This is a genomic window from Paenibacillus sp. FSL K6-1330, assembly GCF_037976825.1.
Lineage (GTDB): Bacteria > Bacillota > Bacilli > Paenibacillales > Paenibacillaceae > Paenibacillus_AQ.
In genome coordinates, this window is the sequence record NZ_CP150269.1 from 7313040 (window position 1) to 7370710 (window position 57671).

Here is a 57671-nt window from a genome sequence, read left to right on the forward strand (position 1 = left end):
TCTTCGGTCGCGTAATAAAAGAGATGGCGGAGCACACAGGACTATCAGAGGGTGATTATGGGGTATTGGATCGGTTAGACCTTTTGGGGAACGGCAGCCTTCGCCAACAGGAATTGGCCGACTCGATGGATTGGGATAAGAGTCGATTATCACATCATCTGACGCGGATGGAAAAACGCAGACTTGTGATGAGGAAACCATTAGACACTGATCGCGGTGTTCAAGTCGTCATCACTTCCGCTGGAAAATCGGCATTGGATGATGCCCGTCCCATAGTCTCCAAGGCAATACGCAAACATTTCCTTGATCAATTAACGGATCAAGACATTGAGTCGATTACTAAGCTGGCGGAAAGGACGAAAACAGGGTCTTCAGCGTCTTGTGAAGCCCCGCCGACATGACTGCGTTTTTGATGTTATTCATGAAGTGGATAAGTCGATCGGTACTCAATGAAAAGAACTCTCCAGGTTCGGAGGGTTTTTTTCATTTTTATTCATACATTTCGCCCTTATCGACAGTTACTTTTTCACTTATTTTTATGTTCATTTTATTTATATTAAATGTACATGTTTTAAGGCCATCCTTTGCGGGATGGCCCTATCTTTTAGTCACGTTTAATTAAACTATTCCTTTAGCTTAGCTCTTCGGAATCAGATTGGATAATTGCTTGCCTAGCTTCTTTTTGTCCACCTTATCCACGACCGTTCGAGGCAAAGTATCTAGGATGAACAGTTGAGTTGGCCATTTATGCCTTGCGAGACTCGGTTCGCAAAACGCCTGCAGCTGTGCCAGGTCCAAGCTACCACCGTCCCGCAGAACAACTCAAGCGACGAGCTTCTCACCTTCGCAAGGAAGTGAGAGTCCGATCACCGCCGAATCACTAACTATCATTATTCAGGTGTTAAAACTTGGATTAATAAGAGAATACCACTTATTATGAATAATTGGGCATTAATCTCTCCAATAAAATGCATCAATCCAACTAATACATTATCCTTCTACCAGGAGATCAATTGCCACCTATGGTGAGCTAATCCAGCACGCCCGGCAGGCTCTGTTCGTGTTGAATGCCTTGAATACGATGCCTCATTTTGTTTTCAACGCCGCAAAAAATGCGTTTGTTTTAAAATTTTCCTTGTTCAATAATCCTTATCCTGATATTATGAAATAGCGTGATTTTTGGAAAGCGAATATTCAATATTTATTTAGGATCTTTCCAAGCAGATAATCTTTGACCACTTCCATTTAAGAAGTTAAGGCCATACGGACAGCCGGGTCAAATGCCGATTGGCAACTTTCGTTGCCTTATTGATTGAGTTAAAAGCTCAAATTTTATAAGTTGGTTACTTTACAACCAGTGCATATGCACACAACTTGTGAAACGGTCAATAAGAGTGGTAAAAGTAATTATTTGCTATATAGACTCTGATCCTAACATGATATATTCGAATATTAAGCGCCTTTCCATAAAACGTTGAGTTTTCTGGCTGACTGACGAGCAACGCAAGAGGTTTGTCAGGTCATTCTTATTGGGACTATCTTATTATTTGACTATATCAAAGCAAGTGTGATGCGCATGGTGCGTGTTTCGCTTGCTTTTTTGTTGCCGTTTTACATTAAAAAAATTCATTTGAGATAGGAGATCGAAGAATGGGAAAAGCACTAATCATTGGCGCCGGCGGCGTAGCATCTGTAGCCATTCATAAATGCGTTCAAAACAGCGAGGTTTTCGAAGAAATCTGTATCGCCAGCCGTACGAAATCCAAATGCGATGAGCTGAAAGCAAAATTGGAGGGTGGCAAAACCAAAATTACGACCGCACAGGTCGATGCAAACAACGTAGATGAGCTGATCGCTCTGATAAACGAAGTCAAACCGGATATCGTCATGAACCTGGCTCTGCCTTACCAAGATTTGACGATCATGGATGCTTGCCTGGCCACCAAAACGCACTATATGGATACGGCAAACTATGAGCCGGAAGATACGGCGAAATTCGAATACAAATGGCAATGGGATTACCGCGAACGCTTTGAAAAAGCAGGAATCACAGCTCTTTTGGGCAGCGGATTCGATCCAGGCGTAACTGGCGTATTCTCCGCTTATGCGCTGAAACACTATTTTGACGAAATCGAGTATATCGACATTCTGGATTGCAACGGCGGGGATCACGGCTATCCTTTCGCAACCAACTTCAACCCTGAAATCAACATCCGTGAAGTGTCCGCTAACGGACGCTATTGGGAAAACGGGAAATGGATCGAAACGAAGCCGATGGAAATTAAGCGTGAATATAACTTCGCTGAAGTCGGCCAGAAGGATATGTATCTGCTCTACCATGAAGAGCTTGAATCCCTTGCGCAAAACATGCCTGGACTGAAACGCATCCGTTTCTTCATGACTTTCGGTCAAAGCTATCTCATGCACTTAAAGGCGCTTGAGAACGTAGGAATGACTTCCATCGAACCGATCGAATACGAAGGAAAACAAATCATTCCGCTTCAATTCCTGAAAGCCGTACTCCCGGACCCGGCTTCCCTGGGACCTCGGACAGTGGGCAAGACGAACATCGGCTGTATCTTTAAAGGAAAAAAAGACGGCCAAGACAAGACGTACTACGTCTACAATGTTTGCGACCATCAAGAGTGCTATAAAGAAGTGGGCTCCCAAGCCATCTCCTATACAACTGGCGTGCCTGCCATGATCGGCGCGGCGATGGTCATGACGGGCAAATGGAATAAACCGGGCGTATTCAATATCGAAGAGTTCGATCCGGATCCATTCATGGAAGAGCTGAACAAATGGGGACTTCCATGGGTAGAAGACTTCAACCCGGTGCTTGTTGACGCATTGCCTGAAGAAGCGAAACAGCCGGAGCTCGTTCGCTAATATGCGATTCGAGGAATTACCGACACCCTGTTTTGTCGTCGATGAAGCACTCATCGAAAAAAACCTGAACATTTTGAACGGCGTTATGCAGCGTACGGGAGCCAAGATTGTGCTGGCGCAAAAGGCTTTTTCCATGACCGCCATGTATCCCCTCATCGGACAATACTTAAGCGGCACGACTGCGAGCGGTTTATTCGAAGCGCGGCTGGGTCACGAGGAAATGGGTAAAGAAAATCACGTCTTTTCGCCTGCCTATCGTGAAGATGAAATCGACGAAATTATTTCCATTTGCGACCATATTGTCTTCAATTCCTTCTCCCAGTTGGAAAAGTATAAAACGAAAGCTCTTGCTGCGGGTAGAAAAGTAGGCCTTCGCATCAATCCGGAATGTTCGACGCAAGAGGGACATGAAATCTATGACCCCTGTTCGCCGGGGTCCAGATTTGGCGTGAAACGAGAGGAATTCCGGCCGGAATTGCTCGAAGGCGTTTCAGGACTACACTTCCATACCCTGTGCCAACAGAACTCGGATGATTTGGAGACCACGCTGAATGCGGTCGAAGACAAGTTCGGGCAATGGCTGCCGCAGATGGAATGGATCAATTTCGGTGGCGGTCACCATATCACGAGAGACGACTATGATATCCCGAGACTCGAAGCTTGCATTAAGAGGATGCAGGAGAAATACGGTTTAGAAGTCTACCTCGAACCCGGAGAAGCCATCGCACTCAATGCGGGCTATATGGTCACCTCCGTGCTGGATATCCATCGAAACGGCATTGAGATCGCGATCGTAGACACGTCCGCTACTTGCCATATGCCCGATGTTCTGGAAATGCCTTATCGTCCGCCACTCGTCGATTCGGGCGAAGCCGGGGAGAAGCCATACACCTATCGGCTTGGTGGTCCGACCTGCCTGACGGGTGATGTCATCGGAGACTATTCCTTCGATCAGCCCCTTAAGAACGGTGACAGATTAGTGTTTGAAGATATGGCGATCTACTCCATGGTCAAAACCAACACCTTCAACGGCATGCCGCTGCCGGCCATCGCCGTGCAGGAGAAAGACGGCAATTGCCGCGTCGTACGCGAGTTCGGCTATCAGGATTTTAAGATGAGACTAGCGTAATGAATAACCAAAGCCTTAGCCCTGCAATAAGGGTTAAGGCTTTTTGGTCTAGTTCAGTTTAACAGGGCTATCGGCCAATTCCGCCAGCACCTTGCCAAGTCGGTCAAGCTGCTGTTTATTAGCTTCTATGCAGATGGGCTTAGCTTGTTCAAACTCCTCTTTTTTCTTAAAAAGTTGACGGAAGGTGACCCTGGTGCGGCCATCGAAGCCCTCGAAGGTAGCCGTTACCCGAAATTCATGAACGTTTAGATGATCAATCACGACCCGCTCCGTCGGCACAATCTCAACAAAGACGTTATGGTTAGGATAATCCACGCCATCCGGTCCGTGCATGGTGAACTTCCACGTACCTCCCGGCCTCATATCGCATTCGTGAAACGTATTCGTGAAGCCTTGCGGCCCCCACCACTTTGCCAATAAACCAGGGGTCGTCCATGCCTGAAATACAAGCTCCCGTGGGACATCGTACTCGCGCGAAGCAATAAGTTCATTCTCACCTATAGTCATGTTCCTACCTCCCCTTCTACTACCTTGCCCAGTGTGTCCAACATGATGTTTGTACCGTGTTCTCGTATTTCTGGCGTATCATGTCCGTCAAAGAATGCACCTTGCTCTGTGAAAATCAAATTCGTACCGCCCTCCACCTTGATAAGCTCGACCGTTGTGATCGACACGGAGAAGCGTACGCCGCCCGAATCCAGTGTGTACGTATAGACAATGCGCTGCTCTGGAACAAGCTCCTGGTAGCAGGCGTCGAAGGTAAAGATCGGCCCTTCGGGCGGCCCGCCGCTGCTGTACTCGCGCCCTCCAACCCGGAAATCAAAGATGTCTGGCTTCGAAAACCACTTGGCTTTGGCAATCGGATCAGCCCATGCGTGATAAACCCTCTCCGGCGAAGCGGCATAAGTCCGCTCCACGACAAAGGTTCCATGCTTGACGAATCGTTCGTTCATTGATTTTCCTCCTTATGTTCCGGATTTCCGCTCTCCTCGGCAAGAAAGTCTCCCAAAAGGTCCAAATGTCGCCCCCAACTGGTTTGCCGCTCAATGACCGGTTTCTCAAATCCGTTCTTCATCGCTTGCAGAAGGCTCGTGAAATCTTCAACCGTTAATTCAGATTTGCCCTGCATAAGCTTGGATACATGTCTGAGCTGCTCCAATAGTTTCTGTTGCTGCTTGATCTGTTCTTGGATTTGATTTATCTGCAGGCCCACGATCTCAAGCGGACTGATCTGCCCGCCAGTTAAGGCCGACTTAATCTCCACGAGAGATAACCCCAGCTCCTTAAGCGATAATATCTGGTGTAATCGTGACAAGTCCAATTCATTGTAAAGCCTGTGGCCGGATTCCGTTTGTCCTGACGGAGAGAACAACCCGATTTGATCATAAAACCGCAAGGTTCGTACGGTAAGCCCCGTCAGCTTGGCAAGATCACCGACCTTCCAATGTCTCTTCATGAACCATCTCCACTCTTTGGCGCTAGCTATGTACCGGTAGCTCTATTGTAAAACATTACGTTACGTAAGGTGCAAGCGAAATCGTGACGCTCTCCCAGTATATTTTTTACGTCCTAATTATAAACACAAGCTATTAGTCCAATCTCATGGACACTACTACAAAGCTGCTTACCTTTTAAAACCCGATCCAGTGGCTATAATCAAGTTTACATAACATGCACAGAAGGCCACCGAAATAATTGTGGTACGGTTCCACCGTATCATCTATAACGCGAAATCGAAGAGCTTTATCGACCAATATAAATCACTTGCGAACATAAATAAAAATGAGCCCAGTATAATTACCGGACTCATTTCATATAAACTGCCTAATATATATGATGTCTGGCTTTTTAGAGTCACTTCACAGATGAAACAGCATTTATATCATTAAGGCTTCGACACGGATACGAGAAGCTCGTTATCCCCAGAGATGACCGTCATTTCAGGCGGTAGGATTGGGTCTTTCACGAAGCGCGTATCTTCGATTTCCATCGCGCTGATGTCCAGCTCAACGGTAGATGGCACCAAATCTTATATTTCGCACTACTTATGATAAGGTTCAGCTTAACGGGGCAATCGGCGAAAAATTCACCACGGAAATTAAACGCCAACCATCTTTATTTGTAATGATCCATAACCATGTTCGAAGGATCTTTATCACAAACGTATGCACTTTATACCAGCTCATCCGCGATCATTTTTGCCTTTTCCGCAAGCTCTCTCATATCATCGGCCGGAACAAGCTCGGCTAATTCGTAAGTCAGCGGATTACGGGAAAATTTGTACAATTCGTCCCGAAGCAGGTTCCTCTTTTCTTCGGAGGCATCTATATAAAGCTTGCACGGCTGCCTAGCCTCATCCAAATCATGCAAATCGACATAGCCTGATTTATAAGACTCCAACACGATGGCTGAAAGATCCATTAGAACTGAGCTGGCAATATCAAGTTCTGCTCGAAACGTGCCATTAGCATTTTTCATATCAAACCCAATACTTCCGCCGTTTACCAAGTCCCCCTCAGAAAGCAGAACATCGAAACCCAAGTCCTCTAAAATCTGATTGAGCGTCACATCCGTTGAGTCCAATTGTTCCAAATAGTCTATTAATGCCAGCGAATCATCTGAACCGCCAATTAAATCTCCCCACCATTTGCTTATGTACATGTTCTTCTCCCACTTTCTTTTAAGCATTGTAATTATCCAAATAAGATCGTTTCATTATATAAGGGGTCATTGGCTTTAACTACGCTTAATCCCTCAAAATCATACTTATCAATGCCGCGTTCACCGAGCCATCATCAGTCTATGCCCGCTGCCTTTAGCAGACGAAGCAGCAGCTCCTTGCGCGGTTCCTGCGCCTTGCGAGCCAATGCAGCCAGCTTCTCCAACTTGCCCCAGATCGGGTACAGTACCCGCTCAGCCTCATCATCCGACAGAGTCTCTATTTGCTGCATTAATAGCAACAGCTTGTCTTCGCTTTCCAGCTCCGACTGAATCTTCAGCTTTAGCGAATCGTGGGATCGCAGCAGGCAGACGATCAAGGTAGGAATCGAGCGTTCCGTTATGCCATAGGTTTCGGCAAAAACGGCTGTGAACTTGTCATGCACCAGTTGATGCTCATCATCCACAAGGTCCATGTAAGCTTCAACAAGCGGAAAATAACGCTCGGACGAAAGCCCCAGCCCGAACACAGCATAACTGCCCGGCATGACGCTTTTTTCGTCCTCCGTATCTTCATACCATTCAAATTCTACCATCGCCTCACGAGCATATTCCTCCAATAACGGATGCAGCTCGGAATAAGCCAGCGCATTCGCAAACAAACGGTGCGTGTCTGATTTGGCTAGCCCCTTGATGGGCAAATACTCTCTTACACTGGATTTTAACTTGATTTTGTAGCTTTTTGGGAAGCCCTTTCGAAGCAGGGAGAGAATAAACGAAATCGCCCGCTCATACGCCCCGGCTTCTTCCTTGCGAATCGTGATGGTGAAGAGGGAAAAAACATCGTTAGCCTTGCATTCAACCAACTCATGGCGCATATTCACTTCATCGTGCGAGAAGCTGTCGCTGCCCTCCTTCAACATACGTGAGGCTTTGCCACTGCCAAGCTGCTCCGCCAGCTCCAGGAAAGTCTGCCCCCTAGATTTGCTGTAGTTCGGCTCATAACGAATAATCATTACGGCGCCGTATAACAGAAGGTCAATAGGTTGATTCGGCTCATCCTTATTCTCAAGAACAGCATCCGGCTTGAGCACATATTCGTTGGACCTGTATTCGGAACGGGTGACGTCATAGTAACGTGGCAGGAATACATCCTCGGCCCAGTCCGTCAAAGCCCTAATAATATCTCTTCGATGCTCCGCGAGAGCCTGGGCCCGTTCTTTATTCAACTCCTGAATCCGGTCAAATAAAGCGATCGTCTTTGCAGCTTCCGGTTCGGGGAACAAATACGGATCCAGCAGATGACGCGCCAAAAAGAAGGTTTCCAGCGGCTTTGTCGGGTAAGAGCCCTTCTCCAGTTTTTTCTCGATATAGGACTGAATTCGCTCCAAAAGCTGTCGCTTTTTCGCTTCATATACCGTTTCCAGCACCGTTAATTCCACAAGCCCGTCTGTCGTCGCGAAGGTTCCTTGAAAGGTAAACTGGTAATTGATCAGCGGCGACGTTTCCAACTTGTCCAGCCTCTCCCGTACGATTTCCACCAGCAGGGGCTGAACCTCATGCAATATCTGCTCCCGTGTAAAGGGCGAAACTTTCATCGACTTTTTGCCAGCGGCGCTCCCCATAGATTTCGAACTGTCAACCCCAGTCCTCCCCGGCCGATAATCCAGCATGACAAAGTCAAAGATCCCTACTTGCAGCGTGGTGCGTAAGACCACTTCCTCTACGTTCGTTCGATTCTCCTGTTCGTCAAACCATTTATGAATGGCCGTTTTCATCTCTTCCAAGGCTTCTTTTTGCAATTCGTTCATTGTCTCTCACCTTTCCACATATTCCATCTTTTCTCAACATTATCATACTATGAAAATGGAAATCCTTGTTGAAACTATATACCTTTTCTGGAGACCAGCTAAGCTTAATAATAAAACGAACAAGCTCTCCAATAGATCGGAAGTATGCACATTGCTATAGAAATGAATTAAATATGTAGTCACCCAGATAAATACTTTTGAAATCGAAAAGCTTTATTGACCAAAATAAATCACTTGCGGACATAAATGAAAATGAGCCCGGTATAACTACCAGACTCATTTCATTAAACTGCCCAATACCTGGGATTCCTTTAACCGGGATCTTTTATTTACCTTTGCCGGCATAATAAATGTCGTGCCGTTCAAGCGGTCTCATAGCTTTCTCCGCCATGAAGGCAGGAGGGTGCGGCATCCGGTTCGCTATCCACCACTCCCCCGTTCCGACTAAGACCGAAGAAGTGAACGGGAGCGTGGCTTCCGCATCCATGCCTTGGTTGACCCCCTCCATATCGACCTGCTTCGGAGTCAAGATTGTTAGCTCATAGGATGAAGTCAAGCCATCATACTCTGCCGTGATGAGTACGGTTCCTTCCGACTTCGCCGTGACTACACCGCTAGCGCTGATCTCCGCTTTACTTGGATCACTGCTTGTATAGGTGACGTTTATCTCTACCTTTTCACGGCTTCCATCACTGTATACTGCAGTAGTCACCGTTTGATCACTTTCTCCAACGGCCAGGGTAATCAGGCCCTCGAGCTCAAGTCCAATCAGGCTAACTGGCTCTTCTTCGTTGCCTTCTGATACCGATTGTAAAACAGGTCGTTTACCAATACCGTCCCATCTCCAAATCGCGTTAAAGTCCCACCCTAACCTGTCTGTATAGGTGGATGGAGTCTCTATTTCAGTTTCAGATAGGCCTAATCCTTTAAGGGTTGTTAATGCTCCCTCAGCGACACCTTCTTTATCAACAATCAAGCCGTCAAATGCATAATTATTTTCGAGCGTGGCGGTGTGCCCCGCAAGAACTCGTCCCATCACCCGGTTCGCCATCGTTGGCGCCGTAACCGAAGGGCCCAGGGCAATGACATTTCTGACGACCGTATCATTGTATCCGTATCCAGTCACTCCGCCCGCATTGCTCGTCATCGCCCGAACGGTTCCAGACGCATACACGTTTTCTGTTAGGCTGCCCGAGTTCGTAATTCCGATTAGGCCGCCGGCCTGACTTACCTGAGCGGTTACATCCGCGGTAGAATAGCTGTTTCTGACAATACCATTGGAATAGCCTACTAGACCGCCAACTGTGCTGGAGCCTGTAATTGAGCCTGTTGAAAGACTATTCTCTACCTCGCCATTGTTCGTGTTGACGAGTATGCCTATTCTGCTCCCGCCAGTGACGCTGGCATTGATCATGGCTATATTTTTAATCACTCCGGCATTTAGATGGAATAAGCCGCCGCTCGAAGAATTAAAGTTAACTATTTTCTTCCCGCCGCCATCCAGTACACCGGTGAACGAAACTTCTTTAAAAAGTGACTCAGCCGGTTGTCCGGCGTAATCCAAATCATTGTCCAAAATATACTTTTCTGCCGGGAAGTTTTCCATAACGTTCAAATCAGCAATGAATTTGATTTTGTAATAACCTGCTTCGTTCCTTTCCAAAGGCACGACAGGCTCGCTTGCCTCTTCAGGATTACTGTTCAATACCGGACGCTTTAAAGCATCATTCCACATCCAAACCGATTCAAAATCCCATTTCAATATATTGATATACGTATTGGAATCTTCAACCTGTTGCTGGGATAGCCCTAAGCCTTTTCTGTTGTCAGCAGCGGCAATACTTTCACCTTCTACATCCACAATCATGCCATCAAACGCATAATTATTCTCAAGCGTTGCGGTATGCCCGGCAAGAACTCGCCCCACCACACGGTTTGCCATCGTCGGCGTCACGACGGAAGGACCGAGAGCAATAACGTTTTTAACAACCGTCTCATTATAGGCGTAGCCAGTCACTCCGCCTGCATTACTTCTAAGCGCCTGAACAGCTCCAGATGCATACACGTTTTCCGTTAAACTGCCTGCGTTTGTAATTCCGATCAGGCCGCCAGCTTGGTTCAGCTGGGCCGTTACATCTGCAGTAGAATAGCTGTTTCTCACGATGCCATTGGAATAGCCCGCTAGACCGCCCACCGTGCTGGAGCCTTCGATTGTGCCCGTTACATAACTATTCTCTACCGTTCCGTTGTTCGTGTTAACGAGTATGCCTATATTACTCCCGCCAGTGACACTTGCATCTACCACAGCTATGTTTTTAATCGTTCCGCCATTAAGGTGGAATAAGCCGCCGTTTTCTGATTTTAAATTGGCTAAGGATTTATTATTTCCATCCAATATGCCAAGGAAAGGCGTCCCCTTAAATAAAGGATCAAAAAGCTGCCCTTCAAAATCAAGATCGTTTTCCAATATATAATTTTCATTTGGAAATTCTGAAATGGTCTTTAATTCGCTAATCGAACGGATGATGTAGTACCCATCTTCGTTCTGATCAAGCTTCGGCTTTTGAATATGATCTTCGTCAATTTGCTCCAAATTACTTTGCAGTAATGAACGTTTGGCATCTTCATTCCAGATCCAGATCGAATCAAAATCCCAACCGAGGGTTTCTGTGAAAAATGATGACTTCGTAAATGTTTCGGTACTGACCCCCTGTCCTTTCTCATTGTTCGGATCATTCACTGTAACATTCTCACTGCTAACAAACATATTTTCATCGGCGTAATTATTGACTAAAGTTGCCGTCTCGCCAGCTAAAACTCTGCCGACAATTCGATTTGATGCAGTACCTGTAACAACGGATGGATTTAATGCCATACTATTTCGAATGACCGTATTGTTATATCCGTATCCGCTGATGCCGCCAGCATTTGATTCTTCTGCTATTACGGCTCCCATGGCATAGACCTGTTCTGTTATACTCCCCCGATTCGTAATCCCGATCATGCCGCCGGCTTGCTTGCCTCGTGCATGGACCCGAGCTGTTGAATAACTGTTTCTAACGATACCGTTCGAGTAGCCCACAAGACCGCCAACGGTAGAATTGCCTCGAATAGATCCGGTACTGTAGGCATATTCCACGATCCCATCATTCTGATCAACCAGGATCCCAACATTACTTCGGCGCACATCAATTTCAGCATGGATTATTCCTACATTCCGAATCGTCCCTTCATTAATGGCAAAGAGTCCCGCTCCGCCCGAGGAGACAATAACACCTGTAATCGTATGCCCTTGCCCATCGAACGTACCCGTAAATGGAGTGTCATTCGCGCCAATGGCTTCAAAATACATGCCATTACCATCAATATCCTGGGTTAAAATAAAATGTTTATCCGGGAACTCATGCATTTTATAGAGTCCACTGGCACTTTTGATTTGATATGGGTTGCCTTCCGAACCATCGCCCAGCATTCCTTCTTTAGCTATTAACGGGTCCGTTAACGGCTCTTGATCGATTGGATTATTAACCACTCTTACGATGATCGTATGTTCATCGCCAAATGAAAGAGGGTTATCAAATAAGATGATCTGTTCACGTCCGAGATGTTCTAGTGTTGCTTCTTGAATCACCGTTTCCAACAGCTGTTCACCTGTATGATCACGCTTTTCCCCGATAACGGTGACACGTTCAAGCGAGCTCGGGTAATTCAAAACCCCAACGCCCTTCAAGACGTTATTTTCTACAATTGCGCTCGTTAAGCTCATATAATTTTCAGGTTGGTTAATCGTAAATGAATCCATTTCAACTCCGTCGCTGTTGTAAGCTTTCAACGTGAGAGATTGATCGTTTGATTCTAAAATAACACCCGTCTGCTTATTTTCATCATACACGATATGATCCCAGTCAAATGATTTGTTATCAAAGAACGTTGGACCTGATGACCCAACTGTCACAAAAGTTGTTCCTAAATTCATCGCTTCTTCCGATATATCTTTTACACCGTTTCGTATGGTTGCCCGTTTATACACATGATCATGACCGCCAATATACATACTAACGCCAAGCCGTTCAAATGCTTGAGACAATTTCACTCTCATCATGTCCATACCGGTCTCATCGCCAGATTGACCGCCATAATAAGGATAATGCCCCATCACGATTTTCCACTTCTTGTCGGTCGCCCGCATATCTTTCTCCAGCCATGACAGCTGCTTGTCGAAATCCAGCACAGAATTCAGAACAGCAATGTGCATATCGCCATAATCAAACGAATAATTCGTTTCCCGGTAACTGCCTTCACCGTTCTTCGGCAGGTTGAAAAACCCGGAGAACGGCCCGATTTTCCGCTCCGTCGCACGTTCACGGTCCCCGACAATGTGAGCAGAAACGAGACCCATATCATTGTTGTAAATGTTGCTAAACACATCATCCCATGCATACATATTGCCGCCGTTCTCGACCAAGTCTCCGACTTGAATCACAGTCTGTCCGTTTGAATTTTTCTCCTGCAGAACATCCAGCATATTTTTAAACAGTCGGAAACTTTCCGGATTTCGATCTGGAACTTCAAGATCCCCCATCACATACAATACGGCTTCCTCTGAAGCTGGCGCGGTCCTAAAGCTATAACTGCCGCTCCAAGGTCCAGTCGGTGACATTCCATACCGATAGTCATACTTAGCCCCTAAGTCGAGATCTGTTAAATTCGCTTCATGAGCTGCAAGCACCCGATAATTACTCTTCGCAAACGTATCACCATAGGCGACTTGAAAATAAGAGACTTCCGCCTGTACCACTTCAGCATGGTCCCACGTCGTCTCGGACTCCGGTTTATATTGAACATACGACGTTTCTAACGCCTTATCCGTCACCAAATTTATTCCTACTTCACGTTCATTCCCACCTACATTAACAATGGGTTGAAATTCATTTAAAATTTTATCCGCATCTAGCTTTTGTTGATCAACAAGTAATCGAATAAGTTCAACACGCGTATTTCCTTGAGAGTCGGTTGCTACATACTTAATGAAATGTTCTCCATACATGTCGACCTTGAAATGCTGATTTGCTACGGCTACTTCTCCTTTATCATTTAAAACGATGGCTTCCACCGATAAAGATTGACCGCGATTATCCGTCGCCGAAGCGCCCAGCACCTCCACTTGATCCCCAAGCTTAATCGTGTCCGGATATTGTCCATGTACCGTAATTTCAGGCGCGTGCACCGTGCCCCTCGTTTCATCACCAATCCAAATTGGAGCACTTATAGCTTCTTCACCGTCTGCTTGGAATGCTCTAACGAGGAAATAATCCCCATCTTTTGTTGCTAAGGTTACTTCCTTTTCAAATTGATTACTGGCAATACTGCGATACTCCTTGAGAATTTCACCGCTGTTTTTGTAAATAACAACTTTATCCAAATCATCGTTAGCATCAGGATCATTTATCCGTACTTTAAGTTCAATTTCTTTTGTTTTGGCTGGAAGGATCGCCCCCATCATCTGACCTTTTGCTGAAACCGCCATTTCTAAGTTACGATCAAATGATACATAGGTGCGGTGGTTTCGCATCGCCTCGTAAAGACCTTCTCTTGTTAGATTATCCCCCCACATACCGGTCACATGGGGCTGGACCATTCCCCAATTTCCTTTGTGCTCGTCTCCGCCAAACACAGGTGAAACATGCCAGCCTTGATCTAACGCCTTGGTATAGATTGCAAAATCATTGGAGGATTTGTATTCCATCAGATTAAGGTTTCTGTCAACATCCCGGTTATAATGTTTAAATTCATTGAAACTCCAATTTCCTGACGAGCGTGGATGATTAAATTGAGCAATCGCATTGGGATCTTGGGCAAGTCTTGCGTAAAAGGTTGGCAAATCATATTTTATGTCGCTCCAGCCCCAAGTGCCATCCGCACCTACTCCATGTGTTCTTGCAAACCATGGGGCATTAAATAAGTTGATATGGCCCGCTTCATCATACCAAGTCACTTCCGTACCAGGCAGCGTAATAAATTCGTGATCACGATTGTGAGCATCTGATTGCTCATGCAGCAACTTGTATTCTTCTGAATAAGAGTCTTGAACATCCGTAATAAAATCACTGCCCGTACTGATGTCATAAGTCACGTCGTGTTCAGTCACTGCATAAAAATCAAAGTCTGTATTAGCTTTCACAAAATTGTAAGCATCATTAGGCAACAATATACCATCACTGAGAGATGTGTGGGTATGCATGTGACCTTTGAACAGTGAAGCTCCTAAGTACTTAGCTCTATCTTTTTTAGAAACACCATCTTCTAAAGACGCCGCGAATACATTAATGCCGTAACAAAGACTAACAACCCCCACAATGAAACAAGCCATCACAATAAAAGGCAGACTTCTTCTTTGGGACTTCAATTAAAATCCTCTCCTTTTTCGGCTTAAAATGATAATACAGGTATTAGAAAAACAAACAGCCCCTAAACTAAAAAATGCGTCTGAAGGCTGTTCATATCATCTATCTTGTTCATCACAGTCGCAACAATCGCTTTATGATAGGTGCAAGCGACTGTGCCATGCGCAAAAATCCGAGGTCCGTTGGATGTGTTCCGTCAACCGTACAATCATTGACGAAATCATCGCCTAGCAGCTTAAAGCCGTCAACGAAATGGAGATTACGGTCTCCTTCTGTCCGCCTCTGTTCAACGTTCTCGATCTGAATCAGCCTGCGGCGATCATTAAGCTTCCTTCTCTCCGTATAGAACTGATCTTCGGCAGTGCTAATCCTTGAGACTACTAATATAGGAACTTCGGGATGCCGCTCTCTCAAAATTTGGATGAAGGCAGGCAGCGTTCGTGCGATGTTTCCGGCCTCGCCCGTATTCCCTTCATAATCAAGAATGAATAGCCCCGGATCATCGATTTCCGACATGATATGCGCGAGCTCCGGCTCGCCCTTTCCATTCCCCGAGAAGCCAAGATTTACGAACTCCACCGGAATCATACGGCTGAGAATATTAGAATAAGCCATACCCGGCCGGGAGGCACATCCCCCTTGCGTAATCGAAGTTCCATATATAATGACGGGTCTACTGCTTGCATAGGCAGGTGCATCGCTTATGACAGCATCCTTATCTACACCGATCCACACCTCCTCTACCCCTTGGTAGAGCGGCATGTTTAAGGTGACGGCCACATCTTTTTTTGTATCCCACTGATAAAACTGTGATTCATATTCACTTTCCGTTGGCTTGAATTTAGCCGTGGTGATAAAGCTCTGCTCTCCCGGCTCTCCAAGATAGCAGTCAACCCCGCACTGCCCGGTAGGCGGCATATGATACATATTGGCCGGTCCGGCAAGACGCATCCTTATGACCAGCCTTGAGGAATTGGTGCGAAAGCGAATTTGCCCGCCTGCCGTACAATAAGCAAGCGTATCAACCGCGGGCGGCAAGACAGCCCCGGAAGCCAAAGGCAGGCGTCTGTAAATCCCATCCTGCGCAAGCCAAGGGAAGCCCGCGATGTGAAAGGGCGCTTCAAGCGGAGAATGCCATTTTAACTGTTCCCCATTTGTTGTCTCCGGGTATATAGTTCCGCCCAGTTGATCTAAGTTTATCTCTTTCGATTGTACGGCCATCTATATCTACTCCCTCACTATATTTACTAGAGGTTGTTCAAAAAGTCGCCTTTTGATCACGAAGTGAGCCAAGAAGTAACTCGGCATCGAATCTTGAATTCAGCCGGTCCTTCCGGTGCTCACGTACCCAAAACGTACGCTCCGCTCCTCACTCCCTATCTTCATCCAACCTTCTCGGTGCTGAAAATCCTACTTTTTGAACTGGCACTATTACAATACCTTTGATGGGTTTACTCCATTTGGAATACATATTTCCGAATCGCCTGAGCAACGCCGTCCTCATTGTTGGTAACCGTGATTACGTCCGCTATTGACTTGATATAATCTTCACCGTTGGCCATCGCCACACCGAGACCTGCCGCCTTCAATAGCTTCGCGTCATTATCACTGTCTCCCATAGCAATTACATCGGACATAGAGAAGCCAAGCATCTGACAAACCTCGCGTACTCCGCTTTCCTTTGTAATGCCTTTAACTGAAATCTCCATATTACTAAGGGCCGAACGGGTAACTTCAAGCGTCCCCCAACTGAGCAGCTCTTCCTTAATTTCCGCGAGCTTCTGTTGATCATTGCTGCCGATGCCGAATTTCATCCAATCCCGTTCGAACATCTCAGACGTCCAATCCTTGTCGCCCGTCAGGCTTTCCACGCTGTAGCCCCAATACCACTCGCCCCGCTCGGCAGCAATGGCGTGAATGCGGCGGATCGTGTCCCGAGGAATAAAGACGCGTTGATTAAGCCTGCCCGGTCCCTCCCAAACTTCTGCGCCATTGAGCAGCACCATCGGGGAATCGAGCCCAAGCTCGTCCCAGAAGCCCTTGGTAGTTTGCAAACCTCTTCCGGTGGAGAATATTACTTTCACACCGTGATCTACTGCATATTGAAGCCACTTTTTGGTCTCTTCCGTAATTTTCTTTTCATCCGTCAGAAGAGTCCCGTCCAGATCCAATGCAATCAGCTTATACTTCGCTTTTACCTGATGCATGACATTCATCCCTTCACAGCCCCCATTGTCGCACCTTCCATAAGAAGTTTTTGGAATAGGATATAAATAATAATGGACGGTACCATCGCAATGGTTACACCGGCAAACAAAGTTACCCAATCCGCAGTAAACTCCATTTGCTTGTTCGCAGAATACATTTGCACCGCAATGGGATATTTCTTTGGATCGCTCAAATAGATGAACGGCGCTAAGAAATTGTTATAGAACCCTAGGAACTTGAATACGCCAACGGTTACAATTCCCGGTGTAGACAAAGGAACAATAACACGCCAAAACTTTTGGAATAATGTAGCGCCATCCATCGTTGCGCTCTCCTCAAGCTCCATCGGTAGAGAGCTCATAAACCCTCCGAGCAGCATAAGGTAGAACACACTTTCACCCAAACTAGACAGGAGAATTAATCCGGTCAAGCTATTGGTCAAACTCAGTTCCCGCATAATGACATACTGGGGTACAAGTGCATTGATGCCAGGCAGGAACAGGGACAACATAATCAAACCCCAAATCAATTTTCTTCCTTTGAAGCTCATTCGAGTAAGCGCATAGGCGTTAAGTGTTGTAAAGAAAAGCCCAAGCACCAGACTTCCGCCAACATAATAAAGGGTATTTAAGAGTGATTGCCCAAAACCGTATTGATTCCAAGCCTTCGAATAATTCTGCAATCTTAGTTCCGAAGGCAGCGCCCATATATCTTTAAAAAACTCAGGATTGCTTTTTAACGATTCATAAATAACCCAGATTAAAGGAAATATTATAGTCAGCGACCAGGCATACAGCACCAAACGCCACACAATGTCCATTAACGTTCGTTTTTCCTTCAAACATATCCCCTCCGAACCTTCATTTGGAAACTAATACTCGTAGCCTTTGTTCGGCACAAATTTATCGATTAACAGCTTTGCCGTTACTAATATGACGAATAGAATCATACCGACTGCGGAAGCGTAGCCGTAATTCCGATACTCTACGCCAAAAGCTAAGTTAAACATGTAGAGGCCGATGACGTCCGTCGACCCGAATGGCCCCCCATTCGTCATAATGAGGATGATTTCGAAGCCCTTCATTGTGCCGACGACAAGGAACAAAGCGCTGACGCGGATAATGGGCGTAACAAGCGGCATTGTAATTTTAAACAAACGTGTCATATGTCCGGCGCCTTCAAGAATCGCCGCCTCGTACAATGACTTTGGAATCCCCAGCATCGCATTGGCAAAGATAATAACGTACAGGCCGACGCCGCCCCAAACCCATGCCGGGATAATGGATGCAAGCGCTGTGCTTTCATTGCCCAGCCAATAGAAATTTCCGGTATCAATTCCGACGAACTTTAGAATCCCATTCAGCAAACCGTACGATCCGTCATAAATGAAAGCCCAGAGGAGAGCGACTACGACCGTAGATAAAACGTTCGGGAAGAAAAACAATACCTTCAAAAATTTATTTTCTTTATACGATTTATTGGTAATTAAATAGGCAAGGAGCAGGGAGATGATAATAACAAAGAAAGGCACTGTTATCATAAGAATCAAGTTGTGGGTAAGTGCGCGCCATACATATTTATCTTGGAATGCGGTGACGAAATTGGACAGCCCGACAAACGTTGCATCCGTAAACCCGTCCCAATTGAGCAGCGCATAATAAACGGATAGAATGTTCGGGAACAACGTAAACAGCAAATAGCCGCCAAAGGGAGGCACGATGGCTATGAACAGAAATATCCACTTCTGCGTATTCGCTTTATCTAGACCCATAAGCTTGCGCATAGCGGTCTTTGGTGTCTTCACAACGGTTGAATCAGACACAAGAGGTCAACTCCTATCTTACTGGACGTTTATAAATCTTTTTCAGTGTGAAGCCTATAGGGTCTCAGAAGTTAAAACGGAAGAGCGGAGATGAATCCACCCCGCTCCATCACGTCTTTTTATTTCTTTTCAGCCTCTAGAGCTTTCTTCAGCAGCTCTTCAGCTTGCTCCAGAATCGGTTTCGGATCCTGCATACCCATAGCAAATTTCACAATATTCTCATTCATCAATTTTTCTGCTTGAGCAAGATTCGGATCGGAAATGTTGATAGACCGGCTTGCTTTAAAAGTCTGAGCATTATTATCTGCAATGTACTTCAGAACAGATTGAGCAGAGCTGGAAAGGTTAGCCGCTCTGGCAGGATCTTCCGTCAAATCCTTGCGCATTGGCAAAGCGCCTGCCTTTTCGGCAGCAAATTGTTGATTTTCAAGCGTAACCAGCCATGCGATCAGTTCTTTAGCCCACTTTTTGTTTAATTCCGGCTTAGCTGCCCAGATATAGTTGAAGTTTGAAGTTCCGCTTCGAATCCAAAGCGTTTGATTGGTGTTATCTCTGAAAGGAACAGCCATGAAACCCCAATCGAAATCCGCAGGCGTTGCTTCCTTCATCTCATTCTCGACATGTGTCCCAGTCGATACCATAGCGGCTTGCCCCTGAATAACCTGCATTTGCGATTGCGTATGGTTCAATGCCGGAAGTCCTTCTGCAAAATATCCCAGCTTGCCAAGCTCATAGAAGCGCGTCCAGGTTTCAACCGTCTCTGGATTTGTGTATTGCGGCAGACCATAAGTTCTATAATCTTCGATAAATTCATCGACATGGCTATTGATATCAGCCAACTCAAAATTTTTGGCTGTTCCGAAAGCCCAGTTATGGTAGCTTGGATGAATGCCTGGGAACGTAATTGGAGCAATGCCGTCCGCTTTAATGTCTGCTAGAAGCGCTTTAAATTCGTCCCATGTGTTCGGGTTTTGGTTCCAGCCATGCTCTTCGAATAGCTTTTTGTTAAAAAACAACCCGCCAAAGCTGCTCGCCGTAGTAAATTCATACCTTTTCCCATTGATCAGCGGCGTTGACTCGTACATGCCAGGCATCATAAGATCCTTGACCTTTTTATCTGGTACGTCTGGAAGAGGGAACTCCCAGATGTCATCCATTGGTTCAAGCTTGCCGGCTTCAGCGAGTCCAATAATACCTCCAGACGGCTCTGTATTGAATAGATCAAACATGTCATTATCATTGCCTGCCGAGATTTTTGTAGAAAGAATCGTCTTCATATCAGCTGAAGCCGTGATGTCTATTTTGACATTGGGATACTTAGCTGTGAACGATTCAACTGCATAATCGAACCACTCCCGGCCATATCCTCCTACAAAGAAGCCTACCTTTAGCGTTACTTCCTCATTCTTCGGCAATCCATTCTCATAAACATCTGCTTCAGCAGATACACCCGCCTTATCCGAACCAGCAGGAGTTGTACTTGGGCTAGCCTCGTTCTTTCCGCTGTTACCACCGCAACCAGCCAGCATTGTTAAAGATAATAGCGCTGCAACACCCGTGCTCATGAATCGTTTCATTTTTCCATTAAACATTATTTCGCTCCCCCATTAATTAATAAATAAATTGGATTAACTATTTAAGCATAACTATGTTTTGTTAATCAGCAATCAAATCAGGGTAAATAATTTGTAAATAGATACTGGATATAACCTCTGGAGCCTCACCTCCTATATGCACTGTAAACGCTTACATATTAATTACTAATTGGCCCGTTGTCAACCCTTTTATCAATTGTTTTGATCATTAATTACCCTATTTATAATTGGGAGGGTTAATCGGAATGCCCGAATTTCCAAAAATGATAATTTCATCTGAAATCCCACAATGCTTCTAAGACTTCGATTAGCACAGAAACCGCCTTTTATGCCAAGACGATGCATAATATACTTCGTGCGGCGGATATGAAATAAATTTGTTATGATAATAAACGATTTTAGCTGGTATTGCTCCATCAATTGCTTGCTAAAGATTAAATTTTGAACGGTGTTGTATGACTCGTCTTCTTTTAATAGTCTTTTTGCCGGAACGCCCTTCTCAACCAGGTACTTCTTCATCAGCTCCGCTTCCGAGTGACGTGAACCAACCGCTCCCCCCGATACAATGATATATTTGTGCCCATACTGCCGAAATAGTTTGTAAGCCTCATCCAGTCTTTCCTTAAGCAAAGGGTGTATTCGGCCGTCTTTAGATACATAGCCAAGTACAATAAGTGCATCTGCCTTACCAGGTTTCAACTTAACTGCATGCAGCCAGCATATGTAAGTCAGCACCGCCATCGCCGCTATTGCAACTATCCATCCAATCCATGCCATTATTTGCTCCTCTAGGCGTTAATTTGTTATGTTTAATCAAATCAGTTTACAAATATAATATCTTTTTTTATCACAATGTCAATACAATCCGTTTCGTTTTTTTAGTATTTTTGGATTAAGAGCTTTCGTATGGGCTGCATTATACTGCATAGAACCGCCATCTATCGTCGTCTTTTTGGAAATTTATAAGGAATGTTAGTTGAATTTAACTAACTTGCAACTTTTATTCATCTCGTATTAATGCTACACTTGAAGCAAAGTATGTTCCTAATTTGTCAAATGTTTTGAATCTATATTATATAAAACGTTGTTGGAAAGAGGATGCATATCGTGAGCGATTCGGTCAAACCAACTAGTCATATGTTATTAAAATCAATTAATCAGCAGAAGGTTCTTTTTCTCATTTATTCAGAAGGGCCGATCTCTCGCGTAGAGCTTGCTGAAAAGACTGGACTAAGCAGACAAACGGTAACCAATATCGTTAATCGCCTGTTGAAGGAAAAAATAATCGTGACAGGGGAGCTTATCGACTTGGAGGTAGGCAGCGGAAGGAAAAGAGTCGGCCTTCATATCAACAGCGGCCACTTTTATGCCATCGGGCTTGAGCTCGCCGGCAAATACATTCGCGGAAAAGTATACAACCTGCGTCAAGAGGCTGTCGCATCAGCAGAACGCACGAGCAATAAATATGGTTCTATAGATGTGCTGATGCAGCTGTTGCATGAAGTTATTGATGAGCTGCTCACCCAGGTACCCAACACCTCCAAAGTAAAAGGGATCGGAATCAGTATGCAGGGACTGGTAGATTCTCAGCATGGCATCGTTCTGCGGACCCCCGGCATAGGCGTTCATCGCTTGCCACTCAAGCAGCTGCTTGAAGACAAATATAACATCCCCGTGTATATCGAGAACGATGTCAATCTTCTCTCTGTCAACGAGAATATGAACGGCTCCTTGAAGGAATCCAATAACAATATCACCATTAAGTTTGATTATGGTACAGGCGGCGCAATCGTCCACAATAAACAAATTATGGCAGGATCTAGCTTTGTTGCAGGTGAATTCGGGCATTATAAAGGCTTCTATGGAGAAGATGCCTATCCATGCCATTGCGGCAGATCCGGATGCTTAACGACGCTGGCTTCCAGCAGCGGACTGAGTGTATCCATCAAATGCACACTAGAGGAGTTCGCAGAAGGCATAAGAACTGGAGATCCTAAGTTCCTTAGTTTATACGAAAAAATTGTTGATGGCATCGCAACCGCCGTTACCAATATCATTACATTTATAAATCCAGACAGTTTGCTTATGACTGGACGAGTCATTCCCACCATCAGTCCCGAAATGTTCAACGAGATTAAAGCTAGAGTGATGCACCAGTTACCTGTGACAGTTAATAACGTACAATTGATCCACCTTCATAACAAACCGGATGAAACAAAGCTTGCTGCCGGGTTAGTTATTAAACGTGCATTTGAAATACCGCTGGATACCTTATCTCTTTAATACGACGGGTTAAACCATACCGGAACGGTTCATCTCTGACTTAGGATGAGCCGTTTTTACTTTTTACCATCGATATAACTTTAGATCGTACATTTCGGTGGATAAGCCTTATAACCGACAGTGTCAGCCCTCTTTCTCTACAAAATGCCGACCCACGGAGTAATATTCATCCTTATTCACGGCATCGTCCAGCCACTTCATCAGCTTTACTCCGTCCTGTTCGGCTGTGTAAAAATGATTTAATGGGGAGAGTGTATGTGGTGTCCTGCCCGTCTTCTCGTTAAGACCGTAATCCGTGATGTAATAATAGTAGCCTGGCAATCCTTTAGTTAGCTCTCCGGCAGATTGCAGCATGCGGGCCGACCAGCGATGCACATATTCGCCATCATCCAAAACGTCACCATTCAGATCCTTCTCAAAGTCGAACAGCAGCTCATCATAAAGCGTATTGGACTGCAAAAGTACCGCATTGTCCGGGAGCAGCTTGCGGTTCGCCGCGAATACGGACGAAATCAAATCTCCGTTGACTTCATAACCAAAGGTTTCTGCAAAGTTGACCTTCCATTCGTTATCGATAATATCCGGCCAGCGGTTGGCATTTAAGTAGGAGCCGTCCGAATATTGATAAATGCGGGCATCCGGGTAGCGTTTCGCGATCTCAGGCGCCCAGAACGCAGCTCCGAATCCTCCGGCGCTTTCTCCCGCGATGAGGATCTTTTCCGGCGCAGCGAAATGGTTTGCAATCCATTCCAATGCTGCGCGCGTATTGGCTTGACCGTTGTAACGCATTGTAAACGGCTTGCCTTTGGCATCCGTATATTCCTTGGATGCATTCCCGATATGCAGATCACCAGTAGAATAAGGGATATATACAATATTCCAATCCTTGAACGGATTGTCGGGGTTATTATTTTTCAACAGGCCGCCAAGCGTACTTACTTTAAAGAATGGAATGTTCGGAAAATAATATTTGATCTCACCGTTCTTCATGACATTACTCAGATTAATCGGCTGCGCGGCAGTCACCGCATCCCAGGCCACACCGCCCCCAGAAAAATAAATGATCAATTTATCTTCTGCAGCTGCTCCCTTATTGGCAAGTAAATAATATTCCGAACCGTCGGCAGAAATTACTTGTGCATCCTGGTCAAACTTGATTTTATTCCAGACATAGCGCTCCGCAGCAGCCCATTTATCCGGTTCAGCAGGCTTTTCAAGTATGAAGAAATAAACATAACCCGCCAAAACACCCAAAGTAAGTGCAATTCCGCCGATCGAAGTCAGGAGAATCTTATTGATTCTTTTCACTGTTTTCTTTTTTGCCACACAAAGACCGTCCTCTCAACCATAAAGTAGTCCACAAGTTTTTCAATCTTCATTATCATGCTGATTTTAACGTCCAGTGTGAATTTAAGCACCATAAAATTTAGAGTGCTGTTTATGCTACTGCTCAAAAAGTAAATTATTGTTGATTTAGCTGCTCGAAACCAGGGGTCAAAGTGTGGCGAATTATAACTTAGATGTCCTCTATCTCCCTTTTTATTACCCTATCCAGAAGCTATAATCAAGTTAACATGCACAGAAGGCCACCGAAGAAATCGGCGGCCTGATCTGTCGGTGATTATATAGAGACTTGGTTTTCAAACCTCCGTTTTGTCGGTTACGCTCCACTTCGTGAAGACCGGCGACGCATGGATAAAGAAATAATAGCCGGGATGAGTCCAATTGCGACGCCGACTCCCCCAAACCAACCAACTGCTGCAAGAGAGATGCTGTCTACAACGATACCCCCAATTACAGCCCCTACGGCCATTCCCAACTGCACGATAGAATTGTTCAAACTCAGGATGATCCCCGAAGCCTGAGGAGCCATGCCGATTAAATAAACTTGTTGAACCGGCCCCGTCGACCAAGCGAAAAAGGACCATAACATAAGCAAAGGCAACACGAACATGGACGAGTGGGAGAACGCCGTCAGCAACAATAATATTCCGGAGTGAAAGAGCAAGCCTCCAATCATCGTACGGGGGATACCCCATTTATCTGCACCGTAGCCGCCAACTTGGGAGCCTATGAGACTGGCCAGCCCAAACGCAAACAGCCCGACGTTTACCATCCCTTCGCTCATTCCTGTAATGTCCAGAAGAAACGGCGTTATATAGGTGTACAGCATCGTGTAGCCTAATATCCAGAAAAAACTGATGGAAAGCGCGACAGTGATTCGGGGGCTTTTTAATAAGGCGAGCTGTTCCCGAATAGGAACGGGAGCCTCTCCTTCCGATTTCGGAATTGTCAGCAAAAGGACCAACATCGCGACCAAGCTCAGGGCTCCGACTCCCGTGAAGATGATTTTCCAATCATGTGAGCCCGCAATGATCCTCCCAAGCGGGACCCCTAGAATAAGTGCGAGGTTAAAGCCCACCAGAACCGTGGCGATAGCGCTGCCCTGTTTTCCAGGATGAGATATTTTGGCGGCAACCGTCAGGGCGACGACCATAAATACCCCCGTGCTAATCGCCAAAATAATTCTTGCTCCGAGCAGCATGCCGTAGCCTGTCGTTGTGACAGTGATCAAATTCCCTACGAAAAATAATCCCAAAGCCGATAGCATAAGCTTTCTTCGATCCATTTTTGCCGTGAGTGCAATAAGAATCGGGGTGCCGATGGCATAAGCAAGCGAGTAGACCGTAATCAACTGCCCGGCCGCCGCTACCGACACTCCAATATCACTTGCAAGCATATCCAAAATGCCAGCAATCACAAATTCCGAAGTTCCGACTAAAAAGCTGACAATGGCCAGAATATAAATTTTCCATGAATTCCCCATCTATTTCTCCTCTTTCCATTTCAACAGATCTAAATCTATAGAAGTCATATTTAAAAAATAATGCTCAATTCGCCGACTTCATTTCTCGGCTCAATCAAGCCTCCTCGTTCCAAGCATTCGTACTCTGCTTTAAGCGTTATAGCCTTACGTCTGACGGGCGAGCTCCTTACGGACAATCGGCGCTACTTTGGTGCCGAGAAGCTCAATCGTCCGCAGCAAGTCGCGATGCGGCAATGAACTGAAATCATTGTACATCATGAATCGAGTCAAGCCTAGGTTCTTATGCAGCAGCACGATCTTCTCTGCGACATATTCGGGATCTCCGACATAAAGAGCGCCGTGCAGGCTGCGGGCTGAATCGTACGAGTCACGTGTATAGGGAGACCAGCCTCGTTCCCGACCAATTTGGTTCATTTGCTCGGCCATGACAGGATAATACCGCTTAGCTGCCTCTATTGTCGTATCCGAAATAAAGCCATGCGAATGCGTAGCAATTTGCAGCTTATTCGGATCGTGACCGGCTTTCACGGCGGCCTCTTTATAAAGCTCAACCAAGGGTGCGAATCTTTGCGGCTCCCCTCCCAGGATAGAGAAGGCAATCGGAAGTCCCAGCAAACCGGCCCGAACAGCTGATTCCGGGTTGCCCCCTGTGCCGATCCAGACAGGCAAAGGCTCCTGCTGTGCACGAGGATAGACGCCCATGTTGTCAATCGCCGGGCGATGACCGCCGCGCCAGGTCACCTTTTCGGAGGCCCGAATCTTTAACAGCAGTTCCAGTTTATCTTCAAACAATTCCTCGTAATCTCTTAGGTCATAACCGAATAGCGGAAACGATTCGATGAACGATCCCCGTCCGGCCATGATCTCCGCTCGCCCGTTCGATAGACCGTCCAGCGTTGCAAAGTCCTGGTACACCCGCACCGGATCATCCGAAGATAGCACCGTCACTGCGCTCGAGAGCCGGATCCGCTTCGTTGTAGCGGCAGCGGCGGCCAGAATGACAGCTGGCGACGAGCTTGTATAGTCGATCCGATGGTGCTCGCCGACGGCATAGACGTCGAGGCCAACTTGATCTGCTAATTGCATCTCTTCGATCGCTTGGCGCAGCCTCTCGGCATGTGAGACACCGCCATTTCGGGGGATTGCATGGAGGAAAGTGCTCATTCCAATCTCCATCGTATTCGTTTGATCGCTCATAGTCATTCTCTCCTTCTTAATCGATTCGTTCGCTAAAACTTCATTCAAGTATAATTCTTACCATTTCTATTGTTCTAAACATATCGAAGTGATTTTGGAAAAAATTACGCCAGCAAAAAGGGCGCAAATTTTTCTGCTATTTCTCGATTGACGTTATAGTGAATATACGATCCATTCTTGCGAGAATCAATCAAGCCAGAGTCCGTCAATTGCTTCAAATGATGCGATAGCGTCGAGCCTGCAACCGACTCAAGCCTTTCACCGACGGCAGTAAAGCATAAATTGCTCTCTTTCGCGAGCAGTAGAGCGATTTTCAGCCGGGTTGGTTCCCCCAAAGCTTTATACACTTTAACCGCTTGCCCGATATCTTCCTGATTTTCTCCCATGATAATCACCTCCCCGTATCCCTTCTGCAGTTCTATAACTATCGAAATCAATATTAGCACCAAGCCATTCAAAAGTAAAGGGGAGCATTACTTTAGTAGCACAGGTAAGAATGGCAATGACTACGCCTACGTGTACCCCGTGAAAGAAGTATTGCAAGCAGGCGGCAGATTAATTCGCTCAGAACAGGAGAGCGGCATTCTGATGCTAGTCGATGATCGGTACTTGCAAGCTATGTACAGGAGTCTGCTGCCGGAAGAGTGAAGGGAGTATGAGGTATTGGAGATGAGTAGACTGCCTATTAGCGAATAAAGAGGGGTTGCACAATTCTATCTAGTTCAATTAACTTAGAGAAAATGTATTCGTACGAAGGAGTAGGACTAGCAGATGCGCCATTGGAATTATTTCACCAGATTTCTATACATAATCTGCCACATTATCCGATAATTATTGGTATCTCATTAGAGACAGCAATTAATTTAAAGGAGCGAGACGATGATTAGTAAAAAGTTTAAGCGGTTAAACCGAAATGGAGAGGTAAGGAATAATTCTTGGAGGAAAAAGGTGCTGCAAATAGCACCGCTGCTCGTATGTGGAGTCATTGGATCAATTATATTTGCGGATCAAGTATCTGCTCATGGTTATATTCACTCTAGTCGTGCTGCTCTGTGCAAGGATCTGACGAACAAAAACTGCGGTCCCGTGCAATACGAGCCGCAAAGCGTGGAAGGATTAGGGACTTTCCCGGCTAAAGGGCCTGCTGATGGCCAAATTGCTGGTGCTGGTGTGTTCCCACAGCTTGACGAGCAGACAGCTAGTCGCTGGAGTAAAGTAACGATGAATGGCGGCAAGAATACCATTAAGTGGACATTAACTGCACCACACGCTACGAGAGAATGGAAATATTACATCACCAAGAAAGATTGGAACCCCGACAAACCGTTAGCTCGTGCTGATTTGGAGCCTATCGAGACGTTTAACGATGGTGGAGCCAAGCCGCCAACAACGGTTGTACACCAAATTAACGTGCCGACAGATCGCAGCGGCTATCATGTGATTCTGGGTGTATGGGAAATTGCAGATACGGTGAATGCTTTTTATCAGGTAATGGATGTGAATTTGATTAACGATGATAACGGGAATCCAAACCCAGAGGACACAACGGCACCAACGGCGCCTACTGCTGTGGCATCTCCTGTACAAACGACGAACACTGTTGAATTACGCTGGAATGCGGCTTCCGATAACGTAGGAGTTAGTCATTATGACTTATACCGTAATGGTGTGAAGGTACAGACGGTAACAGGCACATCGGTTGTCGATACAGGTTTGGAAGCAAATACATCCTACACATATACAGTAAAGGCTGTGGATGCGGCAGGCAATGTTTCCAAGGAAAGTGCTGCGATTACAGTGACAACGAAGCCAATCCCGGTTGATGATACAACTGCTCCAACGGCACCGACATCCTTGCACACTATGGGACAGACGACCTCGACGATCAATCTAATGTGGAACGAATCTACGGATAACGTAGGGGTGAAGCATTATGAAGTCTATCGTAATGGCGTTAAAGTACAGACGGTAACAGGTACAATGGCAACGGACAGCGGCTTGCAGCCAAACACAGAGTACACGTACTTTGTGAAGGCGGTTGATGCAGCAGGCAATATATCGGATGCGAGCAACTCTATTACAGTGAAAACAAAAGAACAGCCAACCGGACAATTACCAGAGTGGGAATCAGCCAAGGTGTATACAAGCGGAAACCGCGTTCTGTTTCAAGGCATAGAATATGAAGCGAAGTGGTGGACGCAAGGCGATCAGCCGGATACTTCTGATGCATGGAAGCTATTGAACAGCAGCAAAACGCCAGTATGGAATGCGAGCAAAGCTTACAATGGCGGAGATCGCGTCATATATGAAGGAGTTACGTACCAAGCCAAGTGGTGGACGCAAGGCAATGTGCCTAGTAAATTAGATGTTTGGCAGGTTGTACAATAAAGAATGAAGTCCACTTTTGCAGCATAAAAAAACGGCTTTGCCGTCCTATTGGGACGGTGAAGCCGTTTTTGTTTATTTGGACTATCCCCCTACAAATCTCCCTAAACTCCACAGTTAGGAACAGGGCGAATCTATGGCAAAATGAACTATTCCAACTAACACACTCTCTGTCTCCGAAACCCCTCAGAACTTGCTGGACAAGCAGTTCCATCCTTCTCCGCTATCGGGGGAGGTAATTTAATCCCCGTACCACTGAACCATTTCCCCGAATTAATTTTTGGATAATAAAGCCATTCCTAGCTTTGGCACGTCTAATTAGATATATGGTCTAAAAAGTGGGTGAGGAAAATAGAAAATCTCGTACATAAAGCACGATCAGGTGATCACCATGCGTACATCACGCTATTTCAACAATATGAGCAGCAATTGTATCGAACAGCCTTCGTGTACGTGAACAATCAACAGGACGCTTTGGATGTCATCCAGGAAACTGCCTATCGCTCATTCAAGCTAATTGCGACCCTGAGGGAACCAAAATATTTTAAAACGTGGTTAATCCGAATTTGTATAACTTGTGCAATCGATCTGCTTCGTAAGCGGAAAGAAGTCGTTCATCTAAAGCCCGAACACATCGATTTCGCTGTCAGTAATGAGGATTACGATGTGCCGCTTTCGATTTCATTAAAACAATTAATTGAACAGTTAGATGAGGATGAACGAAGCGTAGTCCTGCTGAGATTCTATCATGATTTCACGATCAAGGAGATTGCCAAAGTCCTGCAAATCCCTCTCGGTACTAGCAAAACGATACTATACCGCGCCTTGCATAAGCTAAGGAAGGTAGTTAAGGAGGAGTCTGTATATGAGCAATAATATAAAACAAGCCATTGAGGAAATCCCTATTCCTGCAATGCTTCATGAACGAAGTTTAATGGGCATTCATCAAGCGAAAGAAGAATGGGATGCGGCATTAGCTGCTCCAAAAAAGAGGAAGCGGGTTATGAATCGAGTTGTTGCTGCTTCCTTGATCGGCGTACTCTCCATTAGCGCAGCCGTTACATTCAATCCCCATCTTTCAGCGGCCATTCAAAGGGCTCTGCAATTCATTCCAGGAATCGGTGTGGTTCAAGAGAGTAGCACAGACTCTTATATGCTGACAGAACCCATTGATATTAAAAATAGCAATCAGACCGGCGCTACCGTAACTGCTATGTTGGTTCAAAAGGATTTGACTACAATTGAAATGAACGTATATCCAAACTATTCTTACGATATTAGAATCAAGGACGAATCTGGTAAGGTCCACAAAGCTTCATCTTCTCATGCTTACGGCTCACATATCACATTAAAGTTCGCTAGTCAGGTTGATGCTAAAGATCATGCACAATTGTTTTTTTTAGATAGACCCAATGAAGTCTTTACCATTCCACTTAGCAAGGTGGATAGCATTGACAGCCTAAACTCGATCGGAGGATCCGTGGAAGTCCATGATCTAAAGATTACGGCTATTCCAACTCCTGCGGGTCATAAGGGCAGAATATTTTTAAGTACGGAACACTCGAATCCATTCAGGTATTCTGAAGATTTTTATAGTAGTTCTGCTGAGAAAGGTGATCTTATTATATTGAATGAAAATATCATTGTTACGGATGAACTTGGTAATGACTATCCGATAGATAACAAGGGCACATGGATTCCTTTTAAAGACATTTATTTCAACTTGGGAGACTCAGATGTTAAGCAATACACGTTAACCATTCCGCAATTGATGATTGTCGGGCGAGAAGAAGTCAAATTATCGATCAACATTCCTGACGGAGAAGAAGGTCCATTAAACCAATCCTTCGACATAGCAGGTTACCCCGTAGAACTAACTAAATTTAAAAAATTCAAATCGAAGGATAACGAAGACTACATAGAGATATATGTAGAGATGCCAAATCCGCTGCAGCTAAGCCATTCTTTAATAGGCTTCGATGCTTACACAGATATTAATTTTGGAGCATCTAAGGCATATGATCCAACAACTGGCGTGATGGAATTTTTCTCGATGAAATATGATCCTAACTCGACGAAACTGGATGTTACTGTATCCAAACCGATTATTGATATGAAGGGGCCATGGAAATTTGAAATAGCAGCAGATAAATTTAAGAGCAAACAGGTCGTCGAACACGAATAAGAGCAGAGATCTCTGGTCTAAATGATCATGGCGACTGCATGTACTAAAATGGAAGTTTGAATTCCCGTCGTTAAGAAGCCTAGTAATTAGAAAAGAGAGCAACACGAGTGACTGCCACTACGTGTTGCTCTCTCTGTTTTGTTTGTACGAAAAGCTTCCTTACATGACGATTCAGTCGGCTGATCGGGACACCTCACGCGACTCTCGGCGCGAGGTGCTCGGTCATACGTCGGCCGGACTTATTCCCGTTCTCCTGCCGCATATTCGCCCGGACTGACGTCCATCACTTCTCTGGAAGGCTGGATCAGCGACATTTCGAACCTGCAGGGCCAATACACGTCCGGCGCCATCTCCCCATTCAGCAAGCCAGCGATCGTTTCACCTTCGCTCACCGGCACATCCGCTTCAAACAAGTAGGCTGCGACATTGAATGCATGCCGTGACACGTCATTCGGATCCAATGTATGAAAGTGGTACTGGACATCCGGAAGGCCGAGCGCAAAGAGACCGAGTGAATCGATCAAGCTGTCTTCGGTCCCATGAATGGTAAAATAGCGGATATTCATGCCGAACTGCAAGAACCGGGCAGCTCCTTCGTACGGATTATCCGCAATTTCGGCCGTATGCAGCAATTTCCCGCTTGATGGAATCCAGATCGCTTTGCAGGTGGGGAATAGACTTACGGCAGCCTCCAGCCAATCCGCCAATAAGGCGCTGCGCGATTTATAGTCCAGCCCCGCCGCCATGAAGTCGCTGATCAGCAGCTTATAGCGGCATTTTTCCAGAACGTCCTCGGCGTCCGGCATCGTCCAAAACTGGGTGCGCTCCAAGTCGGTAATCGTCTCCGGTTGAAAAGGAGTAACGTCTGCCATCATCACCTGAGCTGGCAAGTTCCCCTCCTGGTAGGCTACTTTATAAGCCTCTACGGCAAACGACGACAATGCGCCATCTGCCGACACGGTATCCGTTTTCCCGCATCGGGTTTCTAACGCATTCCGGACGGCTTCCGCATTCGGCCGTTCCACTTTCTCCTCAAACAGCAGATACATTTGAAATAACCGCTGAAACTCACTTTTTTCATCCAAATCTTGCTGAAGCACGCGTCCGCTCTCCATTCTACCCTACCACTCCGTTCGTATGTCGTTCCCTTCTACTATAGAGATTGCCGCACGGTTCACGCAAGTCCGGCCAGGAAATTGATTCCAAAGTCGGATCTAGGGGGTTACAGCCTTTCCCAAATCCGAAATCCCATCTCTGCCTTACGCCTATCAAAGCAGTCGGGTGAAACTGGACCTTCTGTAGCCCCGTCAACAAATAGCGAAAAACATGGGATCGGACGAACACCATTTTTTACAATGCGGAATATACAAATGAATAGGCACTTATCCCAATCATGCTTATTCTGTAAACTTTGCTAATCGGAATAGGCACAAAGGAGTGTTTCAAGTTGGTAGTAAAATCATCTCACTATTTTGCCCACGGCAACACTGCGCACGGAGCTCATTTCTTGTATACATCCGCATTTGATGGGCTAAACAAGATATTTGTCCTTACGGGGCCCCAAGGTACGGGGAAATCGACGGTCATTCAAAGCTTGGCGGATAGCCTGCTGGATAAAGACTTGCATGTGCAATGCTTCCACTCCCCTCTCCGTCCCGACGAACTGGATGGCATCATTTTAACGGAATTGAAGGTTGGTATTGTCGACGGGCGAGTCTGTAAGGGGATTTCGGATAGCGGGGCCGGTGAAATCGTCTTTATCCACTTCGAGGAAGCGTTTGATAACAGCCTTATTTTACCGGAACACTTCATAACGATAGAAGATCTTAGAGGCAAGCTTGAGAGCGCCTATTCAAAAGCGTATGAAACGTTCGCAATGGCATTGCAGATTCATGACGAGTGGGAAAAATATTATATCGAAAATATGGATTTCTCGAAGGCCGACCAGATTGCGCAGGATTTGATTCAAGAATTATACGTCGGTCATGAAAGCGATACGCCAACCGCTTCACGTCACTTATTTTTCGGAGCTGCGACTCCGAGGGGGGCATTCGATTTTATTCAAAGCTTGACCGCTCAGCTGGAAAGACGGATTTTCATCAAGGGAAGGGCGGGTTCTGGCAAATCGACGTTGCTGAAAAAGCTTGCCTCCGCTGCCGAACAGAAAGGAATCGAAGTTCAAGTGTTTCATTGCGGCTTTGATCCGAACAGTTTGGATATGTTGATATTCCCGAAGCTTCGAACAGCTATCTTCGACAGTACCGCTCCACATGAATACTTTCCGGATCGGGACGGGGATGAGATCCTAGATATGTATACACGGACTGTAGCACCTGGAACAGATGAAGCTCATGCTGCCGAAATAGCCGGTATCAAAGCGCGCTATTCGGCAAAAATGAAAGAGGCCACCTCCCATCTGGCGGAAGCCGAAGCCATCGATTCTCAAATTAAGGCCTACTATGTTGCAGCCACAGATTATTCGATCGTAGAGAAACTCCATCTGCAATTACAGTCTGAATTGAATGAACTGATCAACTCCATTCAGCTTTCAAAATAAAGATACAACCCAAAAGCATTCTATTTCTGACGGGGCTCAGCAGTCTAATGCAAGCTAAGTCCCGTTTGAAATTGAATCGGCTTCCACTTCTCCTATGGCCTTCTCCAAAACGACTGTGCGTATGGGACTGCAACGAAGTGCTCTCCCTTTATTCATGAATACATCTCTCTTATCTGCGTGTACAATCGCCGTTTTCTCGTAGATGCGAGACACACTATAACGTGTGTCGTGTAGAGATATATTTAATTACGGTGACCGATTGCATTCAAAATTCGCCCTATAGATGATACGGTTCCCCGTATCATCTATAGGGCGAATTTTGGTGCGACTAAACGGTAAGCCTTTCGAAACCGCCCATCCGATCACCGGATTGGCGGTTCTTACTTCCTACTTCTCCTGCTCCTTTATCACCTGCTCAATCCCGAGCAGAATCAGCTTCAAGCCGAACTCGAACGCCTTGTCGGTCCCCATCAGTTCGAACAGCCCGTTCGCGAACATTCTCCGGAACAGTCCCGCATCCGTCTCGCTCATGGAATCCAGAAGGCGAGTCATTTCCTCACCCGGAAGCGCTCCCGCTCCATGGTCCTTAAGAATCGCGGAGACATTGCGCTGGTGCTCATAATCGTCCAGAACGAAGTTGAAGACATAATTCATAATCGTAAGAACCGCTTGTATTTTTTGCTCTTGCTCAAGCGGCGTCGATTCCACGCAAAGCAGCATACGGTTGGTGAACCGGATGATGTCCGGTTCGTGGGGCAGCGTCGACATCATGAGCTGCGTGGAGCAAGGATACCGGCTGAGCACGCTTCGGACCGTTACCGCAAGCCCCTTTAGCTGCTCCTTCCAGTCCCCATCGGAGTGGTACTCCTCCAGAATGATTTTCGATACCTGGTTGGCCAGACGCTGGTAGAGATTCTGCTTGCTCTTAAAGTACCAGTATATAGAGGGAGCCTGAATCCCAAGCCTAACGGCCAATCGTCTCATGCTGAATTTCTCGATCCCCTCCTCACCAAGTAACTCCCACGAGGCTTCCAAAATCCTATCCTCCGAAATCTGAGGTTGCTGTTTTTTCATCGTTATCCGCCCTTTTATCTAACAGTGTAAGTTTATACTTTACAGGTTCATAGGTTCATGATATCATCTAACACTGTAAGGTTCAAACTAACACTGTAAGATTGAACTCAAAATAAATAAAGAAAGTAGTGACCCGCATGGATGCAGAAAACCTCCATTACTTTGAAAAAGCCCCGGTCGGAAAAGCCGTAGCTCACTTCGCTGTACCTATGATGCTAGGCACGTCAATGAGTGTCATCTATTCCATCTTGAATGCCTATTTCCTTGGTACACTTCACAATACCGCCATGTTAACCGCACTCGCGCTAACCTTGCCGTTATTCGCAATTATTATGGCGCTAGGCAACTTGATTGGCATGGGTAGCGGTACATTCATCTCTCGATTGCTGGGAGAGAAAAAATATGATGACGTAAAGCAAGTATCGTCATTCGCTTTTTACAGCAGTTTGGTTCTCGGTCTGATTGTGATGGCCGTCGGTCTCCCGTTGATCGATCCCATCGTTTATGGCCTGGGGGCAACGCCTGACTCCTTCGGATTCACGAAGGACTATGTCACGATTATGCTTATCGGTTCACCAATCGTCGTATTATTCTTCACGCTGGAGAATATCGTGCGCTCGGAGGGTGCAGCCATCACATCGATGATCGGTATGATTCTCAGTGTGGTCGTCAATATTATTCTCGATGCGTTCGTCATCTTCATGTTCCATTGGGATGTGATCGGCGTTGCGTCTGCTACGGTCATTTCCAACTTGGTTGCGAGTGCATTCTACGCCTTCCATATTAGATACAAGAGCCAATTCTTAACCGTCTCCGTAAAATGGTTCAAAGCTTCCAAGGAGATTCTGAGCAATGTATTCAAAATCGGAGTTCCCGTCTTTATTATGAGTATCTTTTTGGGTGCAATGTCGCTTATCTTAAATCTTTTTCTTGTTGAATATGGAGAGCCGGCCGTAGCGGCTTACGGAATTTCATCACGTTTATTGCAATTTCCTGAGTTTATTCTGATGGGCTTGTGTGAGGGAGTCGTGCCGCTCATTGCCTTTTCCTTTACAGCTAATAAATTACGAATGAAGCAAACTATTGGATTTACGATCAAAGCGATTGTGGCGTTAGCCGTCGTGTTCGGTGTCATCGTCTATCTGATTTCCGATCACTTAATCGGTTTATTTACGAATGACCCGCAATTAATAGAAATGGGCAGCTACATTTTGCATGTGACGTTCTTATCCTTGTTCATTACAGGAATGACCACGTTGTTTACGGGGATCTTCCAAGCAACAGCGCAAGGAACGGCCGCGTTTATTATGTCCGTTATTCAAGGAGTTACTCTGATTCCTGTGCTCTATATCGCCAATCGGATGAACGGCTTCCACGGGGTGGTCTGGTCGCTCGTCATTGCGGATGCCGTCGCATTCCTTGTCGGTGCCATCATGCTGTATGTTTTACGGAACAAATTGCAGCCGGATTTTGATAGTTTAGTACAGTAGAAACCTAAAACACGCAAGAAGGGAGGATAAGGGCACCCCCTGCCTTTTTTATATACGGTGAAGCCAAAAATTTCACCGAATACAAGAAATATCTGATCATTTGATTTATTTTTATTTACATTGATGCGGTTTGGAAACTATCACGAACAATTCATGCACAGCAAGTAACTGCACATCGAATTGTTGAATCACTTCATTCTTTTTTGATTTTATTAAAAGAAGAGAAGTATTCAAGCCCAAAACAAGTTTACTGAATTTGAGAATGATTTGATTAAAATAGTCACTGAAACCTATCTTCATTGGAAGCAATATAGCTTAAATGGTGATTTACATGAATATCGGGTGAAAGATGGTTTTTTTTTGATCCCAGCCCTCAAATGGGATACAGTGATACAATAATAAAAATGGAGACAAAAGGTTTGAAGCGGTATCTCTAACGGGCAAGGCCAACCAAACCGGTCGTCTATTTATTTCTTCATCGCTTCGATTGCATACTCCAACTCGACGTCTTGCCCGTCCATCATGCTTGCTTTGAACGTTTCTTCATTTAGGGGGATTTTGATATCGGGAACCGCGCCCCCCACTCCGGTTTGGTCGGCGTCTCCCTGGACCTTCTTGTTCTGATTGAGCGACCTTCCATCGGGGAACTGGATGACGTAGCCTTCCGGCATCTTGATCTCGATCGGGCTGCTCATAAGTCCGAACGAACCGGCCGTTGAGGTGAACCCTACGATTTTGACATTGGGTACGCCTTTTAGAACAAGAGGCATCCCTTCTCCTGAGCTTCCGGTTCTGCTGTTGATCAAGATGGCCACCTTCCCGTCGAAATAGGGCTTTACGGGCTTGACCTTGACGACTTCATTCCGGTTCAGTTCAAACTTTCCGGCTATATGGCTAATCCTTAAAGGATTCAACCGGGCGGATGCTCTAGAAAAGAAGGTGTAACGGAAATGAATGCATCAGAACGTTTCTGGGACAAAACAGCAAGTCAATATGATCAAATCGACATGAAGGATGAACAGACTTACATCAATATAATAAAAAGAACGAAAACGCATCTTAAAATAAGCAGCATTGTTTTGGATTTCGGCTGTGGCACTGGGTTGATAGCAAATGAAATTGCCAAATATGTGAAAGGGATTCATGCGATTAAATATATCTTCGAATATGATCGCAATTGCAGAAAAAAAGGCAAAAGAGCGAAACATCGCAAATATAAACTACGCTCATGCGACCATTTTCGATGAAAGGTATAAGAAAGGCTCATTTGATGCCATCATGGCCTTCCATGTTCTGCATTTGTTGGAAGATGAACATATCGTTCTGCAACGAATGAATGAACTGTTGAAACCGGGAGGATTATTGATTTCTGCAATACCATGCATGGGAGAAAAGAAATTTCTAAGCAGCTTGTTATTCATTGCAGGTAGAGTTGTCTAACGCCGAATATAAGATCATTTAAAATACGAAATTTAATCGATACAATTGAGAAAGGGAGTTTTTCAATTGTCGAATCGGATTGCTTGAAGAAAAGCTCTCAGGAATATTTCATTGTTGCTAGGAAGATTTGATATGTTACTAAGGAGACGTTTCACCCCAATTTTTCGCCGTTACTTATGGTACGGTTCTCCCCGATTAATCTTCACCGCCCGTACACCTGCTCCACCAACACCAGTCGCCGTTTCAGGGAAATTTCGGTACATATATCATATGCTAATGGGATGGACTGCAAGCATCTCGGCAACGGCGTCGTTCAACTGTGTTATGCGATCGATAGAATATTCTTGGGAAAATATCCCTGTTTACTAAGCGGTGGAATAGAAGTACTATAAATCTAGATGCTTCCATAATTAAACAAATTAAAGTTTTTTTGGAGAAACATCAAAATAAATAGAAAAGAGGATCGAACAAATGAATCTATTCAGAGTCATATCAGGAATGGCTTTATCCTCCGTAATGTTACTAGCTCTTTCTTCCAGTGCATTTGCTCAACCAGTGAGTCAGGGAACGGAGGGAACGTCCGATGTCTCTGTAACATTGGACGGAAAGACAACTCAATTTACCAGTTCAGAAATTACAAAACTGGCGGAATTAAACAATGTCGATCCTAATGAACTGAGGAAGGCAATTGAAAGTGGACCGTGATGTTCGCTCCCAAGTCGTCGTCGGTTAAGGTGCTTCCAGATCACCACCAAAAAACTTGCGCTACTTATGATACGGTTCCCCCTATATTCCATAAGGGCAAAAAAGGGCATCCTCTAGGATACCCAAAACTAGTATAAATCCTTTATTAAGATTCTCATCGTTATTCTTTTTAGGAATTGCTCCAAGTATCGGCACATTCACCAAAGGCTCGAAAGCGTGATTCATACCCGCTACATCGCAAACCAAGGGATTCCACGTGCCGTGAATCAGATTTTGTAGTCAAGTGATGTTTTAAGTGTTGGTTTTTCAAAGTATGTATAGTGCTTGTCAAACTATTATGAGAAGCCTAAGTATTCGTCAAGATGTCGGGTTAATTTTTCTGCCCCTCTTGCATTAAGATGAATAGCATCATAATAATCGTTATCATCAAACATATCAGAATCATACAAATCAATGACTTCCATTTTATAATTCCCCCTAAATTTATTTATTATTCCATAAAATTCATCAATACGGTGTTCCGAAAAATATTCCTTATAGTATCTGGTCTTCGGGCAAATTAGAATTATCGGCTTAATATTATTTGAATGTAATAACTCTAAATAATTTTTTAGGATACCAATATTCTCTTCAACTGTAAGAGGGAATTTCCTATTGCTATCGTGTTCAGCTAACATTTTACCGTACTTCTTTTTTTCTTCGTCAATTGAGCCTGAAACCAATGCAAGTCTCTCTTTATCAAAGGATTCTTTCCTCAACTCGTGCAGCAAAAACATATAATTTTTTGATAATAACTTTTGGGTAATCGGTTCAAATCTATGATATTGCTGCTTAAACCAGTCAGCTTCTTTATTATCACCTAAATTATGTAAATTTCTGAAAAAGGGATAGTGGTTATATGTTTTCGATTTGTATATAGATTGTGATAAATCATATTGAAAGCTATAATAACTTAACCCAATTATGCAGTGTTTAATGGTTTTATTGACAGCATAGCTTTCAATAACGTTTTTTGCCGTACAGTAATTGAAAAATAGATCTTGGCTGGAAACAGCGAGATTGACCATCTTTTTAGATAAGAAATCGGGATTGATTCCTACCAAGTGATAAGAAATACCTGTTATGATTCCCTCCAACTCATTTGTACTATAGTATTCCTTGTAATTTGTAAACATTTCATAATCATATATTTTATTCCAGAAAAAAGTCAGGAAAGTCTGTAAATCAAAAATGTTCTTTATATCAATTATTCCGGATTCTATTGTCCACAACAATTCATTTGAAATATTTTTAGTAATGATTAAGTAGTCACATGTCGTATGGGACAAATCAGCTAAAGCTATTAATGGCTTATTCTCATATGATGTGATGGTTGGTTTATCTTCCACATAACAGACAACTTCATTAGAAACTAGATCCATTAGTAGGGGCAAGATCTTTGATAGGGAATTATCGATTCCATAAATTCCGACTTTATTCTTTTTAGAATTAGCTTGAAAAAAACTTTCCGTTTCTTTAATGAGATTTTCCAATATTGAGCTGTATTGGTTATTTAATATATTGTAGATCTTGATAGTATTACTATTGGATTGAAAAAAGTCCAAACAGTCGTTTAATGAACTTTTAGCATCCGTAAGTAATAAATTGATGCTCATATTAAAATCAAGTTTTGAAAGGTAACTAACCAAATAAATAGAATCTTCAAATAAAGCGGCTAGTATTTCCTCACTTGCAGAGAATAAGTTATTCTTGATGTATTCGTTTGATTCAACTAATAATTTTAGATTCATTTTAACCTCGACAGCTTCCATAAAAAGTCACCTCATGTTTGTTATGGATGTAAAATCATATAGTATACATACTCTGTATTTTATGCTTCATCGAACGCTTAGTCTATAGAATTGATCAACCGCAGCATCTTTATCATTTCCCTTGTTTTCACACTAACCAGCGCATGCGAGCACCGCCATCTAACCAAACCCAATCCCTGTATGGCTTCGTCACATAAAAATTTCGCCCTACTTATGGTACAGTTCAGCTTAACGGGTCTAACGGCGAAAAACTCTTCTTGGAAAGACCAGTCTCCATGAAGAGTTTTATTGTTAAATGATGTCTATATGATTTACTGTTGGTGATCTTCAAGTGCATCGAGACTCTAAGTCAAGAACCGGACCCCGCTATCAGTGCCTCTTTGGTTTTGACATACGTTCCATAATCAAAGCCACCCTCCGCCTGCTGAAAAGTCGGATCATTAGAGCCATAAAGTAATTGCTACGGCCATCGATGATATAGCTGCGTCCCTGGTCAATTCCGCGGAATCCGGCCTGTACAACCTTTTCCGGGGTCGAGAGCTTCTGACCTGCTCCCATCTCCTCGCTGCCGACCGCATCGAAAAATCCCGTCTCTGTTGCACCCGGGCACAGTGCGAGCACGCGAACACCACGCCCGCGCGTCTCCGCCCATAGCGCCTCAGAGAAGGACAATACAAATGCTTTGGTACCCCCATAAACTGCAGAATATGCACAAGGCATGAACGCAGCCATCGAAGCCACGTTAACGATGACTCCATCCTTTCTCCTCAGCATATCGGGCAGCAGCCGATGCGTAAGATCGACTAACGCAGCCGTATTCAACAGAATCTCCTCCTGCTCGCGCTCCGGGTCTATTTCCTCGAAACGGCCATAAGTGCCAACGCCTGCGTTGTTGATGAGAATATCGACCGACAAGCCCAGTTCGGATATTTGTTCGGCCAGTTGACGCGGGGCATTCACTTTGGACAAATCGCAAGCGAGCGCATAAGCCTGTACGCCGTACTGGCGGTTGATTTCCCTTGCCATTGCATCCAGTTTGTCCTTGGAGCGCGCTGCCAGAACGACATGACAGCCTCGTGCCGCCAGTTCTTTGGCATACGCTTTCCCGATTCCGGATGAAGCACCGGTGACTACAGCCAGCTTGTTTCTATATGCATACTTATTCAAGATACAAAGCCTCTATCGATAGCACTGCACTGATGTAAATTATCTTAATCGTACTATCGGTAGGAGGGGTTAGCCACAGAATGTCTATATTATTAACGAGAGTAACAGCAACGGTACTCGTTATGGTTCTCTTTTGTGGCAACGAAACCTTAATAGAGATTATAATGATCGTATACGAAGTGCTTTGAGTCTATTTGGTTAATTACGATACGTATTCTTCCATATAAGTAATTAGAGGTGAGCTGCTTGAAAACAAATCGTTTCTCATCCGCATTGGGTGAGTTCATAAAATCGCGCAGAGAACGCTTGCAGCCTTCAGAGGCAGGGATCCAGCCGCTGCCCGGACGAAGACGCACTCCAGGACTTCGAAGAGAAGAAGTCTCTTATCTTGCCAATATAAGCGTGACTTACTATGCCTGGCTGGAGCAAGGCAAGGAGGTTAATCCTTCGCCGGAAGTGCTGCTAAGTATCAGCAAAGCGCTTCAGCTTGACGAAGACGAGCAGAAGCATCTATTCGATCTGGCCAATGTAGATGTGGCGAGCGTCGTCACAGTGCCAAATAACGGTGGGCCGGATATGGGAGTTCTGCAGAAAATCGTAAATCAATTGCATTATCCTTCTTTTATCACAGACGAAGGTACGGATGTTATCGCCTGGAATCGGGCGGCTGAACTGATCGTAGCCGATTTCGGCAGACTGCCGGACAACGAACGGAATATGATGGACATTATGTTTTTAAAGCCGGATTACCGCAACAGACTGGTGAATTGGGAAGGCGCTGCCCGTTACTCTGTAGCCGTTCTGCGGGCAGGCTTCGATCTTTACAAGAACAACCCGTTATATATGGAACGGTTTGAACGCTTGACGCGGGAAAGCGTGGAGTTCGTACATTTCTGGGAGCTATATGAAATCAAACAAAAACGCGTAGCCACCGCTTTATTCCGTGTTCCTGACGCACAGGAGATGGAGTTCGAGCTCCATTCCGCGGCTGGAATCGATAATGACCCGGGACTGCACTGGTGTTTCTTTGTTCCGGTGCCCGGTTCAGGCACGGAGGAGAGATTATTGCGTTTACTTGAGCAGGACAGGCAGCTACCGTAGACTGTTACTCCTGTTAATAGAATAGACGTGCTGTGGCTAGCACCCTCCAGTTGCTTGTATGATTCAGTGGAAGACAACGATTGGAGGGTATTTAGTATGCAAACATGGTTCATTACAGGAGCGTCAGGAGGCTTGGCTTCACGTATAACTCGCCGGTTGCTTGATAGGGGGGACCGTGTAGCCGCAACGGTACGCAAGCCGGGGGTGCTGGATGAACTGCAGGCACAGTATGGCTCACAACTTTGGCAGGCTAATTTAGATCTGACAAACTCTCAGCAAATTGCTGAAGTGGTGGAACGTGCATTTTTAGAACTGGGCACGATCGATGTGTTTGTCAATAATGCAGCCTATGGCTTGTATGGCGCAGTGGAAGAAGCAAGCGACAGGCAAATTGAGCATCAGTTTATGACCAATGTGCTTGGCTCCCTACGTGCAGCGCGTGCAGTCCTGCCCTTTTTCCGTAAGCAGGGCGGCGGTCACATGGTACAGATTTCGAGTATGGCGGGTCATTATTCTATTCCGGGTATGGGACTGTATTGCTCTTCGAAATGGGCGGTCGAAGGAGCCTTTGAAGCGCTAGCTAAGGAAGTGGCTCCGTTCAATATTAAGACCACTATGGTGGAGCCCGGAGGAATCCGAACGAATTTCATTACAAGCAACGCCGTATTCGGCGAGCGGATGGACGAATACCGGGATACGGAGGCGGGCCAATTCGTTAGCCTGATGAAGGGAGAACTGCCTGGTATAGATATGAGCATGTTCAATCAAATGGTTGTCGGCGATCCGGATAAAATGGCGCAGCAGATTATCCGTCGTGTCGACCAGGGAGAGGGTCCGATACGTATGGCGTTGGGCAGTGACGCCTATGAGCAAATCCGGGCAGCCCTGCTGGACAGACTGGCGGCTCTTGAAGCACAGAAAGAGCTGGCTTACTCCACTGATTCAGATGATGTGGTAAAACAATTTTAAAGGATACCAAAGAATTCGACATCCACGGCAACTGATATGCTCCTCTGAAGTAGCCGGTTTATTTATTAATCCTGTCTACTTAAAGGGGAGCTTGTTTAGGGCTTTTCGTTATTTATGATACGGTTCCCCCCGATTAATCTTCACCGCCCGATAAATCTGCTCTACCAGCACCAGCCGCATCAGCTGGTGCGGCAGGGTCATCCGCCCGAAGCTGAGCTTCGTTTGGGCGCGCTTCAGTACGTCCTCGGAGAGGCCGTTAGAGCCGCCAATGACAAAGGCGACGTTACTGGTGCCGTACGTCCCCAGCTTGTCGATGTGGGCCGCCAGGTCCTCGCTGGACCACAGCTGGCCGCCGATCGCGAGAGCAATGACGTGCGTGTCCGGCTTGATGTGGCTGAGAATACCGACGCCCTCCTTCTCCTGCACTTGGCGCATCTCCGCTTCGCTCATGTTCTCCGGGGCCTTCTCATCCGGCACCTCGTGCACGGACAAGCGCACGTAAGGCGCAAGACGCTTACTGTACTCCGCAATGCCCTGCACCAGGTACTTCTCCTTCAACTTGCCTACGCATACCATCTGTATATTCATAGCGTTTTTCGCTCCTTAAACTCTGCTGTTATGTCGTTCATTCTAACATTGTACCGCCACCAATTAAAGGACATACCCAGACCCGCCCCGCCTTCCTACAGCAAGCTCCCTCATTTCCTTGTCAACGCAAAAGCCAGCAGAGCATTAGAGTTTGAGATTGCCAACTCATTTACTTCTAAGCTTGTTCGACTGTGTTTGACCAACTTACAGCGATTATCGAAAAAAAAGAGCCGCTCTCTGAGAGTGACTCTTCTCTTCGTGTCTATTTTAAAAAGACCGGCAGCTCCTTCAGCGCAAACATCATCGTGCTATCCATCCGTTCCAGCTCTACGGAGCGATCACGGCGAAATTCGGGGTAACGATCCAACAGGGTCTGGAGGGCAATCCGGGACTCCATCCGCGCCAGCTGTGAGCCCATACAGTAGTGGATGCCGCTTCCGAGGCCCAAATGCGGGTTCAGATTCCGGTGGATGTTGAATACGTCCGGCTGCTCGAACACATCCTCGTCATGATTGGCCGAAGCCATCCAGATATAAACGAACTGTCCCTGCTTCAGCTCCTGCCCGCGCAGCACCGTGTCCTGCTTCACGCTGCGGAACATCAATTGAACAGGTGAGAAGTAACGGAAGACTTCTTCGATTGCCCCTGGAAGCATCGTTGAATCTCCAAGTACCTCTGCACGGACCTCAGGCAGGCTATCAAAGGCAAGCACCGCCGATGAGATCAGATTAGTTGTCGTTTCATTACCCGCTACGAGAAGGAGAATACAGAATCCGATAATCTCCAGGTCGGTGAGATGTTCATTGTCAATGCGCGCCTCCACCAGTTTCGTAATCAGATCGTCCTGGGGATGACGACGGCGATTCTCCGCGATTTCGGAGAAGTATTCGCTCATCTCACGCTGACACTGATAATAAGCATCCTCATTGTTACCTACCAGGGCGTCCGACCACGCCTTAAATCGCTCCCGGTCCTCCATCGATACGCCGAGCATCTCGGCAATCACCGTGATCGGCAGCGGACTTGCGAGATCGGCAACGATATCCATCTTCCCCTTCTTCTCCGCTTCGTCCAGCAGGGATGTCGTGATCTCCTGGATCTTGGGGGCAAGCGATTCTATGATACGAGGCGTAAAAGCATGGGATACCAGCTTACGCAGCTGACGGTGCTTCGGCGGATCCTGCCGCAAGATGCTGGATTCAATCGGATCATCGGAAGAAGAGGACCCTTGAGAAGAGAACAATTCGTAATTCGTGAAGACGGCTTTAACATCCACGTATTTATAAACGTTCCAGCCTCCATTACCCTCAATTGCCTCCACCGGAGATTCCGTCCGCATCTGGCGGAACCATTCCAGCGGAAGTAAACCGTTCTTATTCCATTCCATGCTTAACACCTTCGCTTTCCATCGCTAATTTGAACTGACTGGTCAGTTATACATGCTTAAAAAAAGAAGGCCTTGCTTATTCAAGCGATATAAACAGGCCTTGGGTAATCATCGTGAAGGCAAACCGCTCCAGATCCTCGCGTGAATACGTACCCTGATGATTCAGGTAATAATTACATGTGCTCTCCAGCGTTCCGACAATACTGGCAGCGGCCAGATTAGGATCAACGGCACGGCACAGGTTCTCTTCGCACTGACCTTCCTCGATGATGCTTGCCAGGAAGCTTAAATACTTCCGTTTCAGCTCCTTCAACTCGTCCAGAACATCCTGCTCGATGCCGTTCGAAATCTCATTAAATACGATGTGCGAGAAATGGCGGGATTCGAGAAACAGATCCAGATGATGGCGAATCGTGCGCTCAATCTTCTCCTTCATTGGCAGGGAGGAATTCAGATCTGCCTCCGTCCGCTGCATAATATCTTCGAAGCCCTGCTTCACCACCGTCTTGAAGAGCTGGGATTTGCCCGGGAAGTTATAGTACAGAGTCCCCTTGGCAACCTGTGCGCGGGCGGCAATCTCGTCCATGCTTGCGCGGTGATATCCGTTCTCGGAGAATACTTCAATGGCTGCTTGGATAATTTTATCTTTGCTCACAATCGAATCGGCCCTTTCACAACTAAATTTCAGATCACCGTTCTTATTCTGACTGGTCAGTTCAAAAATAAAATACCATGCTGGCAAAAATTAGTCAACCGAAGACATGCCCCTACTTATACCGAAATCTCAATCTCCATATAATTCGATTCTTATGTTGATTTCCGTGGTATCCTATACATATGGCCCAATACAGTGTATATTTCAACAGTGCTGGTAAACAATCAGCATATAGGGACAAGAATATACCGTAACGGAGTGATGGGTTGAGTAAATCCAAGGGCAAGGGCGGAACAGGCAGAGGCACAGGCAAGAAGGGCTGGAGCCGCTGGGATGCAAGTGCGAGAAGAGCGAAGAGTAAACCCAAACCTTATACCAGTAAAGGGGCCAAGCAGGCAGACGGTACATCGGAAGCCGAGAATCATAAAGGTACCCCGAAATGAACATATGGTACAGATCGACCTGATACATCATATTGAAGGAGATGAAGAGCTTGGACAATCAAGAATTAATAACGGACATGCCCGAGAATTACGAGGAGCTCAAAAGCTCCGCCAACCGGAATGCCAATTGGAGAGAACGGTTAGACGCGGTGGAAGCGTTGGGAAATTGGAAAAATCAGAAATCCATTGATATTTTGCTGCATAGACTAAATACGGATGCGGTTTATCAAGTGCGAGAGGCAGCCTATCGTAAACTCCTGGCCTTTGGTGAGGACGTGCAGATGCCGGAAAGACCCAAAGGCGAACTGATGAAGGACGTTTCGAAGGTGTTGCTCCGCATTAAAAAAAGCCTTCCCCGTGACCACACGTATGAAGACTTCAAAGAGAAATTAAAAAAGATGAGAATCGACATCTACGATACGTACGAAGGTGACAAGGGCGATGACTTTGATCACTGGCTGGAACAGACTTGGTCTTCATTATTAAGAAGATAACAAGGCGTCAAGCCTTCCGGAGCTGACTCTGTATATGAGAAATCCGGTTATGTTATACTGAACACAAATATTAGTTATAGGAGTGGTACTCTGAGAAAGCAAAAGCCCATGTCGTTTGATGATCTGTTGAAGGAATTACAAGGCCAAAAATCGGTACAGGAGGATCCGGATAACATCTCTCTGGAAAAACTGTTCAATGAATCGTTTATGCGTAAACATTCATCGCACAGCAGTTTTGGAGATTTTGTGGTAAAAGGTAACTTCCAAGTGGAAACGCACGAAGATATCGATAACATTCCGGATGAACTGTTTGACCGTCATGTTTCAAGAGAAACCGATTTCCCAGATTGGAAATCGATGCTGGAGCAGGCAAAAGCCGATCACGCTGCGGCCATTAAGTAAATCATGATAATGTCGCTGCAATGACGCAGCTATGATCAGGGGCCGTTGGCCCCTTTTTCTATTTCCATTCGTTAGATGTGGAATGCATTCGACATCGTCTTCCTTACTTCGACTCGGACTTGGATTCCGATTCCGATTCGGTTTCCGTCTCCGCCTTCTCCCTGAACCTCTTGTAGAGCTTCGTAATATTCGCCGTATTGATCTCGATGTTGTGCTCGTAAGCGTATTTCACCGCATATCCCAGCGCCAGGGTAGTGGCACCCGCTACCGTTGCTCCGGCGACCGACCCCGCTCCAGGGAAAACCTTCACAATCTGCCGAAAAATACTCTTGCCGATATTCCCGAATATCGTGGCAATGACCAGCTCCTTCGCCGTCTCCTTACTGATCGGCCTATTGTACAGCACCGCAAGCCTGGTGAGCAGACTCACCTGAATGCCGGTGATCGGAATGATATCCGACCCCGGAATGGGTGATGCGCCTACCGCTCCTGCCGAGATCGAGGCTCCGATGATCCATCCGTTGGCAGTCGCTGACTTCTCCTTGATACTTTTGGCAAAGAGAATGTCTTTAGACTTTTTTTTAAGCATCTCCAGAATGCTGCTCCGCAGCCGGTCAATGTTCTCTCCCGTCCGTGAAGATACCGGCGCAACCTCATAATGCCCACCGGTCTCCTTCTTAATCCGTGCTACCAGGCGGTCGATTTCATCTGCAGCGTCTATTTTGTTCAGCACGATCAAGATGTTGGAGTTCACGTCCTGAATCTTCTCGAAGGATTTCTTCTCCGCCTCGGAGAAGACCGTACCCGCAGCGTTCAGGAAGAATAGAACGATATCCGCTTGTTTATAGTATTTCAAGGTGATCTCCGAGTTCGCGGTGTTCACATCATTCAACCCGGGTGTATCCATGAAGTAAATATGCTCCTTGTACTTATGCGGTTTAATTTCCGTCGTTTCTCCAGGCTCTGCCCCGACACCAGCGACCTCTTCACCGACAATCCGGTTCATGGTGGAGGACTTGCCTGTATTCACATCACCTATCAGAGCGATGAGAATTTCCTCCTTCAACTGTCGGTTGATGTCATCCATTTCTTTCTCATAGGCCTCATCGGCTGCCCGACTGATCTCGTCTTCCCATGATCTTCTGTAGTCACCCATTTCTGATCGTCTCCATTCACGCTAGGTTACCCGCGCCTCCGTGCAATCTATACATCCATCATACACTACGGAGGACTGTCCATCGAAGCTTTGTTTCTTCTATTCACTTCAACATCTCTTTAAACAAAAAAAGCGTGAATTCATCACGCTTTCTCATTTGGATTATTTATTTAATTTAAATATTCACGTTACACAACTAAAAACTCAGCATGCTTCTCGCACTCCGCGCACTTCACCGGTGGGTCCCAGTCCGAAAACTCGGTCTCCTTCAGATCAACAATATCCGGGGCATCCTCATATTCATCCACGAAATTTTCGATCGCTAGTTCCACATGTTCCTTGCATACGACGTACATTCTATGCATCCTTTCTATCTTTCGCCTCATGTTGTGTTTTTCTTCAAACCAGTATAGCCACTCTTCTGTTCTACCACACTCTACGAGAAAAAGAAATGTTTTTAACCCATTTGCTCATCCCGGCCGTTTTTCAATCCACAAAAGCTTCCTATCTATCCATGGATTTCACATCCAAAGTCCTTATACCCACCATCATTTCGATGCAGACAGCAAAAAAAGAGCGTAATCCACGCTCTTCTTCGCGGCCGTTTCACGGCTCGTATCTAACCTTTTTCAATCTCTCTATATTGGATATTATTCAACGCTAACCATAATATATACCCATGAACCTACTGCATTAAACAATGGACAAGCACATTTACTCCAAAAAATCTGCAGTGACTTGGGCCAAGCAAGTCAGCCAATATCCAGCCGGTATTATTCTCCAGGCTTCTCTTCCAGCATCACCTTCAGCGACTGCAGCTTGCCGTCACGATAGAAGGTCACGTCCAGGTCTTTGCCCACCTTTGTGTTAAGGTAGAGATGCTTACGCAGCTCCAGCGTTGTCGTGATCGGTTTGCCGTCCAGTTTGATGATCACGTCGTTCAGCTGCAGGCCGGCATCCAGCGCAGGTCCAAGCGCATCCAGCACGACCACGCCTTCGGTTACCGTCTTCGGCAGCTTGAGGTTCTCCTTCTCCTTCTTGCTCAGTGGAGCATACGGGTTACCCAAGTCCACGGTGTATACGCCAAGATAAGGGCGTGCAATATGCCCCTTCAGCATTAACTCGGTTACAACCTCCGTAATTTCATTGACCGGAATTGCAAACCCAAGCCCTTCTACGCCGGTGTCCGCAATTTTCATCGTGTTGATGCCGATAACTTTACCGTTCAAATCCACCAAAGCGCCCCCGCTATTCCCCTCATTAATGGCAGCGTCGGTCTGAATGACCGCCTGCTCCCAATCGTAGATGCCGTCCTGGTTCAGGGATACCGGTATCACACGGTTCGTGTAGCTGACAATCCCGGATGTGAGCGTGTCGCCCAGGCCCAGCGGGTTGCCGATAGCGATGACCGTTTCGCCGAGTCGAAGCTTGGAGGAATCCCCAAACTCTGCGACCTCTCCGATGCCTTTACTGTCAATCGACAGAACAGCAATATCGCTAACTTTGTCTGTTCCGACCAACGTCGCCTTCTTCTTCTCGCCACCTACCAGCACTACCTCAAGGGAAACGGCACCTTGAACCACATGGTTATTCGTAATCACGAAGGCTTTGCCTTCAAGTTTCTTGAAGATAACGCCAGAGCCCAGGGTGTCTTCCTGTGAACTGCCGAAATCATTTCCGAAATCAAAATCCTCACCGAAGTCGAATCCCTCCGGAAGCTCAAAGTCTCCCTCTTCCTCTGGCAGGGTACCGAAATCCTCTTCCACCCCTTCTCCCTCAGGGCCTTCCTCTTCAGGCACCGCGCTCTCTTTATGTGTCAGCACACTGACAACAACCGGTCGCACCTTCTGAGCAACGCTAATAATCCGTTCATAGGGATCCCCATCGGACGTGGACAGCTGATGGCTGCCATTAATCAGGGTAATCGGTGAAGAGGTTGCAGGATGGCCCGTTATGAAGCTAAACAGCATCACCGCAATCAGAGCACTGCACACCGAACTGATCGCGGAAATCTGGAATGTCGATAAACCCTTTTTACGGCGGGTCGTCCGCCACTTCGTTCGCTCAGGTCGGTCCTCGCTGGTATTTTTGCTCCGTCTGGAAATTTTAGTTGAATAGAAATCATCGTCAAATAATCCCATTGCGATCCCTCTCTCCCCTTGGTTGCTACGCGTCAAGATACTTTACCAGCTTCAGACCCTCCGCCATTACCGACTGACCTATGAAATCATCTTGTCGTCATAACAACCTGCCCTGTACCGAGTGTATCTAGTTTCCTATGAAATCGGCAGCGTATCACCTGTTAAATATCTCTCTATTGTAAAGACTCTTCAGCGGCTAAAAAAGTTGCATTTTTGAGCATTCTGCTTGAACTTTTATCGAAATATGGCTTTACATTGAATATTTCAATCCATAGTCTGAAATGTAGTTCCAAAAAAGGTATGTATTGCCACCCAACAGTTCAAAAAAAACCCTGTATTCTTCTATTACCACAAACAGGGCGACTTAAGCGCAAAACATCTGTTTTTTCTGAAAAAAGATGGGAAAACCTGGGCTGGCCGCATTTTAGAAATGCAAACGCCCTGGTACTTATTCGATGCAAGTGCTTAACAGAAGCATTCAAACCTTCTAGGTTTCTATTGTACCACACGAACAGAGGTTCACGTCAGCTTTCTTTAATAAATACAAATGCCAAATTGATGGCAATTTTGAGAGTCAGTACAATGAGAGATTCTTCATTTCATAACAACGAATAGCCCGGATGAACCTATTAACCTTGTATACGTGCAGACAACCAAATGGTTCCATTATGCAGGCATTTTCTTCAATCCAACTTTTCTCTTCCGGCATATCCGCTATTCCTAACAGCCTACAACCCTCATTCGCGCATTCCCCCCTTAAACAGGATACCGGACAATTATGTAAAGAAAATGGCAATATTGTCAGTCTCTCATGACAAATCGATCCAGTCCAGAACACAACGTTGAAGGGGACTTCGGCGACCCACACATCATTCCTATTTGGATTCCCCGCAACTTATTCTTCCTAAGCCACCCCTTGGAAAAATTCTTCCTGCTACTCTCCGCTTGACCCCTGTAGACAAGATCGGCTTATCCCGTTTCCCTATTAAAAAAACCAGAAACCCTATCACATATGGTAGGGTTTCTGGTTGAAGATGAATCTAACCTATGCGCCCACTACTGACAAGATAATAGGCTCTCCCCGCAATTAAGCGAGCACGGCATCCATCACCATTCGTAAGAAACGGCGGTAGTCCGCTTCATAGGCCACATTGATCTCGGGCAAATGTTCCCAAGTATGGTGATGGCGCGTATCCAAAATCGTCATGCCCAGGGTTAATTCCCCCTTCGTCTCGATCCCAACCTTGCCCTTCACGTATTGAATCAAGGAAGGCTCGATTACTGCGGCGACAGCCATCGAATCGATGAGCACGCAATACGATTCAAAGCCGCGTCCCAGCACGAATTGAATCATGTTATGCAGGAAATCCGCCTCGCGGTTTTGAGACTGCTTCAGCTCGGCAAGCTCACTCTCCGTAAAGTTCACGTCAAAATGAGTAGCAACGTCCAATCCGATGGCATACAGCGGCACGCCTGAGTTAAATACGATCTCTGCAGCTTCCGGATCCACGTACACATTCCACTCACTCTGCGGATTATCGCCGGTAGCGTTAGCTGTTGCATATCTATTAAGACCATAGGAACCGGCAATCGCCGTGATCGAGCTGATCATCGGTTTGATCTCCGGTGCAATCATCATGGCCAGCGCCACATTGGTCAGGGGACCCAGCGCCAGAATATGAATATCTCCCTCATTCTTCTTGACCATCTCTATAATCATGTCAGCGCCATGCAGGCTTGACAGCTCGAGCTTCGGCGCCGGCAGATGATATTCAGCTTGTCCGTCCGAACCATGACTGAACGGATCGGAAGCCAGTGCTCGCACCAGCGGTTTCCCCATGCCTTTAGCCACAGGGATATCGATCTTCCCAAGCAGCTCCATGACTTTCAGGGCATTCGTGCTAGTCACATCGATCGGATAGTTACCGGCTACCGTCGTAACGGCCTCTACCTGAAGGGCAGGGGATTTGATCGCCAAGATCAGGGCCAGGGAATCGTCCATCCCCGGATCACAGTCAATAATTACCTTTTTCATTGAATTCTTCCTCTCTCCATACGAAAAATATTACTTTACACTTCCCTGGGTGAGACCGCTCACCAAATAGCGCTGGAACACAATCGTTAGTACAATAACAGGCAGGCTAGATATCAAGCCGCTGGCCGACATCAGCCCCCGGTCCAGTCCGCGTTCGCTCACGAAGGTGCTGGTCAGAACCGGCATCGTCTTCGTATGGGCGCCCGACAGCGTCACCGCGAACAGGAACTCATTCCAGCAGAAGATGAAGCAGATCAGCCCCGCTGCCGCAATGCCCGGGATGACCACCGGCAGCACGATGCGGAAGAACAATCCGATGCGGGAACAGCCGTCAATCATCGCCGCCTCCTCCATCTCCACGGGCAGCTGGGCGAAGAAGGAACGGAGCAGCCATATGATTAGCGCCATATTCAGCGCAGAATAGGTAATGATTAAAAGAACATACGTATCCAGCAGATTTACGCGGTAAGCCAGCAGGAAGATCGGCACAATCACGACAACGGGCGGAATCATCCGCGTCATCAAGAGCAGATTCGGCAGCAGCGGGCCCCCGGTACGGAAGCGTTCAATCGAATAAGCCGCAATCGCACCGATAACCACGGTGATCAACGTGGCAATGCCGGAAATCAGCAGGCTGTTCACCAGGCTTGTCACAAAATCCGGATTCTGAAACAGGGTCAGGTAACTGTCAAAGACCGGCTGCTCCGGGAACCAGACCGGCGGAATGGCCATCTGGTCAACAGGGCGTTTAATCGATGTCAGCGCCACCCATACGATCGGCAGCATGAAGAAGAGGAAGAACAGGAGAAGTATCCCTGTTTTGAATCCCGTAAACAGATGGTCTTTCAGTTTTCGGCTATTCATCGCTTCTTCCCTCCCCGGCTAAGCATATAAAGCGCGCCGAATATGACCACGGCCAGCAGTATCATCACGGCAGTGGAGACAGCCGACGCATATCCCATGTCATAGCGGCTAAATGCGATTTTATAGTTGTATACAGACACCAGCTCGGTTGCCGTGCCCGGTCCGCCACTGGTTAGAATGTAGACCAAGTCGAAGGTCCGGACGGCGTCCATCGCCCGCAGCACGGCTACAGACAGCAAAGCCGGGGCAACCAATGGCAAGGTCATCGACCAGAAGGTCTTCCATCTGGAAGCCCCGTCCATCTGGGCGGCCTCGTACACATCGTCCGGGATCCCTTGAAGGTTAGCGAGTACCATAATCATGACAAACGGACTCCACTGCCACACGTCCGCCAGAATGACAGAGAACATCGCCCAGCCCGGATCGGTCAGCAGCTTCGATGTATCGAAGGGAATATGCAGAAATTTAAAGATGGGTCCTAGCGGCGTAAATTCCGGAAGCAGGAACAGCCTCCAGGCTACCCCGACAACAACCGGAACCATCATCATAGGGACCATAAAGGCAACTTTGAAGAATGACTTCCCCCACACATGACCCTTCAGCAGCAGGGCCAGCATCGTTCCCACGATCATTTCCGCGGCAACGGCACCTACCGTGAACTGGACACTTCTCCATAATGAATTCATGAAGGTGGTGTCCGCCAGAAGCCTTTTGAAATTATCGAGTCCAATAAATTGGATGCCCAAATCCGGTCGCTGTAGCGGGTAGGAGAAAAAACTGAGTCCCAGTGCTGCCAGAATCGGAATCAGCAGAACCAGAACGATGATCAGAATGCCCGGCAAAACGAACCATAGTCTTTCACGTGGTTGAGATGGCATTGTTCATTAACCGCCTTACGTTAGAGAATATAGAGAAAGGAAGGGTGCCCCTTCCTTTCTCTTAGCAGCGAACTGCTGTCATTCCTGTATGATCCTTAGTATCCTCGCGATTTCATCAATTCATTGAATTCGGTTTCCGCCTCTTTCAGGGCATCCTCGGCAGCTCGTTCGCCGAACAAATATTTCACGACGGCATTCGGCAGAATTTCGCCTGTAATCGTCGAACCTTCCGGAATGAGCGGCAACGTCTCCAAGCGGAAGGAATTCATGATGTCCGCATGCGGCTCATAGAAGCTGTATTCCGAAGCCAAACTTCCAGTAAGTGCCGAAGTACGGGCAGGAATGTTTCCTACCGGCGCCGCTTTCTCCATCATTTCCTGGCTGGTTGCGAACTCCATCCATTGGAAAGCGGCTTCCTGATTGTCGGAATGCTTGGTCATGACAAAGCCGTATGGCAGATAGAAGCGTTTAATGTCGCTGGTGTTGTCGTCATTTGCCGGAATTGCAGTGAAGCCAACCTTACCGGCAATAGTGGACTGATTCGGATCCTGCGCCATTTGCGCTACCGTAGTGGCCATCTCCGCCATCGCGCTGCGTCCTTGCAGGAACTCGGAGGAAGCATCCGACCAACCATACTGTCTGGCCGCAGGAGAAGCATACTGGAACAATTCCTTGAAGTCTTTCAGCGCTTTGATACCCGCTTCATTGTTAAATTGCTGTTTATAATTGTCGTCGTATAAGTCGCCGCCGTAGTTAAACAGACGGTTATAGAACGCAAAACCGGACAGAATGCTATTCTCGCCCATCAGAGTCACACCGTACAGGTTCTCGTCCGGACGGTTGAAGAATGCCGCGATATCCTTGTACTGCTGCATCGTCTGCGGCGGCTGAAGCTCATAGCCATACTTCTCCTGAAACGCTTTCTTCTCGGCTGCATCTTCAAACAGGTCGGTCCGATACAGAATACCGTGCGTTTCATTCATATAAGGAAGGAAATACAGCTGTTTGTCCGCACCGAAATAAGCATTGTCGATTCCCGGAAAATCATCCAATTCCAGCTCGTCCAGTTTGGCCTGCTCCGTGGCAATCGGAACGATATAGTTCGCCAGTTGGAATTCAGGCACCCAGCCGATCGGGATGTACGCCAAATCGAAATCGACCTGTTCGGATACAAATTTTAATTTAAGCTGTTGTTGATACTGGTCGTAAGGAAGTTCCACGACATTCACTTTCACGCCGTACTTTTTCTCGAAGTCAGGGATGATGCTCTTGAACGCATCCGCATGGGAACTGGTTTCCGCCATAATCGTCAGGGTCTTCGAACCTGATTTCTCCCCCGATCCACCCGTACTGCTTCCAGTTCCAGACCCGGAACATGCGGAGAGCAATAGTGAAACCATGAGTAATGCCACTAACATTGTAAAACTTCTCTTTTTAGAAAATACCATGATAAGCCGACTCCCCCGTTTTTCTCTATAGTTTGTTGGTTCCTAACCCATAACCTGTAACGAAAATAACAAAAATACCGACAATAGAATAGAAACGTCCCCCTAAAGCATAAGATGACACGCCTTGTCGAATTGTCATAATAGGAACTAACTGATAGGATAATAACAATAAAACAAGCGGGATATCACCCGAATTCGGTCATCTTTTTATAATAATCGGCTAATATTTAGCCACAAGGAGGGGAATTATGAACCGGTTGCTGTTTCTTTTCCATACTCACCATAAAAAAGACACCTACATTCAGCTGCATCAGCATAAATGCTATGAACTTGTTTATTACTTTGGCGGAAGCGGAAATACGCGGATCGGAACGACCAATTTCACCTTCAAACCGCATACCTTCGCCCTCGTCTCTCCGCATACCCTGCACGATGAGAAGCATACCTCCGATTCGGAGCTGCTCTTTATCGGCTTTCTCTGCGAACAGGAAGAGGTCATCCGCAATTTGAACAAAGTCATTGAGGATGACGATAAACATACGATCCAGCAGCTGATTCTGAGGATGGAATATGAGTTTACCTCCCAGCAGGAGGGATATTATGAGATGCTCAATCTGCTCGTCAGCGAGTTGACCACGCAAATTCAGCGTCTGGTAGGTCTGAACAAGCATCTCCAGCCGGTTGAAGGACGGCTTAAATACGCCATCAATTATATGGACGAGCATTTTCAGCAAAAAATTTCCGGCGAATCATTGGCCAGCATGTCCGGGTACAGTTACGAGCGCTTCCGCCATCTGTTTAAGGAAACAACCGGCGTCTCTCCCCAGCACTATTTGCTGCGCAAACGGCTGGATCATGCCAAGTCCCTGCTGCTGCACACGGAAATGACCATCTCGCAAGTGGCTAACGATTCGGGATTCGTCAAGGACTCCCAGTTCTGTGCTGTATTTAAGCGGGAAACCGGGGTTACCCCGATGACCTTCCGTAAACAACCCAGCCTCTAATACGAAGTACATCTAAAGGTATACCTTTATGTTTATATGGTGGGTAAGATTTCGTCAGATAATGAATGCAAGCGATGCTCTGATTCTGTCTTATGTGAAGAATTTTCCACCTCTCCCACGACCCCATTCTCTTCAGCTCTTCCCATAGTTGAACTGGTTAGGTTATCCATTCATCTGTAGGTGACCTGCAGGGAATGTTATGAAGGGGAAACCATACTGTAAGGAGGGGTTATGGAATGGCTAGAAGATCAAGGCGGCGCCGGAGTCCCGAAATGCAGCAGTTCATGACCAACGTCATGCGGGAGGAAGGCTATCAAGTAGACCCGCAGAGACAGCAGGACGTCAAATATGAGGTCGCCAAGTCACTTGGTGTACCCCTTAAACCGGGCGACAACAGAGATTTGACCACCGAGCAGGCCGGTAAAGTCGGCGGTGCGATTGGCGGTTCCATGGTCCGGGAGATGGTTCG

General features: G+C 46.2%; 51 protein-coding genes and 1 pseudogene (2 of these 52 cut by a window edge). 19 read left to right on the forward strand and 33 right to left on the reverse strand.

What is annotated here, in order from left to right:
* Positions 1–401 carry the 3' portion of a MarR family transcriptional regulator gene (locus NYE54_RS33300; protein WP_339269022.1) on the forward strand. It extends 40 nt beyond the left edge of the window, so 401 of the gene's 441 nt are visible here — the last part of the coding sequence; the start codon falls outside the window, past its left edge; it ends in the stop codon at positions 399–401.
* A gap of 235 nt (positions 402–636) precedes the next feature.
* Here the strand turns inward: NYE54_RS33300 and NYE54_RS33305 are convergent, their stop codons facing one another.
* Positions 637–798 (reverse strand): hypothetical protein, encoded by a 162-nt coding sequence (locus tag NYE54_RS33305; RefSeq protein ID WP_339269024.1) that lies wholly within the window; start codon positions 796–798, stop codon positions 637–639.
* Between the two features lie 852 nt (positions 799–1650).
* On the opposite strand from NYE54_RS33305, the gene NYE54_RS33310 reads away from it, so the two are divergent.
* Complete coding sequence (locus tag NYE54_RS33310) at positions 1651–2889, forward strand: saccharopine dehydrogenase family protein (protein ID WP_076323649.1); 1239 nt, start codon at positions 1651–1653, stop codon at positions 2887–2889.
* A 1-nt stretch (position 2890) separates the two neighbouring features.
* Positions 2891–4018 (forward strand): carboxynorspermidine decarboxylase, encoded by a 1128-nt coding sequence (nspC, locus tag NYE54_RS33315; protein WP_339269026.1) that lies wholly within the window; start codon positions 2891–2893, stop codon positions 4016–4018.
* A 48-nt stretch (positions 4019–4066) separates the two neighbouring features.
* Here the strand turns inward: nspC and NYE54_RS33320 are convergent, their stop codons facing one another.
* The 13 genes from NYE54_RS33320 to NYE54_RS33380 all read right to left on the reverse strand — a co-directional run bounded on the left by NYE54_RS33320 (position 4067) and on the right by NYE54_RS33380 (position 21293).
* A complete protein-coding gene (locus NYE54_RS33320; RefSeq protein ID WP_339269028.1) occupies positions 4067–4525 on the reverse strand; it encodes an SRPBCC family protein in 459 nt (152 codons plus the stop codon).
* The gene (locus NYE54_RS33325) at positions 4522–4971 is read right to left on the reverse strand and encodes an SRPBCC family protein (RefSeq protein ID WP_339269030.1); all 450 of its coding nucleotides are present in this window, start codon (positions 4969–4971) and stop codon (positions 4522–4524) included. Before NYE54_RS33325 ends, NYE54_RS33320 begins: the two co-directional genes overlap by 4 nt.
* A complete protein-coding gene (locus tag NYE54_RS33330) occupies positions 4968–5474 on the reverse strand; it encodes a MerR family transcriptional regulator (RefSeq protein WP_339269032.1) in 507 nt (168 codons plus the stop codon). Before NYE54_RS33330 ends, NYE54_RS33325 begins: the two co-directional genes overlap by 4 nt.
* Positions 5475–5903: 429 nt before the next feature.
* The gene (locus tag NYE54_RS33335; protein ID WP_339273751.1) at positions 5904–6008 is read right to left on the reverse strand and encodes a hypothetical protein; all 105 of its coding nucleotides are present in this window, start codon (positions 6006–6008) and stop codon (positions 5904–5906) included.
* Positions 6009–6190: 182 nt separating this feature from the next.
* The gene (locus NYE54_RS33340; RefSeq protein ID WP_339269034.1) at positions 6191–6679 is read right to left on the reverse strand and encodes an imm68 putative immunity domain-containing protein; all 489 of its coding nucleotides are present in this window, start codon (positions 6677–6679) and stop codon (positions 6191–6193) included.
* Positions 6680–6813: 134 nt separating this feature from the next.
* Complete coding sequence (locus NYE54_RS33345) at positions 6814–8487, reverse strand: DUF6138 family protein (protein WP_339269036.1); 1674 nt, start codon at positions 8485–8487, stop codon at positions 6814–6816.
* 325 nt (positions 8488–8812) lie between these two features.
* Complete coding sequence (locus NYE54_RS33350) at positions 8813–14893, reverse strand: CehA/McbA family metallohydrolase (protein WP_339269038.1); 6081 nt, start codon at positions 14891–14893, stop codon at positions 8813–8815.
* Between the two features lie 112 nt (positions 14894–15005).
* A complete protein-coding gene (locus tag NYE54_RS33355; protein WP_339269039.1) occupies positions 15006–16112 on the reverse strand; it encodes an SGNH/GDSL hydrolase family protein in 1107 nt (368 codons plus the stop codon).
* Between the two features lie 230 nt (positions 16113–16342).
* Positions 16343–17107: a Cof-type HAD-IIB family hydrolase gene (locus tag NYE54_RS33360; protein WP_339269041.1), complete on the reverse strand. Its 765-nt coding sequence runs from the start codon at positions 17105–17107 to the stop codon at positions 16343–16345.
* Entirely contained in the window at positions 17104–17940 is an 837-nt protein-coding gene (locus tag NYE54_RS33365; RefSeq protein ID WP_098749545.1) for a carbohydrate ABC transporter permease, read from the reverse strand. The genes NYE54_RS33360 and NYE54_RS33365 overlap by 4 nt, the downstream gene beginning before the upstream one ends.
* Positions 17941–17970: 30 nt before the next feature.
* Positions 17971–18921, reverse strand: coding sequence for a sugar ABC transporter permease (locus NYE54_RS33370; protein ID WP_076323638.1), 951 nt, complete (start codon positions 18919–18921; stop codon positions 17971–17973).
* Between the two features lie 119 nt (positions 18922–19040).
* Entirely contained in the window at positions 19041–20513 is a 1473-nt protein-coding gene (locus tag NYE54_RS33375) for an extracellular solute-binding protein (RefSeq protein WP_339269044.1), read from the reverse strand.
* Between the two features lie 195 nt (positions 20514–20708).
* Positions 20709–21293 carry a YdcF family protein gene (locus tag NYE54_RS33380; RefSeq protein WP_339269046.1) on the reverse strand — a complete coding sequence of 195 codons (585 nt, stop codon included), beginning with the start codon at positions 21291–21293 and terminating at the stop codon, positions 20709–20711.
* A gap of 321 nt (positions 21294–21614) precedes the next feature.
* Here NYE54_RS33380 and NYE54_RS33385 point away from each other — a divergent pair, with 321 nt between their 5' ends.
* Positions 21615–22799: an ROK family transcriptional regulator gene (locus tag NYE54_RS33385; RefSeq protein ID WP_339269048.1), complete on the forward strand. Its 1185-nt coding sequence runs from the start codon at positions 21615–21617 to the stop codon at positions 22797–22799.
* A 123-nt stretch (positions 22800–22922) separates the two neighbouring features.
* Here NYE54_RS33385 and NYE54_RS33390 read toward each other — a convergent pair whose 3' ends face one another.
* The 4 genes from NYE54_RS33390 to NYE54_RS33405 all read right to left on the reverse strand — a co-directional run bounded on the left by NYE54_RS33390 (position 22923) and on the right by NYE54_RS33405 (position 27209).
* Positions 22923–24125 (reverse strand): pectin acetylesterase-family hydrolase, encoded by a 1203-nt coding sequence (locus NYE54_RS33390; RefSeq protein WP_339269050.1) that lies wholly within the window; start codon positions 24123–24125, stop codon positions 22923–22925.
* Positions 24126–24459: 334 nt separating this feature from the next.
* A complete protein-coding gene (locus NYE54_RS33395; RefSeq protein ID WP_339269053.1) occupies positions 24460–25626 on the reverse strand; it encodes an MFS transporter in 1167 nt (388 codons plus the stop codon).
* Positions 25627–25770: 144 nt separating this feature from the next.
* Positions 25771–26823, reverse strand: a complete 1053-nt coding sequence (locus NYE54_RS33400; RefSeq protein WP_339269055.1) for an LLM class flavin-dependent oxidoreductase — start codon at positions 26821–26823, stop codon at positions 25771–25773.
* A 104-nt stretch (positions 26824–26927) separates the two neighbouring features.
* A complete protein-coding gene (locus NYE54_RS33405) occupies positions 26928–27209 on the reverse strand; it encodes a metalloregulator ArsR/SmtB family transcription factor (RefSeq protein WP_098749556.1) in 282 nt (93 codons plus the stop codon).
* An 88-nt stretch (positions 27210–27297) separates the two neighbouring features.
* On the opposite strand from NYE54_RS33405, the pseudogene NYE54_RS33410 reads away from it, so the two are divergent.
* The 4 genes and pseudogenes from NYE54_RS33410 to NYE54_RS33425 all read left to right on the forward strand — a co-directional run.
* Positions 27298–27471, forward strand: a pseudogene (locus tag NYE54_RS33410) (helicase C-terminal domain-containing protein); the annotation flags it as partial.
* Between the two features lie 300 nt (positions 27472–27771).
* The gene (locus NYE54_RS33415) at positions 27772–29211 is read left to right on the forward strand and encodes a lytic polysaccharide monooxygenase (protein ID WP_339269057.1); all 1440 of its coding nucleotides are present in this window, start codon (positions 27772–27774) and stop codon (positions 29209–29211) included.
* A 426-nt stretch (positions 29212–29637) separates the two neighbouring features.
* Positions 29638–30084 carry a sigma-70 family RNA polymerase sigma factor gene (locus NYE54_RS33420; RefSeq protein ID WP_339269059.1) on the forward strand — a complete coding sequence of 149 codons (447 nt, stop codon included), beginning with the start codon at positions 29638–29640 and terminating at the stop codon, positions 30082–30084.
* Positions 30074–31393: a hypothetical protein gene (locus NYE54_RS33425; protein WP_339269061.1), complete on the forward strand. Its 1320-nt coding sequence runs from the start codon at positions 30074–30076 to the stop codon at positions 31391–31393. The genes NYE54_RS33420 and NYE54_RS33425 overlap by 11 nt, the downstream gene beginning before the upstream one ends.
* A 239-nt stretch (positions 31394–31632) precedes the next feature.
* On the opposite strand, the gene NYE54_RS33430 is transcribed toward NYE54_RS33425, so the two are convergent.
* On the reverse strand, positions 31633–32508 hold the full coding sequence (locus NYE54_RS33430; RefSeq protein ID WP_339269063.1) for a DUF4261 domain-containing protein: 876 nt from the start codon (positions 32506–32508) through the stop codon (positions 31633–31635).
* A 332-nt stretch (positions 32509–32840) separates the two neighbouring features.
* Between NYE54_RS33430 and NYE54_RS33435 the strand changes: the two genes are divergently transcribed.
* Complete coding sequence (locus NYE54_RS33435) at positions 32841–33950, forward strand: PRK06851 family protein (RefSeq protein ID WP_339269065.1); 1110 nt, start codon at positions 32841–32843, stop codon at positions 33948–33950.
* Positions 33951–34337: 387 nt separating this feature from the next.
* Here NYE54_RS33435 and NYE54_RS33440 read toward each other — a convergent pair whose 3' ends face one another.
* Positions 34338–35024 (reverse strand): TetR/AcrR family transcriptional regulator C-terminal domain-containing protein, encoded by a 687-nt coding sequence (locus NYE54_RS33440; RefSeq protein WP_339269067.1) that lies wholly within the window; start codon positions 35022–35024, stop codon positions 34338–34340.
* A 137-nt stretch (positions 35025–35161) separates the two neighbouring features.
* On the opposite strand from NYE54_RS33440, the gene NYE54_RS33445 reads away from it, so the two are divergent.
* Positions 35162–36514: an MATE family efflux transporter gene (locus NYE54_RS33445; RefSeq protein WP_339269069.1), complete on the forward strand. Its 1353-nt coding sequence runs from the start codon at positions 35162–35164 to the stop codon at positions 36512–36514.
* Positions 36515–36981: 467 nt separating this feature from the next.
* On the opposite strand, the gene NYE54_RS33450 is transcribed toward NYE54_RS33445, so the two are convergent.
* The gene (locus NYE54_RS33450) at positions 36982–37428 is read right to left on the reverse strand and encodes a S41 family peptidase (RefSeq protein WP_339269070.1); all 447 of its coding nucleotides are present in this window, start codon (positions 37426–37428) and stop codon (positions 36982–36984) included.
* A gap of 36 nt (positions 37429–37464) precedes the next feature.
* Here NYE54_RS33450 and NYE54_RS33455 point away from each other — a divergent pair, with 36 nt between their 5' ends.
* On the forward strand, positions 37465–37761 hold the full coding sequence (locus NYE54_RS33455; protein WP_339269071.1) for a class I SAM-dependent methyltransferase: 297 nt from the start codon (positions 37465–37467) through the stop codon (positions 37759–37761).
* 664 nt (positions 37762–38425) lie between these two features.
* Positions 38426–38659: a hypothetical protein gene (locus tag NYE54_RS33460; RefSeq protein ID WP_339269073.1), complete on the forward strand. Its 234-nt coding sequence runs from the start codon at positions 38426–38428 to the stop codon at positions 38657–38659.
* Between the two features lie 335 nt (positions 38660–38994).
* Here the strand turns inward: NYE54_RS33460 and NYE54_RS33465 are convergent, their stop codons facing one another.
* Both NYE54_RS33465 and NYE54_RS33470 read right to left on the reverse strand, forming a co-directional pair.
* Positions 38995–40470 (reverse strand): hypothetical protein, encoded by a 1476-nt coding sequence (locus NYE54_RS33465; protein ID WP_339269075.1) that lies wholly within the window; start codon positions 40468–40470, stop codon positions 38995–38997.
* Between the two features lie 369 nt (positions 40471–40839).
* A complete protein-coding gene (locus tag NYE54_RS33470) occupies positions 40840–41637 on the reverse strand; it encodes an SDR family oxidoreductase (protein WP_339269077.1) in 798 nt (265 codons plus the stop codon).
* A 237-nt stretch (positions 41638–41874) separates the two neighbouring features.
* Between NYE54_RS33470 and NYE54_RS33475 the strand changes: the two genes are divergently transcribed.
* Both NYE54_RS33475 and NYE54_RS33480 read left to right on the forward strand, forming a co-directional pair.
* Positions 41875–42738, forward strand: a complete 864-nt coding sequence (locus tag NYE54_RS33475) for a helix-turn-helix transcriptional regulator (protein ID WP_339269079.1) — start codon at positions 41875–41877, stop codon at positions 42736–42738.
* A gap of 96 nt (positions 42739–42834) precedes the next feature.
* Positions 42835–43707: an SDR family oxidoreductase gene (locus NYE54_RS33480; protein ID WP_339269081.1), complete on the forward strand. Its 873-nt coding sequence runs from the start codon at positions 42835–42837 to the stop codon at positions 43705–43707.
* Between the two features lie 108 nt (positions 43708–43815).
* Here NYE54_RS33480 and rlmH read toward each other — a convergent pair whose 3' ends face one another.
* The 3 genes from rlmH to NYE54_RS33495 form a co-directional block, all read right to left on the reverse strand.
* A complete protein-coding gene (gene rlmH / locus NYE54_RS33485; RefSeq protein WP_213647598.1) occupies positions 43816–44295 on the reverse strand; it encodes a 23S rRNA (pseudouridine(1915)-N(3))-methyltransferase RlmH in 480 nt (159 codons plus the stop codon).
* A 262-nt stretch (positions 44296–44557) separates the two neighbouring features.
* Positions 44558–45682, reverse strand: a complete 1125-nt coding sequence (locus tag NYE54_RS33490; protein WP_339269084.1) for a cytochrome P450 — start codon at positions 45680–45682, stop codon at positions 44558–44560.
* A 76-nt stretch (positions 45683–45758) separates the two neighbouring features.
* Positions 45759–46337 carry a TetR/AcrR family transcriptional regulator gene (locus tag NYE54_RS33495; RefSeq protein ID WP_339269086.1) on the reverse strand — a complete coding sequence of 193 codons (579 nt, stop codon included), beginning with the start codon at positions 46335–46337 and terminating at the stop codon, positions 45759–45761.
* A gap of 266 nt (positions 46338–46603) precedes the next feature.
* Here NYE54_RS33495 and NYE54_RS33500 point away from each other — a divergent pair, with 266 nt between their 5' ends.
* The 3 genes from NYE54_RS33500 (at position 46604) to NYE54_RS33510 (ending at position 47676) form a co-directional block, all read left to right on the forward strand.
* Positions 46604–46780 carry a DUF3934 family protein gene (locus NYE54_RS33500; protein ID WP_076326604.1) on the forward strand — a complete coding sequence of 59 codons (177 nt, stop codon included), beginning with the start codon at positions 46604–46606 and terminating at the stop codon, positions 46778–46780.
* A gap of 41 nt (positions 46781–46821) precedes the next feature.
* The gene (locus NYE54_RS33505; protein WP_339269089.1) at positions 46822–47274 is read left to right on the forward strand and encodes a HEAT repeat domain-containing protein; all 453 of its coding nucleotides are present in this window, start codon (positions 46822–46824) and stop codon (positions 47272–47274) included.
* A 108-nt stretch (positions 47275–47382) separates the two neighbouring features.
* Positions 47383–47676: a hypothetical protein gene (locus NYE54_RS33510; protein ID WP_076326602.1), complete on the forward strand. Its 294-nt coding sequence runs from the start codon at positions 47383–47385 to the stop codon at positions 47674–47676.
* A 103-nt stretch (positions 47677–47779) separates the two neighbouring features.
* On the opposite strand, the gene NYE54_RS33515 is transcribed toward NYE54_RS33510, so the two are convergent.
* The 7 genes from NYE54_RS33515 to NYE54_RS33545 form a co-directional block, all read right to left on the reverse strand.
* Entirely contained in the window at positions 47780–48832 is a 1053-nt protein-coding gene (locus NYE54_RS33515) for a GTPase (RefSeq protein WP_339269092.1), read from the reverse strand.
* A 188-nt stretch (positions 48833–49020) separates the two neighbouring features.
* A complete protein-coding gene (locus NYE54_RS33520) occupies positions 49021–49188 on the reverse strand; it encodes a CxxH/CxxC protein (protein WP_006207301.1) in 168 nt (55 codons plus the stop codon).
* A 417-nt stretch (positions 49189–49605) separates the two neighbouring features.
* The gene (locus NYE54_RS33525; protein ID WP_339269094.1) at positions 49606–50973 is read right to left on the reverse strand and encodes a trypsin-like peptidase domain-containing protein; all 1368 of its coding nucleotides are present in this window, start codon (positions 50971–50973) and stop codon (positions 49606–49608) included.
* A 1087-nt stretch (positions 50974–52060) separates the two neighbouring features.
* The gene (locus NYE54_RS33530; RefSeq protein ID WP_339269096.1) at positions 52061–53008 is read right to left on the reverse strand and encodes a nucleoside hydrolase; all 948 of its coding nucleotides are present in this window, start codon (positions 53006–53008) and stop codon (positions 52061–52063) included.
* 30 nt (positions 53009–53038) lie between these two features.
* A complete protein-coding gene (locus tag NYE54_RS33535) occupies positions 53039–53872 on the reverse strand; it encodes a carbohydrate ABC transporter permease (RefSeq protein WP_339269098.1) in 834 nt (277 codons plus the stop codon).
* A complete protein-coding gene (locus NYE54_RS33540; protein ID WP_339269100.1) occupies positions 53869–54750 on the reverse strand; it encodes a sugar ABC transporter permease in 882 nt (293 codons plus the stop codon). Before NYE54_RS33540 ends, NYE54_RS33535 begins: the two co-directional genes overlap by 4 nt.
* 95 nt (positions 54751–54845) lie before the next feature.
* On the reverse strand, positions 54846–56168 hold the full coding sequence (locus tag NYE54_RS33545) for a sugar ABC transporter substrate-binding protein (RefSeq protein ID WP_339269102.1): 1323 nt from the start codon (positions 56166–56168) through the stop codon (positions 54846–54848).
* A gap of 278 nt (positions 56169–56446) precedes the next feature.
* Here NYE54_RS33545 and NYE54_RS33550 point away from each other — a divergent pair, with 278 nt between their 5' ends.
* On the forward strand, positions 56447–57202 hold the full coding sequence (locus tag NYE54_RS33550; protein WP_339269104.1) for an AraC family transcriptional regulator: 756 nt from the start codon (positions 56447–56449) through the stop codon (positions 57200–57202).
* A gap of 236 nt (positions 57203–57438) precedes the next feature.
* Positions 57439–57671: the 5' portion of an alpha/beta-type small acid-soluble spore protein gene (locus NYE54_RS33555; protein ID WP_256720877.1), read on the forward strand. It continues 31 nt past the right edge of the window; 233 of the gene's 264 nt are visible here — the first part of the coding sequence; its start codon is at positions 57439–57441; the stop codon falls past the right edge of the window.

Coding starts and splice junctions, on each gene's coding strand:
- NYE54_RS33310 (WP_076323649.1), top strand. CDS start 1,651: ATGGGAAAAGCACTAATCATTGGCGCCGGCGGCGTAGCATCTGTAGCC.
- nspC (WP_339269026.1), top strand. CDS start 2,891: ATGCGATTCGAGGAATTACCGACACCCTGTTTTGTCGTCGATGAAGCA.
- NYE54_RS33320 (WP_339269028.1), bottom strand. CDS start 4,525: ATGACTATAGGTGAGAATGAACTTATTGCTTCGCGCGAGTACGATGTC.
- NYE54_RS33325 (WP_339269030.1), bottom strand. CDS start 4,971: ATGAACGAACGATTCGTCAAGCATGGAACCTTTGTCGTGGAGCGGACT.
- NYE54_RS33330 (WP_339269032.1), bottom strand. CDS start 5,474: ATGAAGAGACATTGGAAGGTCGGTGATCTTGCCAAGCTGACGGGGCTT.
- NYE54_RS33335 (WP_339273751.1), bottom strand. CDS start 6,008: ATGGAAATCGAAGATACGCGCTTCGTGAAAGACCCAATCCTACCGCCT.
- NYE54_RS33340 (WP_339269034.1), bottom strand. CDS start 6,679: ATGTACATAAGCAAATGGTGGGGAGATTTAATTGGCGGTTCAGATGAT.
- NYE54_RS33345 (WP_339269036.1), bottom strand. CDS start 8,487: ATGAACGAATTGCAAAAAGAAGCCTTGGAAGAGATGAAAACGGCCATT.
- NYE54_RS33355 (WP_339269039.1), bottom strand. CDS start 16,112: ATGGCCGTACAATCGAAAGAGATAAACTTAGATCAACTGGGCGGAACT.
- NYE54_RS33360 (WP_339269041.1), bottom strand. CDS start 17,107: ATGAATGTCATGCATCAGGTAAAAGCGAAGTATAAGCTGATTGCATTG.
- NYE54_RS33375 (WP_339269044.1), bottom strand. CDS start 20,513: ATGTTTAATGGAAAAATGAAACGATTCATGAGCACGGGTGTTGCAGCG.
- NYE54_RS33380 (WP_339269046.1), bottom strand. CDS start 21,293: ATGGCATGGATTGGATGGATAGTTGCAATAGCGGCGATGGCGGTGCTG.
- NYE54_RS33385 (WP_339269048.1), top strand. CDS start 21,615: ATGCATATCGTGAGCGATTCGGTCAAACCAACTAGTCATATGTTATTA.
- NYE54_RS33395 (WP_339269053.1), bottom strand. CDS start 25,626: ATGGGGAATTCATGGAAAATTTATATTCTGGCCATTGTCAGCTTTTTA.
- NYE54_RS33400 (WP_339269055.1), bottom strand. CDS start 26,823: ATGAGCGATCAAACGAATACGATGGAGATTGGAATGAGCACTTTCCTC.
- NYE54_RS33405 (WP_098749556.1), bottom strand. CDS start 27,209: ATGGGAGAAAATCAGGAAGATATCGGGCAAGCGGTTAAAGTGTATAAA.
- NYE54_RS33425 (WP_339269061.1), top strand. CDS start 30,074: ATGAGCAATAATATAAAACAAGCCATTGAGGAAATCCCTATTCCTGCA.
- NYE54_RS33430 (WP_339269063.1), bottom strand. CDS start 32,508: ATGGAGAGCGGACGCGTGCTTCAGCAAGATTTGGATGAAAAAAGTGAG.
- NYE54_RS33440 (WP_339269067.1), bottom strand. CDS start 35,024: ATGAAAAAACAGCAACCTCAGATTTCGGAGGATAGGATTTTGGAAGCC.
- NYE54_RS33445 (WP_339269069.1), top strand. CDS start 35,162: ATGGATGCAGAAAACCTCCATTACTTTGAAAAAGCCCCGGTCGGAAAA.
- NYE54_RS33455 (WP_339269071.1), top strand. CDS start 37,465: ATGAATGCATCAGAACGTTTCTGGGACAAAACAGCAAGTCAATATGAT.
- NYE54_RS33460 (WP_339269073.1), top strand. CDS start 38,426: ATGAATCTATTCAGAGTCATATCAGGAATGGCTTTATCCTCCGTAATG.
- NYE54_RS33465 (WP_339269075.1), bottom strand. CDS start 40,470: ATGGAAGCTGTCGAGGTTAAAATGAATCTAAAATTATTAGTTGAATCA.
- NYE54_RS33480 (WP_339269081.1), top strand. CDS start 42,835: ATGCAAACATGGTTCATTACAGGAGCGTCAGGAGGCTTGGCTTCACGT.
- rlmH (WP_213647598.1), bottom strand. CDS start 44,295: ATGAATATACAGATGGTATGCGTAGGCAAGTTGAAGGAGAAGTACCTG.
- NYE54_RS33490 (WP_339269084.1), bottom strand. CDS start 45,682: ATGGAATGGAATAAGAACGGTTTACTTCCGCTGGAATGGTTCCGCCAG.
- NYE54_RS33505 (WP_339269089.1), top strand. CDS start 46,822: ATGAAGAGCTTGGACAATCAAGAATTAATAACGGACATGCCCGAGAAT.
- NYE54_RS33510 (WP_076326602.1), top strand. CDS start 47,383: ATGTCGTTTGATGATCTGTTGAAGGAATTACAAGGCCAAAAATCGGTA.
- NYE54_RS33515 (WP_339269092.1), bottom strand. CDS start 48,832: ATGGGTGACTACAGAAGATCATGGGAAGACGAGATCAGTCGGGCAGCC.
- NYE54_RS33520 (WP_006207301.1), bottom strand. CDS start 49,188: ATGTACGTCGTATGCAAGGAACATGTGGAACTAGCGATCGAAAATTTC.
- NYE54_RS33525 (WP_339269094.1), bottom strand. CDS start 50,973: ATGGGATTATTTGACGATGATTTCTATTCAACTAAAATTTCCAGACGG.
- NYE54_RS33530 (WP_339269096.1), bottom strand. CDS start 53,008: ATGAAAAAGGTAATTATTGACTGTGATCCGGGGATGGACGATTCCCTG.
- NYE54_RS33535 (WP_339269098.1), bottom strand. CDS start 53,872: ATGAATAGCCGAAAACTGAAAGACCATCTGTTTACGGGATTCAAAACA.
- NYE54_RS33540 (WP_339269100.1), bottom strand. CDS start 54,750: ATGCCATCTCAACCACGTGAAAGACTATGGTTCGTTTTGCCGGGCATT.
- NYE54_RS33545 (WP_339269102.1), bottom strand. CDS start 56,168: ATGTTAGTGGCATTACTCATGGTTTCACTATTGCTCTCCGCATGTTCC.
- NYE54_RS33550 (WP_339269104.1), top strand. CDS start 56,447: ATGAACCGGTTGCTGTTTCTTTTCCATACTCACCATAAAAAAGACACC.